The following is a 55,060-nucleotide window of genomic DNA, read 5'->3' on the forward strand; positions in this document are numbered from 1 at the left end:
CTTCCGACCGCGGCCAAGGGGCCCCGCCCGCGCCTTTTCTCCCCCCCCCCCCGCCCCATCCGGCAGTCCCCCGCCCGCCGCCCGCCCCCCCCCCCCCCGCCCCTAGCTAGGACACGCCGTAGCCAGCAGAAAATGCCGATGGTACAAATAGCGACATGTCGGACCGATTCGACCGGTGGACGCGGGGGCGGTGGCGCTCGCTGGTCGGCAGGAGCCCTCGAAGTGTCGCCGGTCAGGTGTTCGTGCTGCAGGTGGCGCTCGTCCTGCTGCTCGTGGTCTGCGCCGTCGTCGCCCTGATCCTCCAGTCGAGCCGCGACACCCAGACCGAGGCCAAGCGCCGTTCGGTCGCCGTCGCGCAGACCTTCGCGCACGCGCCCGGCGTCCTCGCGGCCCTGCGGTCGGAGAGCCCCTCCGAGGTGCTCCAGCCGCTCACCGAGGCCGGGCGCGGCGCCGCGGGCGTCGACTTCATCGTCGTCATGGACACCAACGGCATCCGCTACACCCACCCCCTGCCCGACCGCATCGGCAAGCGGTTCGTCGGCACGATCGAGCCCTCCCTCGCGGGCCAGGTGTACACGGAGAGCGTGCAGGGGCCCCTCGGCAAGGAGGTCCAGGCGACCGTCCCGATCGAGGACACGGACGGCAAGGTCATCGCCCTGGTCTCAGCCGGACTGAAGGTCAAGAGCGTGACCGGCGAGGCGTACCGCCAGCTCCCGATCATCCTGGGCGCCGGCGCCGGGGCGCTCGCCGTGACGGCGGGCGGCACCGCCCTGGTGAGCCGGCGGCTGCGGCGCCAGACCCACGCCCTGGCCGCGGACGAGATGAACCGCATCTACGAGCACCACGACGCGGTCCTGCACTCGGTGCGGGAGGGCGTGCTGATCATCGACGACGGCCGGCTGCTGCTCGCCAACGACGAGGCCAGGCGCCTGCTGGAGCTGTCCCCGGACGCCGAGGGCCGGTATGTGGACGAGCTGTCCGGGCTCGACCCGGAGACGGTCGAGCTGCTCGTCTCCGGCCGCGAGGCCACCGACGAGGTGCACTTCGCGGGCGACCGCCTGCTGGCGATCAACCAGCGGCACACCGACCGGGCCGGCCCCCGCGGCACCGTGGTCACCCTCCGCGACACCACCGAACTGCAGGCGGTCTCCGGCCGGGCGGAGGTCGCCCGGGAACGCCTCAAGCTGCTGTACGACGCGGGCCTCGGCGTCGGCACGACCCTGGACGTGGTCGGCACCGCCGGGGAACTGGCCCGGATCGCCGTCCCCCGCTTCGCCGACTACGTCACCGTCGACCTCGCCGACGGCGTGGTGCAGGGGGAGGAGCCGACGCTCACGGCGACGGACATGCGGCGGGTCGCCGCGCACGGCATCCGCGACGACCACCCCCTCTACGAGGTGGACCGGCTCATCGACTTCCTGCCCACCACCCCGCAGGCCCGCGGCTACGGCACCGGCCGTTCCGTCCTGGTCGCCGACCTCGCGAACGCCGCCGACTGGCAGGCGCAGGACCCGGAGCGCACCCGGGAGATCCTGGACTACGGCATCCACTCGCTCGTCGCCGCGCCGATCCGGGCCCGTGGCGCCGTCCTGGGCCTGGTCAACTTCTACCGCGGCAAGGAGCACGAGGCGTTCGACGCGGAGGAGCTGTCCCTGGCCGAGGAACTGGTCGCACGGGCCGCGGTCAGCATCGACAACGCCCGCCGCTTCACCCGCGAGCACACGATGGCGGTCACCCTCCAGCGCAGTCTGCTGCCGAGGGAGCTGCCCGAGCAGAGCGCGCTGGACGTCGGCTCCCGCTACATACCGGCGCAGTCGGGGGTGAGCGGCGACTGGTTCGACGTGATCCCGCTGCCGGGCAGCCGGGTCGCGATGGTCGTCGGCGACGTCGTCGGGCACGGCCTGCACGCCGCCGCCACCATGGGCCGGCTGCGCACCGCCGTGCACAACTTCTCGACGCTCGACCTGCCCCCCGACGAACTGCTCAGCCACCTCGACGACCTCGTCGGCCGGATCGACCAGGACGAGGCCTGCGCCGACCGCGCCGCCGTCGTCGGCGCCACCTGCCTGTACGCGATCTACGACCCCGTCACGCGCCGCTGCGCCATGGCGCGGGCCGGCCACCCGGCGCCCGCCCTGGTCGCCCCCGACGGCGAGGTCACCTACCCCGACCTGCCGGGCGGGCCGCCGCTCGGGCTCGGCGGGATGCCGTTCCGCACGGCGGAGTTCGACCTGTCCGACGGCACCCAGCTCGTGCTGTACACCGACGGCCTCATCGAGGACCGCACCCGCGATCTCGACGTCGGCCAGGAACTGCTGCGCCAGGCACTCACCGGCCACCCCGAGCGCTCACCGGAGGACAGCTGCCGCGCGGTGGTGGACGCGCTGCTGCCGGCCGGCCCGACGGACGACGTGGCCCTGCTGATCGCCCGGACCAAGGCGCTGCCGGCCGGCCACGTGGCCACCTGGGACGTGCCGCCCGACCCGTCCGCCGTGGCGGGGGTGCGCGAGACCGTCTCCGCCCAGCTGGCGGAGTGGGGTCTGTCCGAGCTGGACTTCGTCACGGAACTGGTCCTGAGCGAGCTCGTCACCAACGCCATCCGCTACGGCTGCGAGCCCATCCAGGTACGGCTGATCCGCGACCGGGTCCTGACCTGCGAGGTCTCCGACTCCAGCAGCACCTCACCGCATCTGCGGTACGCCGCGACGACCGACGAGGGCGGCCGCGGCCTCTTCCTGGTCGCCCAGACGACCGAGCGCTGGGGCACCCGGTACACCTCGCAGGGCAAGGTCATCTGGGCCGAGCAGGCGTTGCCGGGCGCCGTGGACACGGCACCCTGAGCGCGGTCCGCCCCTCACCTCACCCGCACTGGCACGGGTTGCCGGACTGGCACCCGCATCCGCAGCCCGAGCCGCAGCCGCATGCCCCGAACAGGGGAAGGCTCCGGACGTCGGCGGGCTGTTCGCTCGGGCGTTCCCTCGTGGGGTCGGTCGTCGTGTCGGGCGTGCTGGGGGATTCGGCCATGGTCGGTCCCTCCTGGAAGGCTGGTGCCTGTGCCCATTGGATGCCCGCCCCGCTGGGCGCATCAACGGCGCACGGAGGCTCGCACGCGCCCGGACCGGACCCCGCGAGCCCCGCTCGGACCCGCGCACGAGCCCGCCCGCCCCACGCCCCGCCCGCCCTGCACATCGCCCGCCCTACACCCCGTCCGCCCTACACCCCGTCCGCTCCGGGGGCCGGGGTGATCTCGGGCTGTACGTCGGCCTGGAGCTCGTCGGCGTGCTCACCGGTGACCAGGTAGACGACCCGCTTCGCGACCGCCACCGCGTGGTCGGCGTACCGCTCGTAGTAGCGGCCGAGCAGCGTCACGTCGACGGCCGTCTCGATGCCGTGCTTCCAGCGCTCGTCCATCAGGTGCTGGAAGAGCGTGCGGTGCAGCAGATCCATCTCGTCGTCGTCCTGCTCCAGCTGCAGCGCGAGGTCGACGTCCTTGGTGACGATCACCTCGGCGGCCTTCGCCATCAGGCGCTGGGCCAGCTGCCCCATCTCCAGGATGGTGGCGTGCAGGTCCTGCGGGATCGCCCGCTCCGGATAGCGCAGCCGCGTGAGCTTGGCCACGTGCTGGGCCAGGTCGCCGGACCGCTCCAGGTCCGCCGACATGCGCAGGGAGGTCACCACGATCCGCAGGTCCGTCGCCACCGGCTGCTGCCGGGCGAGCAGGGCGATGGCCCGCGCCTCCAGGTCGTGCTGGAGGTCGTCGACCTTCTGGTCCGCCTCGATGACGCTCTCGGCCAGCTTCAGGTCGGAGTCGAGGATGGCCGTCGTGGCGCGCCCGATCGCCGACCCGACCAGCCGGGCCATCTCGACCAGTCCGTCGCCGATCGAGTCCAGTTCCTCGTGGTACGCGTCCCGCATCAGGGTCCCTCTCTCACATCTGCCTCAGGGGTGGGTCCGGCAGCCCGTCGTCCCACCGGGAATTCCGCATGGCCGGGTGTCGGACGCTCCTACGGTCATGCCTTATGACAGTAGGTCCGTAGGACCAGTAGGACCGTCGACAGTCGTACGGTCGGAAGAAAGACGGCCCGACAGAACGACAGAACGACGGTCCGACGACACGACAGTCCGACAGTCCGGCGGCACTACGGTCCGACGATCGGGTAACCATCAGTGCGATCGTCGTCCCGAACCGCCGACGCCTCCCGCGGAGCCGCCGTACCGCCCCCGACGGTCCCACGATGCGAGTGCCACGCGTCCGTTTCCGCCACCCCCGGTGAACCGGCCCCGTCTCCCAGGTGAACTCTGGGCGACGAGTGTCGGAGGTCGCACTCCGGACGCTGTGGGCATGACCTGGGCCATGCCTAACCTGGACGCATGGACGTGAACGCGGCGGTCGCCGCAGCGGCTGCGATCGCCGGGGTGCTCACCGGTGTCATCGCCATGCTGGCGTTCCGCTGGAGCGAACGCGACCTGAAACGCCCCACCCGCACCTCCCTGCACACCGACCCGGTCCTGCCGCCCGGCGTGGACACGGTCCTGTCGGTGCTGCGCTCCTCCGCCGTCGTCCTCGACGAGGGGGACGCCGTGGTCAAGGCCAGCTCGGCGGCGTACGCCCTCGGCCTGGTCCGCGGCGGCCGGCTGTCGGTCGAGCCCATGCTGCAGATGGCCCGCGACACCCGGCGCGACGGCGAGATACGGCAGGTCGAGCTGGACCTGCCGCGGCGCGGCACCGGGCGCGGCGAGGCCCTCGCCGTGTCCGCGCGGGTCGCGCCCCTCGGCTCCCGGCTGGTCCTCCTGCTGGTCGAGGACCTCACCGAGGCCCGGCGCATCGAAGCGGTCCGCCGGGACTTCGTCGCCAACGTGAGCCATGAGCTGAAGACGCCGGTCGGCGCGCTCTCGCTGCTGTCCGAGGCCGTCATGGACGCCGCCGACGACCCGGAGGCCGTCGAGCGCTTCGCCGGGCGCATGCAGATCGAGGCGACCCGGCTCACCAACCTGGTGCAGGAGCTCATCGACCTCTCCCGGGTGCAGAACGACGACCCGCTGGAGGACGCCGAGCCGGTCCGGGTGGAGGAGCTCGTCGCCGAGGCCATGGACCGCTGCCGGCACGCGGCGGGGACCAAGCAGATCACCATGGCCTCCGGAGGGACCGCCGACCTCAGGATCTGGGGCAACCGCGGCCAGCTCGCCGCCGCGCTCGGCAACCTCGTGGAGAACGCCGTCAACTACTCGCCAGCCCGCACCCGAGTCGGCATCGCCGCACGCCGGATCACCGCGCCGGGCGGCGACCACATCGAGATCGCCGTGACCGACCAGGGCATCGGCATCTCGGACAAGGACAAGGAGCGCGTCTTCGAGCGCTTCTACCGCGTCGACCCGGCCCGCTCCCGTGCCACCGGCGGCACCGGGCTGGGTCTGGCGATCGTCAAGCACGTGGCCGCCTCGCACGGCGGGGAGGTCACGGTGTGGAGCTCCGAAGGACAGGGCTCCACCTTCACCCTGCGGCTGCCGGAGGCGGGCGCGTCCCGCGACCGCGCCCAGCAGCAGCCCGGTCCCGACGACGAGGCCGGGCCCGCAGTCCCCACGCATTCCCGCACCACCCCCGAGTCAGCCGCGTACGAAACGCTTTCCGCCCCGGAGGTCCATCCGTGACCCGAGTGCTCGTCGTCGAGGACGAGGAGTCCTTCTCCGACGCCCTGTCGTACATGCTCCGCAAGGAGGGCTTCGAGGTCGCGGTCGCGACCACCGGGCCCGACGGACTCGACGAGTTCGAGCGCAACGGCGCCGACCTCGTCCTCCTCGACCTGATGCTGCCGGGCCTGCCCGGTACGGAGGTCTGCCGCCAGCTGCGCGGCCGCTCCAACGTCCCGGTGATCATGGTCACCGCCAAGGACAGCGAGATCGACAAGGTCGTCGGCCTGGAGATAGGCGCCGACGACTACGTCACCAAGCCGTTCTCCTCGCGCGAGCTGGTCGCCCGTATCCGGGCCGTGCTGCGCCGCCGCGGCGAGCCCGAGGAGGTGACCCCGGCCGCCCTGGAGGCGGGCCCCGTCCGGATGGACGTCGACCGGCACGTGGTCACGGTCTCCGGTGCCAAGATCGACCTCCCGCTGAAGGAGTTCGACCTGCTGGAGATGCTCCTGCGCAACGCCGGCCGGGTCCTCACCCGGATGCAGCTCATCGACCGGGTCTGGGGCGCCGACTACGTCGGGGACACCAAGACCCTGGACGTCCACGTCAAGCGCCTGCGCGCCAAGATCGAGCCGGACCCGGGCGCCCCCCGGTACCTGGTGACCGTGCGCGGCCTCGGCTACAAGTTCGAGCCGTAGACCGGCCCGGACCGTGCCGACACGCCGAAGGGCGGGACCCCGTGTGTGGGGTCCCGCCCTTCGGCGCGTCTACGGCGCTCAGTGCCCGGCGTTGGCCGACTGGGAGGCGCTGTCGGAGGGGAGGACGGCGGTGCCCGTCTCCTCGGTGCCCGTGCCCGCACCGGCGTTCGCGTCGGCGTCCGCGGAGGCGCCGCCGCTCGGCGTGGTGCCGGCGGCCGGGGTGCCGGTGGCCGAGCCGGACGGCTCGGCGCCCGCCTCCGGGGCGGACGGGACCGCGCTCGGGCCCCAGCTCTCGAAGTAGCTGTCGGCGGGGACGACGAGGGCGCGCAGGCTCACGTCACCGGTCTTGCTGAAGGTGAAGGTGATCGCCTGGGCGTTGCCGTCCTGGATGCTCTCGCGGCCCTTGGACAGCACGGCGGAGGCGTTGTCCTTGCCGCCGAGGATGAGCGAGCCGCCGGCCGGGATGGTCAGGCTGCCGCCCTTGGCGGGCTTGAGCTCGGCCTCCTCGCCGGAGTCCTTCACCTTCACCGAGTCCAGCGTCTGGGCGGTGTCGCCCGAGTTGAACAGGGTCGCGGAGACCACGGCGGGGCCGGTGGACTCCAGCTCGGGCTGGGTCACGACGAGAGCGTTCTGGATCTTGATGGCTCCGACGCTGGTCGCAGCGTTGTCCGGCTTGATCTCCAGTGTCTGCGCGTTGTTGCCGGCTGCGCACGCGGCGAGCGAGGTCATCGAGAACGCGAGGGCGGCGGCGGCGAGGGCGCCGCGTCGAAGGCTGCTGCTCACGGCGGCGGCAACTCCTTGACTCGAACGGGGCGGGCGCGGGAAGCCGCCCTAAGTGTCTGTCAGCGGCCTCAGGTTACCGAGCCGTTCCCGCCCGGCCGCACCCGACCCTCCCCTGAGCCGCCAACTGCCCGCGAAGTCCCTCTTCCACCACCCGTCCCTTCACCCACTTGTGCTCGGGCCGCCGCATTGCCCGTGAGCTGGTCCGTCATTCACATAAGGAGCACCGCATCGCGGCTCGCGGCATTTCCGTGAAGGAATGCGCGGACCCCCGGAATTGATCACCCGGACGTACCGCCGACCGGGTAGTGATCAATTCCGGAATCGACCGGGACCCGACTCGGGACGCCGAACGGAGTAGCGGAAGTCGCACACAAGGAACCGGACATTTGTGTACGTTAGGTCGCTCGTGGGCAGGCTCGGAGGCGTGTGACGGGCGCGTTTCGGCCCGCCCGCAGAGCCCCTCCGACCTGCGAATACCTGCTTCCGTTCGGCCTGCGCAGCACGTTCCTGTTGGAGTTGTCAAGCCCTGAGATATGCCCTGACCTGCGAAAACGCCATTCAGAACCCGCCGTTTCCGTGTTACCCTGGATAGCCACGGAAGGGGTACCTGTCACATGACGTTCAAGGTTGGCGACACCGTGGTCTATCCCCATCACGGGGCCGCGCTGATCGAGGCTATCGAAACTCGTCAGATCAAAGGCGTGGACAAGACCTACTTGGTGCTGAAGGTCGCCCAGGGTGACCTGACGGTACGTGTGCCAGCGGACAATGCGGAGTTCGTCGGCGTACGTGATGTGGTCGGTCAGGACGGGCTGGACCGGGTCTTCGAGGTGCTGCGCGCGCCGTACGCCGAGGAGCCCACGAACTGGTCGCGTCGTTACAAGGCAAATCTGGAGAAGCTCGCCTCCGGCGATGTCATCAAGGTCGCGGAAGTCGTGCGTGACCTGTGGCGTCGTGAGCGCGAGCGTGGACTGTCCGCCGGTGAGAAGCGCATGCTCGCCAAGGCCCGGCAGATCCTGGTGAGCGAGCTCGCTCTCGCGGAGAACACGAACGAGGACAAGGCCGAGGCCCTGCTCGACGAGGTCCTCGCGTCCTGACGCGGTCCATCCGCCTCAGCTCAGCACGAGCCAGTGCTGTGTGATCGCAGCTGCGTGATCGATAAAAGTGCCGCGGTGCCCGATGACTTCCAGTCGCCGGGCGCTGCGGCATGTTCGCACTGCGCTGACGTCTGATCTCGGGGGCGCCCCCGATACTGGACGTGCCGGGCCCGGGCAGCTGTCTCGACCGACTGTCACGGAAGGGTCCGGTCAAGGTGTCGCGCCCGGCACTCCCCCAGCTCAGGCTGACGCCCGAGCAGGGGGCACGCCCAGGCCATACCCACCTGGGCCGAGCACACAAACCTGACAGGAACCGATGTCCGACGAATCGCGTCCCTCGCCCCCGCAAGAGCGCGCCGGCACCCGCACGGCCGTCGTGATCCCGGCCGCCGGACGGGGCGTGCGCCTCGGTCCCGGCGCCCCCAAGGCGCTGCGCGCGCTGAACGGCACGCCCATGCTCATCCACGCCGTCCGCGCCATGGCGGCCTCGCGTTCCGTCTCCCTGGTGGTCGTCGTGGCCCCGCCCGAGGGAGCCGCCGAGGTCAAGAGCCTGCTCGACGTGCACGCGCTCCCCGAGCGGACCGACTTCCTGGTCGTGCCGGGCGGCGAGTCCCGGCAGGAGTCCGTCCGGCTCGGCCTGGACGCGCTGCCGCCGGACCACGACATCGTCCTGGTGCACGACGCGGCCCGCCCGCTGGTCCCCGTCGACACCGTGGACGCCGTCATCGAGGCCGTCCGTGACGGCGCGCCGGCCGTCGTGCCCGCCCTGCCGCTCGCCGACACGGTCAAGGAGGTCGAGCCCGCCGAGGTGCCCGGCACCCCCGAACCGGTGGTGGCCACCCCGTCGCGTGCCCGGCTTCGCGCGGTGCAGACCCCGCAGGGCTTCGACCGCGCCACCCTGGTCCGCGCGCACGAGACCGTGACCGAGGACGTCACCGACGACGCGAGCATGGTCGAGCGGCTCGGCCTGACCGTCGTGGTCGTACCCGGCCACGAGGAGGCCTTCAAGGTCACCCGGCCCCTGGACCTGGTGCTCGCCGAGGCGGTCCTGGCCCGCAGGAGGCTCAACGATGGCTTCTGAGACGTTCCCGCTGCCCCAGGTCGGCATCGGCACCGACATCCACGCCTTCGAGGACGGCCGCGAACTGTGGTGCGCCGGCCTGAAGTGGGAGGGCGAGGGACCCGGACTCGCGGGTCACTCCGACGCGGACGTCGTCGCCCACGCCGCCTGCAACGCGCTGTTCTCGGCGGCCGGGCTCGGCGACCTCGGACAGCACTTCGGCACCGGGCGCCCCGAGTGGTCGGGGGCGCCGGGGACCGTCCTGCTGACGGAGGCCGCCCGGATCGTGCGCGAGGCCGGCTTCCGGATCGGCAACATCGCCGTGCAGGTCGTCGGCCCCCGCCCGAAGATCGGCAAGCGGCGCGACGAGGCCCAGAAGGTCCTCTCCGAGGCGGCGGGCGCACCGGTGTCGGTGTCGGGCGCGACCACGGACGGCCTGGGCTTCCCCGGCCGGGGCGAGGGCCTGATGGCCGTGGCGACGGCGCTGGTCGTGCGGGTCGCCGGGGACGGCTGACGGCGGCGGCGGCGCGGGACGGCGGCGAATCGCCGCCAAGGCACCGGGCAGTGGGATCGGCCCACTACCCTAGGTGTCGTGACTATTCGGCTGTACGACACCAGCGCCCGGCAGATCCGTGACTTCACCCCGCTCACGCCGGGCTGTGTCTCGATCTACCTCTGTGGCGCCACCGTGCAGGCCGCGCCGCACATCGGGCACATCCGCTCCGGTCTCAACTTCGACATCATGCGCCGCTGGTTCGCGTACCGCGGCTACGACGTGACGTTCATCAGGAACGTCACGGACATCGACGACAAGATCATCACCAAGTCCGTGGAACAGGGCCGCCCCTGGTGGTCCATCGGCTACGAGAACGAGCGCGCCTTCACCGACGGCTACACCGCCCTCGGCTGCCTCCCGCCGACGTACGAGCCGCGCGCCACCGGCCACATCACCGAGATGGTCGAGATGATGCGCGGCCTCATGGAGCGCGGGCACGCCTACGAGGCCGACGGCAGCGTCTACTTCGACGTCCGCTCCTGGCCCTCCTACCTGGAGCTGTCCCGGCAGGACCTCGACGAGATGCGCCAGCCCACCGAGGAGGGCATCACCGGCAAGCGGGACCCGCGCGACTTCGCGATGTGGAAGGCCGCCAAGCCCGGTGAGCCCGACTGGGAGACGCCGTGGGGCCGGGGCCGCCCCGGCTGGCACCTGGAGTGCTCGGCGATGGCCCACAAGTACCTGGGCTCCGCCTTCGACATCCACGGCGGCGGACTCGACCTGATCTTCCCGCACCACGAGAACGAGATCGCCCAGGCCAAGGCCTACGGCGACGAGTTCGCCGGGTACTGGGTGCACAACGCCTGGGTCACCATGAGCGGCGAGAAGATGTCGAAGTCCCTCGGCAACAGCGTGCTGGTGTCCGAGATGGTCAAGCAGTGGCGCCCGATCGTCCTGCGCTACTACCTGGGCACCCCGCACTACCGCTCGACCATCGAGTACAGCGAGGAGGCCCTGCGCGAGGCCGAGTCGGCGTTCGCCCGGATCGAGGGCTTCGTGCAGCGCGTCGTGGAGAAGGCCGGCGTCGTCGAGCCGTCCGCCGACGTGCCGCCCGCCTTCGCCGAGGCGATGGACGACGACCTCGGCGTCCCGCAGGCGCTGGCGGTCGTGCACACGACGGTCCGGCAGGGCAACAGCGCGCTGGCCGCCGACGACAAGGAGGCCGCCGTGGCGCGCCTCGCCGAGGTGCGGGCCATGCTCGGCGTGCTGGGCCTCGACCCGCTCGACGCGCACTGGGCCGGGGAGACCGACCGCGGCGAGGACCTGCACGGCGTGGTGGACACCCTCGTCCGGATGGTCCTCGACCAGCGCGAGGCGGCCCGCTCCCGCAAGGACTGGGCGACCGCGGACGCCATCCGCGACCAGCTCAACCAGTCCGGGCTCGCCATCGAGGACGGCCCGCAGGGTCCGCGCTGGAGCCTCGGCCCGCGCTGACCGGACCGGCTCCCGGGAAGATCGATTGTGCCGCCCGGCCCTCCGGGCGGCACACTGCACAGTACGTACTTTCGAACGCTCACGACAGACAGGTAGGTCATGGCCGCGAACAACCGCCGCATGTCCGGCAAGAAGGGCGCGCAGGTCGGCAGTGGCGGCCAGCGACGCAAGGCTCTCGAAGGCCGGGGTCCGACGCCGCCCGCCGAGATGCGCAAGGGGCACAAGAAGAACCGCGTCGCCAACGCCAAGGCGAAGCAGGCCGTACGCCGTCCCGTGCCGCGCGGCCGCGGCGGCAGGAGCACCTCGGAGCTGGTCGTCGGCCGCAACCCGGTCGTCGAGGCGCTGCGCGAGGGCGTGCCCGCCAGCACCCTCTATGTGCAGCAGTTCATCGACAACGACGAGCGCGTCCGCGAGGCCCTCCAGCTCGCCGCCGAGCGCGGCGGCATCAACCTCATGGAGGCCCCGCGCCCCGAGCTGGACCGCATGACGAACGGCCTGAACCACCAGGGCCTCGTCCTGCAGGTCCCGCCGTACGAGTACGCGCACCCCGAGGACCTGGCGGGCGCCGCCGCCGACGCCGGCGAGGACCCGCTCGTCGTCGCCCTCGACGGCGTGACCGACCCGCGCAACCTGGGCGCTGTCGTGCGCTCGGTCTCCGCGTTCGGCGGTCACGGCGTGGTCGTGCCCGAGCGGCGCGCGGCGGGCATGACGGCCGGTGCCTGGAAGACGTCCGCGGGTACGGCGGCCCGGACGCCGGTCGCCCGGGCGACGAACCTGACCCGGGCGCTGGAGGCGTACAAGAAGGCGGGCCTCGTGGTCGTCGGTCTCGCGGCCGACGGGGAGGCCGAGCTCGGTGACGTGGAGGCCCTGGGCGGCCCGGTCGTCATCGTCGTCGGCAGCGAGGGCAAGGGCCTGTCGCGCCTGGTCGGCGAGACCTGCGACGTCCGGGTGCGCATCCCGATGCCCGGTGGCGCGGAGTCCCTCAACGCCGGTGTGGCGGCGGGGATCGTGCTGTACGAGGCGGCCCGCCGGCGCCGCTGAACACCTGTCCGTGGGGTCACCCGTGCGGGCTAATTACGGTGACAGTGGTGCGACCTGCGCATCCTTGACGGGGTCCGGACAGATCGGGCCGGTCAAGGCAGTGTCCTAACCTCGCGTCACTCGGTTAGTTGAGTGTGGACACCAGAACACCCCGCACTCCCACGGGGGACCGCTCGTCGGGATACGACGACGCTCCCGCGCTGAGCATGGTGAAGGTGCCGAGCGATCCGGCGCAGATCATCGTCAATCACGCGAGCTTCCGCGTGCTGCTGGGCGCGTCCACCGGGCGCCCCACGTCCCAGCGGATCGCACGGCACCTGAGCGCCACCCGGGACCCCGCCCGCGTGCCCGCCGCCGACGCCGCGGGCGCGGCGTCCGGCGCCCGGCGCCGGGTGTCCGTCTGGAACGGCATGTCGGCGCCCGACGACACCGGCGCCCACCGCCTCCTCCAGGCCGCCCGGGACGGCAGCGTCCGGCACGGCGACGAGCCGGACCCCTACGGGGGCGGCACCCAGGTCATCCCGCGCGTCGACGTCGGCTACGCCGGCGGCTACGGCGACGACGGCTACGACGACGATCTGACCCGGACCGTCGAGACCCCGATCGTGGGCGCGCAGCGCACGCACGACGAGTCCCTGGAGACCCGTCTGCTGCCCCACATGCGCACGGTCGAGAGCGCGTACGACGAGGAATACGCGTACTCCGCCGACGACTTCGGGCCGCACGACGAGGACGGCGAGCCGGAGGACGGCACCGAGGCGGCGCCCAAGCGCTCCGGCGACGACCCCGCCCGGCACGCGTACTACCCCGGACGCCGGATGAACCTCGGCGTCGTCCTGCTCCCGCTGCGTGTCTTCCTCGGCTTCATCTCCATCTACGCCGGCATGGGCAAGCTGTGCGACCCCGTCTACTTCGACGGCGGCAAGCGCGGCTCCATGGTGACCTGGCTCAACACCCTGCACCCATGGGAAGTCGCCGAGCCGCTGCGCCAGTTCGCGCTCGCGCACCCGGTCGGCTCCGGCCTCGTGATCGCCTTCTTCCAGGTCATCGTGGGCGTCCTCACGGTCCTGGGCTGCTGGCAGCGGGTCGCGGCGGTCGTCGGCGCGCTGCTGTCCGCCGCGCTGCTGGTCACCGTCAGCTGGAAGAGCGTCCCCGCCTACGACGCGCCCGACATCATCTACCTCGCCGCCTGGTCCCCGCTGATCATCGCCGGCGCGCCCGTCTACTCCATCGACGGACGTCTCGCGGGCATGGCCTGGCGCCGGCTCGGCCCGCGCTCCGACATCTGGGAGCTGCGGCAGTACGTGCTGCGCCGCGGCGCCCTGATCACGGCGCTCGTCACCGGGCTGACCCTGCTCGTCGGCTCCCTGCTCGGCGGTGCCGTCCGGGACGCCGACCGTGTGGTGGTGCCCGGCCCGGGCGAGGCCCCGCGCAACGAACTGCCCGGCTCGCCCCTGCCGCAGGAGCCCCACAAGCGGCACCGGAAGACGCCGTCGGCCTCCAACTCGCCGACGCAGGGCGCCACCTCGGGCTCCGCGTCCCCGTCCGGCGCGGCGAGCGCTCCGGGCGCCACCCGGGACGCCGGCTCGACCGGGGTCGGGACGCCCAGCCAGACGCAGGGGACGGCCGGGCAGGCGCCGCCCCAGCAGTCGTCGCCGACCGACCAGGAGCCCAGCACCACCGACCCGACGTCCGGCGGCCCGACCTCCGGCGGCGGCTCCACGGGCGGCGGCTCCGAGCCGGACCGGCCCGGCCTGGTGGGCGGACTGCTGGGATAGCCGGCACCGCAGGACGCCGAAGGGGCCCCGGACATCTCGTGTCCGGGGCCCCTTCGCCCGTGTGGGGCCGTCGTACGGCCGCCGGGGGGCGCTCAGCGGCCCAGCGCCGACAGTTCCTTCGCGGCCTCCGTGAGGTCCTTCGCGGTGTCGATGGCCCTCCAATAGGCGCCCTGCGGGATCGGGAAGCCGTACAGGCGCCGTTCGCGGGCGAGATGGGGGAACGTGGTGCGCTCGTGGTCGCCGCGTTCGGGCAGCAGGCCGGCGAAGGCGGGGGAGAAGACGTAGACGCCCGCGTTGATCTCGAAGGTCGACGGCGGGGCCTCGATGAAGTCCGTGATGTGCCCGAAGCCGTCCGTCTTCACGGCGCCCCAGGGGATACGCGGCCGCGCGAGGGCGAGGGTGGCGACGGCGTCACGCTCGGCGTGGAAGTCGGCCATGTCGCGCAGCGAGAAACGCGTCCAGATGTCGCCGTTGGTGGCGTACCAGGGCTGGTCGGGGTGCGGGAGGTGGCCGGCGGCGTACTTCAGACCGCCGCCGCGGCCGAGGGGCTCGGTCTCGACGACGGTCGTGACGCGCACCGGCAGGTCGGCGGACTTCAGCCAGTCCTGCAGCACCTCCGCGAGATGCCCGCAGCTGATCACGACGTCCGTCACGCCTTCCTCGGCGAGCCAGACGAGCTGATGGCCGATGATCGGCGTCCCCGTGCCGGGGATCTCGACCATCGGCTTGGGCCGGTCGTCGGTGTACGGGCGCAGCCGGGTGCCCTGGCCACCGGCCAGGACGACGGCTTGAACGGGGCGGGACGCGGCGTTCGGATCGGTCATGACCGCACTGTACGCGGCGCCCCGCTCCCGGCACGCGCGGGAAACCGTCCCGCCATCGGCCGTAACCGTCCGGAAGCGCGCGGGTGCCTCCGTGGAGGCACCCGGTCGGCGTGATCAGCGGTGAGCGGCCGCCACCCCCGACGCGAACGCGGTGTCGCAGACGGGCCGGGCGAACGACTGCGCGCGGTTCGGTCCGTACGCGCGGACCGCGGCGCGGCCGAGGGCGCGGGCGATGGACGCGCAGTGCCGGCCCAGCGACGGACGCTCGTCGACCGCCTGCTGGAGATGGGTCAGGGCGATCCCGGGGTTCTTCTCCTGCAGTTCGGTCAGCAGCCGGTCGCGCAGCACGTCCTGCGGAGCGCGCGGGGCGGCGTTCTTCGCACCGCCGACGCTCGTGACGTCGGTCGCCGTGAGCACCGAGTCCGAGGAGTTCCCCGACCAGTTGACCCGGGTGACCGCGAGTGTCCCGGAGAGCACCAGGACGACGGGCAGGACGAGGGCGAGAGTGCGGCCGAGCTGGCGGGCGGGGCCCCGGTGGCCGCGTCGTGTCTGTTGGGTGGTGGAGTGCTTCACGCGAGTGAGGGTAGCGTTCAGTGCGGATATGGCGACATTTAGTCACCGGTTCGAGGGACGGGCAGTCCCCTTTCGTGGGTTGCGTGTTGACGCACACCATTCGAAATGACCGGTATGCCGGGGTATTTGTCGACATGGAAAAGGGCCCCGCAGGGATCTGCGGGGCCCTCCTCGTTTCAACGCGGGTGCCTCACCCGGTGATCGCCGTCTCAGTCGGACAGGCGCGCGCCCGTCGACGTCGAGAAGACGTGGGTCTCACCGGAGCGCGGGACGATGTGCAGCGTGCTGCCCTTCTCCGGGACGTCACGGCCGCTGACGCGGACCACGAGGTCCTTGGAGTCGTCGCCGCCGACCTTGGCGGAGCCGTAGACGTAGGCGTCGGCGCCGAGCTCCTCGACCACGTTCACCGTGACGGCGAGGCCCTTCTCCGATTCGGGGCCGGCCACGTCGAAGTGCTCGGGGCGGACACCGACGGTGACCGTCTTGTCGGTGGTCGCGGAGAGCGCGTCGCGGTCGACCGGGACGACGGAGTTGCCGAACTTCACGCCGCCGTCGGCGATCGGGACCTCGACCAGGTTCATGGCCGGGGAGCCGATGAAGCCGGCGACGAAGAGGTTGGCCGGGCGGTCGTACATGTTGCGCGGGGTGTCGACCTGCTGGAGCAGACCGTCCTTGAGGACCGCCACACGGTCGCCCATCGTCATGGCCTCGACCTGGTCGTGGGTGACGTAGACGGTGGTGATGCCCAGGCGGCGCTGGAGCGACGCGATCTGCGTACGGGTCGAGACACGGAGCTTGGCGTCCAGGTTGGACAGCGGCTCGTCCATGAGGAAGACCTGCGGCTCACGCACGATGGCGCGGCCCATCGCCACACGCTGGCGCTGACCGCCGGAGAGCGCCTTGGGCTTGCGGCCCAGGTACTCGGTGAGGTCGAGGATCTTCGCGGCGTCCTCGACCTTCTGGCGGATCTCCGCCTTCGGGACACCGGCGATCTTGAGCGCGAAGCCCATGTTGTCGGCGACCGTCATGTGCGGGTACAGCGCGTAGTTCTGGAACACCATGGCGATGTCCCGGTCCTTGGGCGGCAGGTGCGTGACGTCGCGGTCACCGATACGGATGGCTCCGGCGTTGACGTCCTCGAGCCCCGCGAGCATCCGGAGCGAGGTGGACTTGCCGCAGCCCGACGGGCCGACCAGGACGAGGAACTCTCCGTCCGCGATCTCGATGTCGAGTGCGTCGACGGCGGGCTTGTCGGAACCCGGGTAGATCCGGGTCGCCTTGTCGAACGAGACAGTGGCCATGGTGAATGGGCCCCCTTCTACCGGCAGGAACGTGCCGGACGATCCGTTGTAGGAAGGTGGTTGGTGTAGTCCACATGTGCGGACTGGCACTGGACGCTACCTGGCGTTCGCCTGGTCTGTCATTACATGGAGCATGTGAACTTCGCGGAAATTTTCGACGGAACCGGCCGCTGAGGTGGGTACACTGCACGGGCGCGTGCGTACACCGCGCGCATGCCTCCTTAGCTCAGTTGGTCCAGAGCGGCTGTCTTGTAAACAGCAGGTCGTCGGTTCGAATCCGACAGGGGGCTCCCGGCGACTGCGGGGCGGCGACTCGAAAGAGGCCGCCCCGCACGTGTTTTCCCGTTCCCTTTCACACCCCCATGTCCCCTCAGGAACACGGGACATGCCCCGTCATGGAATAGGCTCGCTACTGCTAGTGTTCACGTAGTCACAGTGGGCAATCAGCCTCAGCTCCATGTAATGAAATCCGAGGGTTCCATGCGCAAGCTCCACCAGGTCATGATCGCCGCTGCCGCCGCCGGCGGGCTCACCGCCATCGGTGCCGGTACGAGCGTCGCCCACGACGCCACGCCGACCGTGACGGACATGTACCGCCCGTACCAGGAGTGCAGCCCGCAGACCGTGGCCGCCACCGACGTCCCGGTCGCCGTGCTCGGCCTCTCCGAGACCTTCGACACCACCTGCGGTCAGTTCAACAACGCCTTCACCCGCTGACGGTCGGCGAAGTCGTGCGCGACGCCTTCCGCGGGCCCCTTCGGAGTCACCCCCGAGGGGGCCCGTTCCCGCGCGGCCCTCGGGAAGGCGTGTCCGGGCCCACCCCCACGAAGGAGACGCAACACATGTTCAACGGCAAGAGGATCGTGGCTGTCTCGGGGCTGCTCGGCGGCCTCGCCCTGGCCGGTATCAGCGCCGGGCAGGCCCACGCCGCGAGCCCGGCCTGCGCCCTGGACGCGCAGGGCAACATCATCTGCACGCAGACGGTCACCGGGCAGACCCCCGAGGGCGAGGACTTCGTCCTGCGGCGCAGCGTGAACTGCCAGCCGTCGCAGCCCCTCACCCTGCCCGCCCCCGGCGTCCTGTCCAACGGCAAGACCCGGATCGGCCCGCAGATCACGTGCGCCGACATGAACGAGCCGGCGCCCGCGGCCCCCGCCGACAGCGGTGAGCAGAACGAGGTGAGCCCGCTCATCGCCCGTCTTCTGGGCTGAGCGGACGACCGCGGTACGAAGAAAGCAGCGGACGGCCGGAATCAGGGAGACCTGATCCGGCCGTCGCTTTTTTGTGCTCCGGAACGCGCCCGGGAACGCGCCCGGAACGTGCTCGGATCGGTTGTTCGGCAATTGGGTGAGCGTGCCTTCAGGGCCGTGACCCGGCCCCGGGGTCATGTCGTTTTCCCTTGAAGGAGAACGCCGCCGACACACCTCCCGCGACAGTGAAAGATCCCAAATTGCTACGGATTGACTGTATATGCTCACATTAAGTAGTCAACCAGGGCTTCGCGCCCGGGAAGAAAGGGTCAATCCATGCGCAGGTTTCAGCGCGTCGCGGTGGTAGCCGCGGCTGTTGCGGGGCTTTCCGCCTTCGGTATCGGTGCCGGTACCGCTTTCGCCGGCGAGGGTGAGTGGGAGGGGCAGTTCGTCACCGCGGTGGCCAACTCCTCGGCCAACGCCGTCGCCATGGCCGGTGTCCCGCAGGCCGAAGAGGCCGCCGCCCCCGAGGCCGCGCCGGTGGCCGCCGAGCCGCAGGCCGCTCCGGAGGCCGCTCCGGTCGCCGCTCCCGAGGCTGCCGCTCCCGAGGCCGCCGCTCCGGAGGCCGCTCCGGAGGCCGCTCCGGAGGCCGCTCCGGAGGCCGCTCCGGTCGCCGCTCCCGAGGCTGCCGCTCCCGAGGCTGCCGCTCCCGAGGCCGCCCCGGAGGCCGCTCCCGAGGCCGCCGCCCCGGAGTACGGCTACGGCGAGTACGCCGCCAAGTAAGCATCTCCCCGCGGGAAACCGGTGCACGAGATTCAGGGCCTCGCATCGGATTCCCCCGGTACGCCGCACGCGGTGTGCCGGTGAAACCCTCAGCGACTCGCAGCCCGGCCGCGCGGCAGACCCTTCGGGGTGCGCGGCCGGGCTGCGGCGGTGCCGTCGCCGTGCGCGTCCGAGTTCGCGCGGGCGACGGGTTTTTCGAAACTCGACCATCTCCAGGACAAGAGGAACGCAGCACATGACCGGTCGACAGAAGATCGCAACCGTCTCGGGGCTCATCGGAGCGCTCGCCGTCCTCTACGGCGGCGCCGCACCCGCGTTCGCGGACGACTCCAAGGGGGTCTGCACCATCACGTCGCAGGGCGACATCGTCTGCGTGAAGAAGACCGAGGTCGCCCACAAGGACAAGCGCAACGGCTACGTGCTCCAGCAGAAGCAGGACTGCTCGACGACCGAGCGGCCGCGTTTCGTCGGGGTCGACCGGCGGGCGGTGGACGAGGGTGCCACGGACTCGGGCCCCGTGGTCGAGTGCAACAACCGGGCGGAGCTGCCCAAGGGCTTCAAGCTCCCCAAGTTCGACTTCTGACACGAGAAAGCCGGACCCGGAGTGATCCGGGTCCGGCTCTTTCGTGCGTCGGGAGCGAACTCCCTTACGTCACTTGCCGAAGGCGCTGTTGTTGCAGCCCATGGAGGAGCCGAGGCTCGTCTCCTGCGCGCCGGGGTTGCCTTCGCCGTTCAGCAGGTTGCCGCCCAGGCCGTTGGCGATGCCGACCTGGCCCAGGATGTCGACGTTGGCGTCGTGCGAACGGCAGTTGCTGCTCTGCAGGACGCTGACGCTGCTGCCCTTCTGGCCCCAGCCGCCCTGGTCGGCCTGGGCGGTGCCGGCGCCCAGGAGTCCGACGGTGCCGAGCGCGGCGACCACGACGGCGGCCTTGTGGAGCTTGTGCATGTTCATCTCCGGTGGAGTGGAGGGGTTTGCGGTCCGTCACGGACCGCGTTCGTACAGTTACGGAGACTAATAAGAAGTATTTCAAAGCAATGGGCGGCGCGCCCGAATTCGGAAAAGTCTCACCGCCTTGGCCGATGGCCGGCGAATTCGGCATGTGCGCTTATGAATTGAGAGCAAAAAGCAGTCCCGGCGCCGGACTCGCGGTCCGGCGCCGGGACTTGGTCCTCCTGCTCGGGCCGGCGGTGCGGCCCGGGTGGCTCAGAAGGCGCTGTTGCTGCAGCCCATGCTCGAGCCGAGGTGGGTGTCCTGCGCGGCGGGGTTGCCCTCACCGTTGAGGCCGTTGCCCAGCAGGCCGTTGAGGATGCCGACCTCGCCGAGGACGTCCAGGTTCAGGTCGTGCGACTTGCAGTTGGAGCTCTGCAGGACGCTGTACTTGTCGCCGCCGCTCTTGCCGTGGCCCTCGTCGCCGTGCGCGGTGGCCGTGCCGGCGCCCAGGAATCCGACGGTGCCGAGGGCGGCGACCACGACGGCGGCCTTGCGAAGCTTGTGCATGTCATCTCCGGTGGAGTGAGGTGGGGTGCGATCCGTGAGAGATCGACTTCGTACAGTTACCGGAGATTAATAGGAACTATCCGATATGTCCGGGGCGGCACGCCGAGTTGATCGATGTCCCCCCGGAAGCACCCGGAAGCACCCGGATGTCTTGGTCAGCGCGTGGCGTGGGCGTGCGCGAGGGAGTTGGCCTGGCTGTTGGCCTGGTCGCAGTCGATGCCCCGGGTCTCCGCGGCGGCGAGCACCGCGACCGGGACGGCCGCGTTGAGCAGGCTCTGCGGGCTGCACTCCTGGTACGGGCGGAAGAGGTTGGCCTGCTGGACCGGGCCGGACGGCGCTGCGGCGGCCGGCTGCGGGTTGACCTGCGGGCTGATCTTCGGGCTCAGCTGCGGGCTGACCTGCGGGCTGACCTCCGCGCCTTGTTGCGGGGCCGCGGCCGGGGCGGGCGCCTGGCGCTGCGCGGCCGGCAGGTTGGAGGACTGCGCACTGGCCTGGGAGTTGGTCCACGAAGCGGCCTGGGCGTCCTGCTGCGGCGCGGCCGGGGCGCCGCCGCCGTAACCGGCGGGCGTCTCGCCGGCGAGGCTGGGGCCCGCGCCGATCGCCGACAGACCACTGGCTGCTGCCACGACGAGCGCGACCTGGTGAAGCTTGCGCATGGAACTCGGCCCTTCATTGACCTGTGCATGGACGTACGGAAATGTGACTGCGATGGACGACGTCGCTCCGACCCTGTGCGGGGAACGACACGGCGGCTTGTGCGGTCACGTCCCGGAATACGCGGTCACCCGTTTGCCACGGAATGCTTTTATCCGACCGGTGGCATTTGAGTGACGGAATTCGGCGTGCCGTGACCTGGCCGTCCCCCTGTCGTTCCCCAACAGGAAGGCGTGAAGTCCACATGACAGCTCAGGCATTACCCCTGTAAGGGCGCAGTACGAATATCAGACTGAGCGCACGCGACATCCCACAGAATTAATACGGATTTCCCTGCACAGGTAATGAAGGGCCGAGGGTTTCCATGCGCAAGCTTCACAAGGCCGCGCTCGTCGTAGCGGCGGCAGGCGGTCTCACCGCCATCGGTGCCGGCGTGAGCGAGGCCGCCGACTATCCCGTCGGGTACAGCGGTGCCGCCCCGGCTCCCGCTCCCGGTTACCCGGCGCCGCAGTACGCGGCCCCGGCACCGGCTCCCGCCCCGCAGTACCAGGCGCCTCCGCAGTACGCGGCTCCCGCGCCCGCTCCGCAGTACCAGGCGCCGCAGCAGTACGCGGCTCCGGCTCCGCAGTACCAGGCGCCGCAGTACGCCCCGGCCCCCGCTCCGCAGTACCAGGCGCCGCAGCAGAGCGCGCCGGTCGCCGCGGCGGCGACGTCCCGTTCGGAGAGCACCGCGGCCGCCGGCCGTCCGCAGCCGGCCCCGCAGTACGCGGCCCCGGCTCCGGCGCCCGCTGCGATGGCCGCCCCGCAGCAGCCCGCCGGATACGCCAGCGCCGCCGCCACCTCGGGCGGCTACGCGCAGGCCGCGACCCCCGGGGCAGCCCCGCAGGCCGCCGCCCCGCAGCAGGCGGTGCCGCAGGTCGTGCCGCAGGTGACGCCGCAGGCCGCACCGCAGGTCATGCCGCACGTCGCCCCGCACGTGTCCGCTCCGCAGGTCTTCAACCCGGAGCCGGCGCCGCGGGTCGCGCCGCAGGTCAACCCGCAGGTGAACCCTGAGGTGAACCCGCTGATCAACCCGCTGATCTCGCCGGCCAGCGCGCCGCAGGTGCCGGGCCTCGGCCTGGGCCAGGTCGCGGCGCCCCCGGTGGGCCAGCTGGGCCTGCCCCGCCTCGGCTGATCACCGCACCGATCCGCCGTACACCCCCGCAATCGCAAGACCAACGGAGAGAACATGCGCAAGCTCCACAAGGTGGCCCTCGTGGGCGCCGTCCTCGGCAGCGTCGGCTCGTTCGGCGCCGGCACCGCCCTGGCCCACGGTGAGGGCAGGGCCCACGACGTGGACATCACGCAGGGCATCGAGTGCCGGTCGCACGACATGAACATCGACGTCCTCGGCAACCTCGGCGCCCTGAACGGCGCGCTGGCCAACGCCCTCAACGGCGAGGGCTCCCCGGGCGCCCAGCCCAGCCACCTCGGCTCGGACATGGGCTGCAACAGCGCCGCCCTCAAGTAGCCGCAGGAAGTGCCAGGTTCACGCCCGCTCCGTCACGGGGCGGGCGTTGGACTGCCACCTCCGGCAACGCTGTGTGAACGTGTGTGACTCTACGTGTATGGTTGATCGCGTCGGCTCACGAGGCCCGACGGAACGGACGGCGAGGAGTGGTCCCTTGGGCAAGTCGACCTTGCTGAAGATCCCCCGCACGCGACTGTCCTACGCCGACGAGATGCTGCTGGTCAACGGCTGCCCCGGAGTCATCGGCCTGGCCGCCGTCTTCTCCGGCGAGCCGCCCGCACTGGACCGGGTGCGCGCCCGTGTCGCCGAGCGGTGGTCCGGCCTGGAGCGGATGCACCAGGTGCTGGACCGCCCCGCGGGCGGCGCGCGCTGGACCGTACCGGGGCCCTTCGACCCCAGCGCCCATGTCGCCGTCACCCGCGCCGGGTTGGACGAGCTGTGGGCCACCAGCGTGGACGGGCCGCTGCCCGGCGGCCTTCCGCCCTGGCGGCTGTACGTCGTCCCCGGCGCCGCGTACGGCGGTGACTTCGCGCTCGCCCTGGTCGCCCAGCACACCCTGCTCGACGGGCGGTCCCTCGCGACGCTGATGCGGGCCCTCGTGGACGAGCCGGCCGCGGCGCGCGCCGCTGCCCGGCCGGCGCCGTTCCGGCCCGGGCTGCGCGCGGCGGGCCGGGAGCTCAGGACGATGACGGCCGTCGGGCAGTCCGTGCCGCTGCGGCCGCCCGGTGAGGCCCGCGCGTCCGTCGCCGTGCGTGAACTCGCCGCGGAGACCGTGCGGTCGGCCCGCCGCCAGCCCGCCGACGGCCGGGGCGCCACGCTCAACGAACTGCTGGTGGCCGCCGTCGCCGGGGCGCTGCGCGCCCGCTACGGCCCCGTCCGGGACTGGCGCGCACGGGACGAACCCGTGTACACGGCGGTGCCCTGCGATCTGCGCACCCGGACCAACACCACGGAACTCGGCAACACCGTCACGGTCGTCCGGGTGCCGTTGCCCGTCGACGTGGACGGCCCCGTGGCCCGCCTGCGGGCCTGCCAGGCCGCGCTGGCCACGGTCCCCGACCGGGCGGCCGTCCACGCCGGCGTGCTCTTCCCCGCTGCAGAAGCGGTTCGCCGCACGGGGCCCTGGGTGACCCGGCTGCTGACCGGCCGGGGCCGGCACACCTGTTTCGCCGCGACCGCCACCACGGCCCTGAAGTGGCCCGGCGCGGCGGACACGTTCGACGGGCGCCGCCTCGTGCGCACGGTGGGGCTCCCGCCCCTGCAGCGACCGGGCACCGCCAGCTTCGCCCTGGCCCAGGTGGGGGACGCGTACACGCTCACCGTCGTGGCCCATCTGCGGCCGGACGACGCCGGACGGCTCGCGGACGCGGTCGTCACGGAGTTCGGGACCTGGGCCCGGACGACGGCGCCGTCAGTGCTCTGACGGCACCACGGCACCACAAGAGGGAGGCAGTTGGATGGAAGCGGAACACGGCGACGTATGGGAAGCGCTGCGCCCGCTGTGCGCGCGGGTGATGTCGGTGCCGGCGGAGGCGGTGGTGCCGCACGCCCGGCTGGTCGCCGACCTCGGCGCCGACAGCCTGGACATCACCGAACTCGAGGTGGCGTCCGAGGAGATGTTCGGGGTGTCCCTGCGGGGCACCGACAAGACCGGGGTGTCCACCGTGGGTGATGTCGCCGACCTGATCGTGCGGCTGCGCGCCGGGGCTCTGGGCCTCCACAGCCCCGTGGGCCGATGACCGGCCGCCCCGCCGTCGCCGTCACCGGCCTCGGGGTCCGCTGCGCGGCCGGCTCGACCCCGGACGAGCTGTGGGACAGCCTGCTGCACGGCCGTTCGGCGGTCTCGCTGCACTCCTTCGACGCCGAGGGCACCGTCGTGCACCCCGCGTCGGCGATGAGCGGCTTCGACGCGGTCGGGTACCTCGCGCCCAAGGAGGTGCGGCGGACGGACCGTTCGGTGCAACTGGCGGTGTGCGCGGCCCTGGACGCCGTGGCGGACGCCGGCGGGCTGCACGTGCCGTCCGATCGGCGCGCGGTGGTCACCGGCACCGGCTACGGCGGGGTGACCAGCCAGGAGAACGGCATCGGGCAGCCCGACGTGCTCTACGCGCCCCGGCTGATGAACAACGCGGGCGCGTACTGGATCACCGCCAAGCTCGACGTCACCGGGCCGAGCCTCACCGTGTCCACCGCCTGCTCGTCCGGTACCCACGCCGTGGGCGAGGCGCTGCAGATGATCCGGTCCGGCTGCGCGGACGTCGTGGTCGCCGGAGGGCACGACAGCCCCCTGACACCGACGACCGCGCTGGCGTTCGGGCGGGCAGGCGCCATGGTCACCTCCTGCGCCGAACCGGCCACCGCGTCACGGCCGTTCGACGCCGCGCGGCAGGGCTTCGTGCTCGCCGAGGGCGCCGCCTTCCTGGTGCTGGAGCGGCTCGACCTCGCCCGGGCACGCGGCGCGCGCGTGTACGCCACGCTCACCGGGTACGGACGCACCTCCGACGCCTACCACCTCACCGCGCCCCATCCCGACGGCGCCGGCGCGCGGGCCTGCATGGAGCAGGCGCTGGCCGACGCCGGGACCACCGCCGACGCCGTCACCCATGTCAACGCGCACGGCACCGGGACCGAGTTGAACGACCTGGCGGAGGCGCGGGCCATCAGCGGCCTGTTCGGCCCGCGCCGGGTGCCCGTGACCGCGCCGAAGGCGGTGACCGGGCACGGACTGGGGCTGGCCGGGGCGCTGGAGGCCGTGGTCACCGCGCTGTCCGTGCGGGAGGGGATCGCACCGCCCACGGCTCATCTGACCCGGCTGGACCCGCGCTGCGAACTGGACGTCGTCGTCGGCGAACCGCGCAAGATCCCGGACGGCCCGGTGATCAGCAACAGCTTCGCCTTCGGGGGCCACAACGCCTGTGTCGTCCTCGACTCGCCCCACCTGTGAGCACCGGCGGCGGCAATGACAGGGGGGAACGCGGAAGGGAGGCGGCGGGGCATGAGGCTGACGGCCATCGAGGAAGGGCACCTGCGCAACGGGATGCCCGGGACCATCGGGATCGCGGGGCTGTTCCCCGCGGACGGGCCGCCGTTCGACCTGGCGTGGCTGCGGGCCCGGGTCCGGGAGCGATGGGGCGGCCTGGAACGGATGAGCCTCGCCCTGCGGCCGCCCGCCGGCCCGGCCGCGTTCTCCGGGCACCGCTGGGCGGTCCGGCCGTTCGACCCCGCCGCGCACATCGCCTCCGACGACCGGGACCTGCACACGCTGCTGACCGACGCGGTGAGCCGGCCGCTGCCCGAGGACCGGCCGCTGTGGCGGCTGCTGGTGACGGAGCGGGCCACCGCGGACGGTGAGCGCGCCGTCGTCCTGCTCGCGCACCACGCCCTGCTCGACGGGCGGTCGCTGGAGACGCTGTTCCGGCTGCTGATGGACGACGCCGCGCCGCCCCGCCCGTCCGCGCCGGGCACCCCGCCCCGCCGGCGGCCCGTCCGCCCCGCCACCGTCGGCCGGGAACTGCGCGTCATCGGCGCCCGGGGCCGCGCTCTGCCCGCCCCGGCGGAGCGGTACGCGCCCTCGGTGGCCGTGGTGCGGCTCGACGCGCCCGTGATGCGCGCCGCGCGCCGCCAGCCCGAGGCCGGCCGGGGCGCCACCCTCAACGAACTGCTGCTCAGCAGCTTCGCCGGCGCCCTGCGCGCCCGGTACGGCCCGCTGCGTGCCTGGCCCGCCGGACCGGCCCCGCTCTTCGGCACCGTCCCCGTCGACCTGCGGGGCCGGCACGACGCGCAGCGGCTCGGCAACGGCGTCACCGCGCTGCGCATCCCGCTGCCCGTGGACCTGGACTCGCCGGTGGCGCGGCTGCGCGCCTGCCAGGAGGAGGTCGCGGCGTTCGACCACCGCTGCGACGCGCACCGGGCGATCCTGCCGCCGCTGCTCGCCACCGCGCGGGCCATGCCGTGGCTGGCCGAGGTGATGGCCCGGCGCCTGGCCCGCCCCGAGCTGACCACCAGCCTGTGCACGGCCTTCAAGTGGCGGGACAACCCGAGCCGGCTGCACGGGAGCACCCTGGCCCGGGTCGTGCCCCTGCCGCAGCTCGCGACACCGGGCACCGCGAACCTGTGCCTGGTGCACTGCGCGGACACCTACACCCTCACCGTCGTCAGCCATCTGCGGGACGGGGACGCCGAGCTGCTCGGCGGCGTCGTTGCGCGGGAGCTGGCGTCGGTCGCGGCGTGCGAGGCACCGGCCGCACGTCCGGCGCGGGAGGTGCGGGCGCGGTGAGTCAGGACGGCGTGCGGGACGAGTCGGCGCCGCCCAGCGCGGCCAGCGCGTCGTCCGTCAGCCGGTACACCGTCCAGCCGTCCTGCGGGCGGGCGCCCAGGGACTCGTAGAAGGCGATCGACGGGGCGTTCCAGTCGAGGACCGACCACTCCAGGCGCTGGTAGCCGCGCTCCACGCACAGCCGGGCCAGCTCGCTGAGCAGGGCCTTGCCGTGGCCGGCGCCCCGGGCGGCGGGGCGGACGTACAGGTCCTCCAGGTAGACGCCGTGCACCCCGCGCCAGGTGGAGAAGTTCAGGAACCACAGCGCGCAGCCGACGGTCTCGCCGGTGTCGTCGTCGGCGGCGATGTGCGCGTACACGGCGGGGCGCTCGCCGAACAGGGCCTCGTGCAGCTGCTCCGGGGTCGCCCTGGCCTCGTGCGGCACCTTCTCGTAGGCGGCGAGCTCACGGATCAGGGTGTGCAGGGCGGGGACGTCGGCGGGGGTGGCGGTGCGAATCATGGTCGGAGGCTAACCGCCGGCCGCGCGCAGCCGCGCGGCGATCTCGAACAGGTGCTCGTCGAGGGGGCGGCCGTCCTCGACGTCCCACAGGCAGTTCTGCAGCAGACGGCCGTACGTCCAGGCCAGCGCGCGGGCCCGGTCCAGGCCGAGGACGTCGGTCATGGCGTCGAAGCGCCACACGACGTCGTCGGCGTCGAAGCGGTTGTCCAGGGCGGGCCACAGCTCGAATCCGGGGTCGCCGGCGAGCGGCTTGGGGTCGATCGCCAGCCAGGGGGCGCGTGCGGAGGCGAGGACGTTCCCCTCGTGCAGGTCCCAGTGGAGCAGGCGGTCGCCGGGCTCGTCGGCGACCTCCCGTACGGCGGCGGCGCAGTCGGCGAGCAGGCGGCGGGCTCGCGGGTCCGTGACCCGGTGCAGGGCGCGGGGGGTGCGCTCCAGCATGCCGTGCGCGATGTCGCCGAGGCGGCGCAGGCCCGGCGGAGCGGTGAACGACGTCAGATGGGCGAGGAGACCGGCGATGGCCAGCACGGAGCCGTGGGCGTCCAGGGCCGCGAGGGAGCGGGTGGGGTCGAGGCGTTCGAGGAGCATCGTGCCGGTGGCCGGGTCGTGGTCGAGGAGACGGACCGCGCCGTCGCCGTCCCAGTGGCGCAGCGCGACCGGCTCGCCCGCCGTCTCGTGGTCGAGGAGCTGCAGCTTCAGCGCGGCGGGGGTGCCGTCGCGCCGGGTCACCGGGACGACCAGCGCGGCGACCCCGTGCATCGGCCGTCCGTCGGCGGTCAGCTCCCAGCGGTCCAGGAAATCGGCCGTGAGCCGGGGGAGCGCGGCGACGAAGGCGCGGCCCGCCTCCCCGTTGTACTCCTGCTGCGACGCGGCGAGCTCGGCCGGGACCTCGATCATTCCGGGACCTTATCGGGCTCCCGGAATCGGCTCCCGCGAATTACCGTCCTGGCATGAGCAGATCGGACAGTGGTGCGGTGAACGGCGGCATCTCCTTCTGGTACGCCGACGACGGCCTGCCCGCGGTGCGTGAGCCGCTGGCCGGGGACGCCTCGGCGGACGTGGTGATCGTGGGCGGCGGATACACGGGGCTGTGGACCGCGTACTACCTGAAGAAGGCGGTCCCCTTCCTGCGGATCACCGTCCTGGAGCAGCGCTTCTGCGGGTACGGCGCGTCCGGGCGCAACGGCGGCTGGCTGTACAACGGCGTCGCGGGCCGCGACCGGTACGCGAGGCTGCACGGGCAGGAGGCGGCCGTACGGCTCCAGCGGGCCATGAACGACACCGTCGACGAGGTCGTCCGGGTCGCCGGGGAGGAGGGCTTCGACGCGGGCGTCCACAAGGGCGGCGTCCTGGAGGTCGCCCGCACGCCCGCGCAGTGGGCGCGGCTGAAGGCGTTCCACGAGCACGAGCTGGCGTACGGCGAGAAGGACCGGGAGCTGTACGGCGCCCGGGAGACGGCCGAGCGGATCCGGGTGGCCGACGCCGTCGGCTCGACGTGGACGCCGCACGGCGCGCGCGTGCACCCCGTGAAGCTGGTCAAGGCGCTCGCGGCGGCTGTCGAGGCCCTGGGCGTGACCATCCACGAGCTGACCCCGGTCACCGAGATACGGCCGAAGCACGCCGTCACCCCGTACGGCACCGTGCGCGCGCCCTATGTGCTGCGCTGCACCGAGGGGTTCACGGCGAGCCTGAAGGGCCAGCGGCGCACCTGGCTGCCCATGAACTCCTCGATGATCGCCACCGAGCCGCTGACCGACGAGCAGTGGGCGTCGGTCGGCTGGGAGGGGCGCGAGACGCTCGGGGACATGGCGCACGCCTACATGTACGCGCAGCGCACGGCCGACGGGCGGATCGCGCTGGGCGGGCGGGGTGTGCCGTACCGCTTCGGGTCGCGCACGGACAACGACGGGCGCACCCGGCCGGAGACCGTCGAGGCGCTGCGGGACGTCCTGGTCGGGTTCTTCCCGTCGCTGGCCGGGGTGCGGGTCGCCCACGCCTGGTCGGGGGTGCTGGGCGTGCCGCGCGACTGGTGCGCGACGGTGACGCTGGACCGGTCGACCGGGCTCGGCTGGGCGGGCGGGTACGTCGGCTCCGGCGTGGCCACGGCGAACCTGGCGGCCCGCACCCTGCGCGACCTCGTCCAGCAGGACTCGGGCCAGGGCGGCAGGACCGACCTCACCGAACTGCCCTGGGCCGGGCACAAGGTGCGCAAGTGGGAGCCGGAGCCGCTGCGCTGGCTGGGCGTCCACGGCCTGTACGCCGCCTACCGCGCGGCCGACCGCAGGGAGCGGGGCACGAGCAGCGCCGAGTCGTCCCGGCTGGCCCGGGTGGCGGACCGGGTGGCGGGGCGGCACTGACGCACAGCCCCGCTCAGGTCGCCGGTTCCTCCTGCCGGGCCGGGCGGGGGGTGTCGTGGCCCGGGGGTTTGGCCGTCACCATCACGGCGGCCACGATGCCGGCCAGGAGCATGATGGCGGCGGCCCACCAGATGGCGACCGTGTAGCCGTGCACGATGCCCTGCTGGGTGACCAGGCGGCGGTCGGCGGGGTTCAGGAGGTGGGCCGTGATGTAGGCGGTCGAGCTGGTGGTGGCGATGGTGTTCAGCAGGGCCGTGCCGATCGAACCGCCGACCTGCTGGGAGGTGTTGACGGTCGCCGACGTCACCCCGGAGTCCTGTGGTGCCACGCCCGCCGTCGCCGTGGCGAACACCGGCATGAAGACCAGGCCCATGCCGAGCCCCATGAGGATCAGGGCGGGCAGGACGTGCGGCGCGTACGAGGAGTCGACGGTGAGCTGGGTCAGCAGCACCATGCCGATCGCGGCCAGCAGGGCGCCCGGGGCCATCAGCAGGCGGGGCGGCACATGGTCCAGGAGGCGGGCGGCGATCTGCGTGGAGCCGACGATGATGGCGGCCGTCAGGGGCAGGAAGGCCAGCCCGGTCATCACGGGGCTGTAGCCGAGGATGACCTGCAGGTAGTAGGTCATGAAGAGGAACAGGCCGAACAGGCCGATGACCGCGAGGGCCATGGTCAGGAAGCAGCCGGCCCGGTTGCGGTCCCTGACGATGTGCAGCGGCAGCAGCGGGACCGGGGCGCGGGTCTGCCAGGCGACGAACGCCACGAGCAGGACGACGCCCGCCGCGAACAGGGCCAGCACGAGCGGGTCGGTCCAGCCGCGCGGCTCGGCCTCGGCGAAGCCGTAGACGATCGCGACCAGTCCGCCGCAGCCCAGAATCACGCCGGGCACGTCGAGCCGGGCGCCCTTGTGGACGGGGCTGTCGTGGAGCAGGGCGAAGGCGCCGAAGACGGCGATCACGGCGATCGGCACGTTGACGTACAGGCACCAGCGCCAGTCCAGGTACTCGGTGAGCACGCCGCCGACGATGAACCCGATGGCGCTGCCGCTGCCGGCCAGGGCGCCGTAGATGCCGAACGCCTTCCCTCGCTCCTTGGGATCGGTGAAGGTCGTGGTCAGCAACGACAGGGCGGACGGGGCGAGTACGGCGGCGAAGACGCCCTGGAGGGCGCGGGCGCCGAACAGCATCCCGGAGGAGGCGGCGGCGCCGCCCAGCGCGGACGCGGCGGCGAAGCCGATCAGGCCGATGATGAACGTGCGTTTTCGGCCCGCCAGGTCTGCTATGCGCCCGCCGAGGAGCAGGAGCCCTCCGAACGCCAGCGTGTACGCCGTGATGACCCACTGCCGGTCGCCGTCGGAGATGCCGAGGTCCTCCTGGGCGGAGGGGAGCGCGATGTTCACGATGGTCGCGTCGAGGACCACCATGAGCTGCGCGAGCGCGATGACCACCAGGCCCCACCAGCGACGGGGGTCTGCTTCCCGGGCTGTTTCACCCGTTCGGGTGACTGTCATCTGGCCAGAAGACCATGGTTCCGCAGACGTCGCATCTGGGGCGGTGGGCCTTCGCGGGCGGGGAGCGGTCATGGTTCCAGCACCACCTTTCCGGTGGTCGCGCGGGTCTCCAGGGCGCGATGGGCGGCCGCGGCCCCGGCGAGCGGGAAGCGCTGGACGGCTGGGACGAGACGGCCCGCGGCGGCCTCGGTGAGGGCGCGCAGTTCCAGGGTCCGCATCGGGTCGGGGCCGCCGGCCCGCCGCAGCATCACGGGGCCCAGGACCTGCTCGGAGACGCCCTCGACGAGGTGGGGGCCGCCGCCGCGCAGGCCCTCGCCGGACCAGCCGAACACCAGGTGCCGGCCGCCGGGACCGAGCAGGTCCACGCTCGCGCGGGCCACGTCGCCGCCGACGCCGTCGAGGACGAGGGTGGCGGGCCGTCCGCCGAGGAAGGCGCGCACCTTCTCCGGCCAGCCGGGGTCCGTGTAGTCGACGGCGAGGTCGGCGCCGTTCTCGCGGACCCGCGCGGTCTTCTCCGGTCCGCCGGCCAGACCGACGACGACGGCCCCGGCGTTCTTCGCGTACTGCACGAGGAGGGTGCCGATGCCGCCGGCCGCGGCCGGGATCACGGCCACCGTGTCCGGCCCGAACGCGGCGAACTGGACGATCCCCAGCGCCGTACGGCCCGTGCCGATCATGGCGACGGCCTGCGCGAAGTCCAGGTTCTCCGGGATCTCGTGGACCCGCTCGACGTCCGTGACGGCGAGCTCGGCGTAGCCGCCCGGCGCGAAGCCGAGGTGGGCGACGACCCGCTTGCCGAGCCAGAGCGCGGCGACGCCCTCGCCGAGGGACTCCACCACGCCGGCGACCTCGCGGCCGGGGATGGTGGGCAGCGGTGTCGGCTCGGGCGCCGGGCCCTGGAAGCCCTCGCGCAGGGCCGTGTCGAGGAGGTGGACGCCGGCGGCCCGGACGGCGATCCGGACCTGGCCGGGGGCCGGGCGCGGGTCGGCCGTCTCCTCGTAGGCGAGATTCTCGGCCGGGCCGAAGGCGTGCAGGCGGATGGCGTGCATCGTGGGTCCCCCATCGGTGTGGGCAGGTCGGTCGGTCTCCCGCCGGGCGGGCGGGGCGCTGCGACGATGCTCCGACCTCAAGCTCGCTTGAGGTCAAGGGCGTGCCGGCCGAGGGCCAGGGACACCGCCGTGAGCGCGCTGGTGAAGGACACCTCGGACAGCACGCCCGGCGCGGCGACCTGATCGCCCGCCAGGTAGACGCCGTCGCCTCGGTCCACGGCCGGCCGGTCCCGCCAGCTGGTGCCGGGCAGGTCCACGGCACCGGTCCGGCCGCTCGCGACGGCATCGCGCCGCCAGGTGACCCGCTCGCGCCAGCCGGGGAAACCGAGGTCGAGGAGCTGCTCGGCGCGGGCGGCGCCGTCCGCGCGCGACTCGCCCGGGGCGAGCGGGATCTGGCCCTGGATCAGCTGCTCGCCGACCGGCGCGAGCGACGGGTCCTGGGCGGTGAACCGCTCCAGCCAGCCCGGCGCGTCCAGGTCGGAGACGACGAAGGCGTCACCGCGCCGGCCGCGCAGCGCGAGGTCGATCAGGGCCGTCCGGCCGCCGGGCCAGGTCAGCGAGTCGTCCCGCAGCAGACGCCGGGCGGCGGCCAGCGAGGTGGCGACGACGACCGGGGTGTCCGTCGGCAACGTGTCGACCCGGGCCAGGGTCTCGACGCGGACCCCGAGGTTCCACGCCCGCGCCGCCATCCGGTCGATCACCGTCGCCCAGCCGCCCCGCGGGTAGTGCGCCTCCGGGGGCAGCCGGGTGGCCCGGCGCAGCCGCTCCTGCACGAACGCGGCGGACAGGGCACCGGGGTCGTGGTGGAACAGCGCGACCGCCGCGTAGTGCGCGGCCACCCGCGCGGCCTCCTCGCCCGCGACACCGGTCGCCCAGGTGAGGAAGTCCAGGTCGACGGGTGCCTGCGGCAGGCCCGGCCGCAGCGGTTTCAGCAGCGCGAGGGGCGGGGTGCGGCGCAGTGCGCCCCGGTACCGCAGCCGGAACCGGGCCGCCTCCAGCGGTGGGATCGGCGCGAGCGGGCCGATCAGGTCCCGCTGCGCGAGCCACGCCCAGTGCGGGCCGCCCTTGTACAGGGCGTGCGGCCCCTCGTTCGTCCGGTACGGCCCCTCCGCGGTGCGGGCCCGGCCGCCGAGGGTGTGGTGCGCCTCGTACACGGTGACCTGGGCGCCCGCTTCGGCGGCGGTGATGGCCGCGGTGAGCCCGGCGAAGCCGCCGCCGATGACGGTGATGCGGTGCATGGCTGGGGGTCTCCCTCGCTCTCGGTGCGCCCGTGGGCCTGCCTCTTCCGGTACGACGGCGCGGGCGTCCCCGGATGTGACATCGGCGGACACCCCGGGGATCGGCGCAGGTGACGGGCGTTGTCAGTGGCGGGGTGCAGCATGGTGCGCATGGCGAGAAGAGCGAGGGGCGCGGGAGCGGCGGGCGGTCCGGGGCGCGGGGGTGTGCCGGGCGCGCGGCGGCCGGAGCTGCGGCTGCCGCCGCTGGAGCCGTACGGGGGCGGCGGACTGGAGCCGGACGGCGACTACGACGGGCTGGAGTTCCCGGAGGCGGACCTCTCCGAGCAGGACGGCGGGGGCGCCCGGTTCATGGACTGCGCGCTGCGCGGCTGTGTGCTGGACGGGACGCGGCTGCGGTACGCCCGGATCCTCGACTCGGTGCTCTCCGCGCCGCGCGGGGTCGGCACGGACCTCGCCGAGGCGACCCTGCGGGACGTCGAGGTGCTGGACGCCCGTCTGGGCGGGACCCAGGCGCACGGGTCCGTGCTGGAGCGGGTGGTGGTCAGGGGCGGCAAGATCGACTATCTGAATCTGCGCAAGGCGAAGCTCAGGGACGTGGTCTTCGAGGGCTGTGTCCTGGTCGAGCCGGACTTCGGGGGCGCCCGCCTGGAGCGGGTGGAGTTCGTGGACTGCGTGCTGCGCGGGGCCGACCTCACGGGGGCGACGCTGACCGACGTGGATCTGCGCGGGGCGAGTGAGCTGGACATCGCGGGCGGCCTGGACCGGCTGTCCGGGGCCGTGATCAGCACGGGTCAGCTGCTCGACCTGGCACCGGCGCTGGCCGCGCAGCTGGGCCTGCGCGTGGAGGGGTGACGGGCGCGCGGCCCGCGTCTCACGGCAGCCGGGGGAAGCGGGCCTGGAGCGTCCAGACCGCCGGGTTCTCGCCCAGGTCCTCGTGCAGGTCGATCAGGTCGGCGAGCAGGTCGTGCAGGAAGTCCCGGGCCTCGCGGCGCAGGGCGGCGTGCGAGAAGGTCAGCGGCGGTTCCTCCGCCGGCATCCAGTCCGCCTCGATGTCCACCCAGCCGAACCGCCGCTCGAAGAGCATCCGGTCCGTGGACTCGGTGAAGTCCAGCTCCGCGTGCTGGGGACGGGAGGCGCGGGAGCCGGCCGGGTCCCGGTCCAGCGCTCGACGATGTCGCACAGCGCCCACGCGAAGTCGAGCACCGGCACCCATCCCCAGGCTGTGGACAGCTCCCGGTCCGCCTCGGTGTCGGCGAGGTAGACGTCACCGCAGAACAGGTCGTGGCGCAGGGCGCGCACGTCCGCGCGGCGGTAGTCCGTCTGCGGCGGGTCGGGGAAGCGGTTGGAGAGGGCGTAGCCGATGTCGAGCACGCTGGGCATGGTGTCACGGCTCCCGCTCATAGGATCACCGACGTGTCCCGTACCGCAGCCGCCGTCCCCGCCGTGCTGAGCGCCCTGCTCGCCGTCACCCTTACGGCGTGCGGCGGGGTCGACGGCACCCCTGGCGGACCCGGCGTGCGCGACCCGTACTTCCCCAAGGCCGGGAACGGCGGCTACGACGTGCGGCACTACGCCCTCGACCTCTCCTACGAGCCCGCCGCGCGGCACCTCTCCGGCACCGCCGAGATCACCGCGCGCGCCGGCCAGGACCTGTCCGCCTTCGACCTGGACCTGAGCGGCCTGGACGTCGAACGGGTCGAGGTGCAGGGCCGGCCCGCCCGCTTCAGCCGCAACGGGCAGGAACTGATCGTGCGGCCGCACGACGAACTCGACGCCGGCGAGACCTTCCGGACGGTCGTCCACTACTCCGGCACGCCCCGGACCATCACCGACCCTGACGGCTCGGAGGAGGGCTGGCTGCGCACCGCCGGGGGCGGGGCGCTCGCGCTGGGGGAGCCGACCGGGTCCATGGCATGGTTCCCCGGCAACCACCACCCGTCCGACAAGGCGGCCTACGACATCACGGTGAGCGTGCCGGAGGGGACCGAGGTGGTCTCCAACGGGGAGCTCGCCGGACGGCGCACCACCGGCGGCCGTACGGCCTTCCACTGGCGTACGGCCGAGCCCATGGCCACGTATCTGGCCACCCTCGCCATCGGCGACTACACCCTCCACCGGTCCACCGTGCGCACGGCGGCGGGCCACGACCTGTCCGTCCTGTCCGCCGTCGTCCCCTCCGAGGCCGGGCCCGCCGGGAAGGCGCTGGCGCGGCTGCCGGAGATCGTGCGGTGGGGCGAGGACACCTTCGGGCCGTACCCCTTCTCCTCCACCGGCGTGATCGTCGCCGGCGAGGGGGACGCCGGGTACGCGCTGGAGACGCAGTACCGGCCCGTCTTCCCCGGCGCCCCCGGCACCGGGCTGCTGGTGCACGAGCTGGCCCACCAGTGGTTCGGCGACTCGGTGACGCCCGGGAGCTGGCGGGACATGTGGCTCAACGAGGGCTTCGCGACGTACGCGGAGTGGCTGTGGGAGGAGGAGCACGGCGGCGACAGCGCGCAGGAGAGCTTCGACGCGCTCTACGACCACGGCGAGGACGAGTACGAGGACCTGTGGTCCTTCCCGCCCGCCGAGCCGTCCGGCGCCGCCCACATCTCCGACGAGCCCGTGTACTCGCGCGGCGCGATGGTGCTGCACAAGATCCGGCAGACCGTCGGCGACAAGGCGTTCCGGGACCTCGTCCGGGGCTGGACGGCGAAGCACCGCCACGGCAACGCGGACACCGAGGACTTCACGTCCTACGTCGAACGGACGGCCCCCGACGAGGACTTCACCCCCGTCTGGCGGGACTGGCTGTACGGGGAGGGCAAGCCCGAGCACCCCTGACGGCATCCGGGCCGCGCCCTCTCAGCCCGTCACCTCCAGGTCCCCCCGTATCGCCGCCCGTGCCGCCCACACCGCCTCCGCGTGTCTCAGGCGCCGTTCCTGCATCGCGGGGGAGTCCAGCGGGGGGTCGCCGGTGGCGAAGGCGTCCTGGAGGTCCCGCAGGGTGGCGTACACGGCTTCCAAGGCGTCCGCCATCGCCTGCGGCGCGCACAGCAGCGCGCTCTCGCGGGCCTCGTCGCAGCCCGACGACCGGAACGCCTGGCGTACGGCCGCCGCGCGCTCCCGGCCGCCTCCGGTCAGGGCGGCCTCGCGCATGTCCTCGTAGGCCAGGCGGTACTTGGTGAGGACGGTGACGTAGATCTGCCGGCGTTCCTGCCGGGTGCGGTCGGCCTGGTCGCGGCGCCAGCGGACGCGGTCGGCGAGGAGGGTCGAGCCGACGCCGACGAAGGCGCCCAGGGCCGTGGCGGCGAGAGTCGTCCAGTCCATGCCGGGTCAGGCGTCCCCGCCGGCGCCGTACGCGGCCAGCAGCCGGGCCAGGTCCGGGGGCCACAACGGCTCGGTGGGCGAGAGGAGTTCGGCGGCGGTCCACCAGCGCCAGCCGAGGATGTCGCCGGCCGGGCCGAGGTGCGGGCCCGTCGGCTCGCGGCGTTCGCTCAGCGCCAGGTAGATGTGCTCCCGGCGGCGGACGGCGATGCCCTGGTGGGTGAAGTCGTGGTCCCAGGTGGCCAGCAGCGGTCCCGGCTCCAGGTCCGTCCAGCCGGTCTCCGCGCGCAGTTCGCGTACGGCGGCCTCGCGGGGGCTCTCGTCGCCGGCGGGGGAGCCGCCGGGGAGCGCCCAGTGCGGGCCGGCCTCGTCGTCGGCGTAGCGGAACAGGAACACCGCGCCCCCGGGATCGAGCACGGCCACGCGGGCGCCGTCGAGCACGGCCCGCGGAGGGCCGGGCAGGGACTTGCGCAGGACCGTGCAGGGCCGCCCGTGCTCGCGGTCCTCGCCGTGGCCGATCGCCTCGTAGCCGAGGGATGTCCAGAAGGCGAGGGCCGGGGCGTTGCCGTCGAGGACGGCGAGGCGGACGCCGGAGCGGCCCTCGGCGCGCAGCCGCTCCTCCACGAGCGTGGCGAGCCGGGTGCCGTGGCCCTGGCGCCGGGCCGAGGCGTCCACCATCAGCAGCCCGATCCACGGGTCGGGGTCCTCGGGGTCGGGGTGGTGGGCCAGGGTGATCACGACGCCGACCAGCCGTCCGGCGCTGCGGGCGAGCAGGACCTCGGCGCCCGGCACCGCCAGCTCGTCGGCCAGGGCCGCCGCGACCTGCTCCGGCCGGATGTCGTCCGGGTCGGGGAAGTCGCCGCTGAGCGCCTGGAACGCGCGGTCGGAGGCGTACAGGGCGGTCAGCTCGGTCAGGAGCGGGGCCGGGATGTCGTGGTCGGCGGTCAGCGGGAGGGGGTCGAGGATCACGGGGGCAACCTATCGGAGGGGCCGGGGCGGACCCCGTGAACGCCGGAACCCCCCGGCGGGGCCGGGGGGTTCGGGTCGGTACGGGGACCGTCAGACGTTGACGCCGAAGTCCTGCGCGATGCCGACGAGGCCCGAGGCGTAACCCTGGCCGACGGCACGGAACTTCCACTCCGCGCCGTTGCGGTACAGCTCGCCGAAGACCATGGCGGTCTCGGTCGCGGCGTCCTCCGACAGGTCGTAGCGGGCGATCTCGGCGCCGCCGGCCTGGTTGACGATGCGGATGTAGGCGTTGCGGACCTGGCCGAAGTTCTGCGAGCGGTTCTCCGCGTCGTAGATGGAGACCGGGAACACGATCTTGTCGATGTCGGCCGGGAGGCCGGCCAGGTTGACGTTGATCGCCTCGTCGTCGCCCTCGCCCTCGCCGGTGCGGTTGTCACCGGTGTGGACGATGGTGCTGTCCGGCGTCTGCTTGTTGTTGAAGAAGACGAAGTGGGCGTCCGAGTAGACCTTGCCCTGGGTGTTGACCGCGATCGCCGAGGCGTCGAGGTCGAAGTCCGTGCCGGTGGTGGTGCGGACGTCCCAGCCGAGACCCACGGTGACGGCGGTCAGGCCCGGAGCCTCCTTGGTGAGCGAGACGTTGCCACCCTTGGACAGGCTTACAGCCATTGTTGGGAGTCCCTTCCCTCGTTGCGGTACGGCTAGAAGCTACAGCTACCCCTATGAACGCGGGGAGTGGTGCCGCAGTTCCAGGTGTCTTTACTTTCTTTGCCGAAGAACGCCCGCAGGGTGCAACCGCCGCCGATATTCGCGTGACGTGGACGGGACACACGCGGGACCATGGACGGCATGTCCGGTCCCCATGTCATCCGCGGCTCCGTCTCCCTCCCGGAGGCCGAGCTCATGTGGCGTTTCTCGCGGTCGGGTGGCCCCGGGGGCCAGCACGTCAACACCAGTGACTCGCAGGTCGAGCTGCGCTTCGACCTCGCGGCGACCGAGGCGCTGCCCGAGGTGTGGAAGCGGCGGGCGCTGGAGCGGCTGGCCGGCCGGCTGGTCGACGGCGTCCTGACCGTACGGTCCTCCGAGCACCGCTCCCAGTGGCGCAACCGCGAGACGGCCGCCGTGCGGATGGCCTCGCTGCTCGCCGAGGCGACGGCCCCGCCGCCCAAGCCGCGCCGCCCGACCCGCGTCCCGCGCGGGATCAACGAGCGGCGCCTGCAGCAGAAGAAGCAGCGCGCCCAGACCAAGCGCGGCCGCTCCGGCCGGGACTGGACCTAGAGGGCCGCCGTCGCGGACCTAGAGGCCCGCCGTCGTCAGGTCCAGCACGCCCACCGTCTGGCCGCCGGACGTCTCCCCGGTCGTACGGAAGCCCAGGCCGAGGTAGAAGCCCTCCGGGCCGTCCGGGCCCGGGTGCCAGGTGACGTACAGCTCGCGGCCGCCGCGGCGGCGGATCTCGGCGGCCACGCTCGCGACGGCGAACCGGCCGTAGCCCCGGCCCTGCTCGCGCGCGTCGATGTTCAGCCGCCACAGCCCCGAGCGGCGCACGCTGCCGCCGTCGCCGCGCCAGTCGATGTCGAGGAAGGCCATCAGGAAGCCGACCGGGCGCTCCCCGTCCATGATCAGCCGCGGCCAGGCCACGCCCGCGGGGTGGACGTACGCCTCGGCGAGTGACTCCACGACGGGGGTGACCGCGTGTTCCTGGTCGGGGCGGACCCGTATGCCCGTGGCGGACTCGAGATTTCCAGGTGTGATCTTTTCGAGTCGCGGCGAGGAAGTGAGCGATGTCATCCCGGGAGGGTATGCCGCGCGATCATCCGGCGGCGCGGGAATTCCTTTCGCCACGGCCGCTCACCACGCGAGGAGATCACCTCAACTGCCGGTAACGGCCCCGGAAATACGTCAGCGGCCCGCCGTCCGGGCTCGGCAGTGAGGCCGTCAGGACCCGGCCGATGACCAGCGTGTGGTCGCCGGCCGTCACGCGCTGTTCGGTACGGCACTCCAGTGTGGCGAGCGCGCCGCCCACCAGCGGGGCGCCCGTCTCGATGCCGCGGGTGTACGGGATGTCGGCGAAGAGCAGCCGGTCACTGACCCGGCCCTTCATGGCGAAGCGGCCCGCGATGTGCCGCTGGCTCTCGGCGAGGACCGAGACCGCCCACAGCGGCTGCTCGTCGAGCAGGTCGTCCATGCGGGAGCCCTCCCGCAGGCTGACCAGCACCAACGGCGGGTCCAGGGACACGGACAGGAACGCGGTGGCCGTCATCCCGACGTCCTCACCGGCCGGTGCGTGCGGGTCGTCGGGGTCCAGGGGCGGCTCCAGCGCGGTCACCAGCACCACACCCGCGGCCAGCCGTGACATGGCGGCGCGGAACTCGTCGTTGCTCACTCCCTCAGCATGCCCGTGAGGGTCGCGGGAGGCGGGGAGGGGGGCGGTGACGGGCTGCGTGGGAGTGGTGAAGTTCGGCACGGGGAAACGCTAATGTCGGCCCTGGCGCGGGCACATCGGGCCTGCGGACGAGAACGGACCTAGGACTCCGGGCCCACCGTGTTCCGGGGTGATTCGCGGCACCTCCCCACACGCCCCCGGTTTGCGTTCTGTAAACACACAGGAAAAACGCAGAAACGCCGGTCAATTGTTCACGTTTCTCTGTGACTTGAGTCACAAGGGGCATTAATTGTTGACCCTGTGTACCGAGTGGGCAGCGCGCTGTGATTCAGTGGCGGGGAACCCAGCAAGGACGATATGCCGAAGAGCACCCTTGAAGCGCTGCGAGGTCTCGGGGGGAGGGCGAGCATGGAGACCGAGTCGGAACCGTACGTCCGTCTTGCGACCCTGCGGCAACTGCACCAGGTCATGGCTGACATGAACACGGCTCGCAGCCTGGCCGACACCCTCCAGACCGTCGCCGACGGCGTGGTCAACGGCCTCGGCTACGAACTCGCCTGCGTCAACCTGGTGCGCCCCGACGGCGATCTCGTCGTCGCCGCCTTCGCCGGGAACCCGGCCGCCGAGGCCCTGATCACCGGCCGTGTCGGCTCCCGCGACTCCTGGGACCGCCGCCTGAACATGGGCGAGCGCTGGGGGGACCTGGTCTTCATCCCGCACACCGAGGGCTGGGTGCTCGACGACGACGACGTCCCGCAGTGGTACACGGAGGGCCCCGCGCCCCGCTTCGAGGACGAGTGGCACCCCGCCGACCGTCTCTTCGCCCCGATGTACACGCCCGGCGTGCACGGCGGCGCGTGCGGCGAGCTGATCGGCGTGCTCTCGGTGGACCGCCCGCGCAACGGGCGGCTGCCCGGCGCGTGGGGGCGCGAGGCGCTCCAGATGTACGCGTTCCAGGCCGCCATCGCCATCAGCAACGCACGTCTACGCGCGAATATGCAGCGGGCCCTGGTCCGCCTCGAGCGCGACCAGCAGGCGCTGCGGGCCAGCGAGGAGAGCTTCCGGCAGGCCTTCGAGTACGCGCCCTCCGGCATGGCCATCGCCGAGATGGGCGGCGACCAGCACGGCCGCATCCTGCGCACCAACGACGCCCTGTGCCGGCTGCTCGGCCGCCCGGCCTCCGCGATGCGCCGCTACTCCTTCTCCGACCTGGTCCACCCCGAGGACATCGGCACCCTGCTGCGCACGTCCGCCGAGGGCGGCCGGGCCGAGCTGCGGCTCGCCCGCCGGGACGGCACCTACGTCTGGGTCTCCCTGCGCAACAGCGTCGTCGCGGACGCCGCCGACGGCCCGCGCTTCCTCCTCACCCACGTCGAGGACATCGAGGAGCGCAAGCGCCGCGAGCTCCAGCTCGCCCACCGCGCCTCCCACGACTCGCTCACCGGCCTTCCGAACTCCGCCGAGCTGCGCTCGCGCCTGTCCGCCCGGCTGTGCAAGCGCCCGGCGCACGCCGGAGCCCTGGAGTCCACGGACGCCGCCTACGGGCACCCGGCCGTCTTCGACGCCAACGGGCACGGCTTCGACTTCCCCGGTTCGGCGGCGCTGGACGCCTACGACCACCACGTGCACACCGTCGCGCCGGAGGAGTCCGAGCGCGACGACGGCACCAAGGGCCTCGCGGTGCTCTTCTGCGACCTCGACGGCTTCAAGTCGATCAACGACCGGTTCGGGCACAACGCGGGTGACTCGGTCCTCATCGAGGTGGCCCGGCGGCTGACCCGTGGCGTACGCGACGGCGACACGGTCGCCCGGCTCGGCGGCGACGAGTTCGTGATCCTCGCCGACGGGCTCGGCCGGGCCGACGCCCAGGACCTCGCAGTCCGGCTGCGCAACGAGATCATCCAGCCCATCCGGGCCGAGGGGCGGGCCGTGCGCGTCGGCGCCAGCTTCGGCATCGGATGGGCACACTGCGGAATGACCGCGGACGAAGTGTTGAAGTCCGCCGACGAGCGGATGTACGTAGAGAAACGATCTCGTCCCAAACAGCACAGACGGGCGGGATGAAGTCCAGGTCGGCGGGCTGGTGCGGTGTGAGTCACCCGTTTGGGCGCACAGGAGCGGGTAGGCTCGCCCTTCTGACCCCATGCATCGCAGCCCGCACCTGGTGAGGAGTACCAAGGGATGACGTCCGGCAACAACGGCGCCACTACGCCCGAGGACGACGACCCGTTCGGCTACCTCTACGCCGACGGGCAGGCCAATGGCGCCCAGCCGCCGTCCGGTGGCTACGGCTACCCGAACGCGGTGAACCGGGTGCGTACGGTCGGCCAGCGCCAGTACGGCCAGCAGGGCCCGCAGCCGGGGGCCGGGTACGGCCAGACACCGCAGCAGCAGGGCTCCTACGGCCAGCCGAACGCGCACTACGCGGCCCCGGAGACCCTGCCCGGCGGAGCGCCGACGACCCAGACGTCGTACAGCACCGGCACCGGATCCGGCGGCCGCGGCCGCGGGCCCAACACCAAGGGCCTGCTGATCGGCGCCATCGCCGTCGTCGCGGCGGTCGTCATCGGCATCGGCGTGGCCATGCTGGGCGGCGACGACGACAAGGACGCCAAGGGCGACGACACGCCGGCGACCCCGACCCAGTCCCAGACGAAGGACTCCGGGCCGTCGAAGACCGCCGACCCCGGCGACGAGGTCGAGCTGCCGAAGAGCGACGCCAAGACGCTGGCCCTCGGCGGCACCGCGGCCACCGCGTCCGACGTCAAGGGCGCCCAGGCGGACGGCGGCGTGTACGTCACCGGCTTCAACCAGGCCGGCTCGTCGGTCACCTGGACGGTGAACGGCATCCCGAAGGGCGGCAAGTACACCGTCTACGTCGGCTACAGCGTCCCGGGCAAGGACGGCAACGCCACGCTGACCGTCAACGGCACGCCCTCCACCGCTCCGGTCAACCTCAAGAACTACGCGCACGCGGCCGAGGGCGACTACGAGAAGGGCTGGACGAAGACCTACAACTACATCCAGCTCAACAAGGGCACGAACACGATCAAGGTGTCGTGCGAGGAGGGCAACCAGTGCGACGCCCTGCTCGACCAGGTGTGGCTCGTCAAGGGCTGGGTCAAGTCCTGAGCCCCGTGGCCCGCGAAGCCGTCAGGCGGCGGTGACCTCGCCGGTCACCGCCACCCGGTCCCGCAGCTCCTCGTAGGTGCCGCGGTCGAACTCGCCGGCCACCGGGGCCACCACGCTCGCCGCGCCCAGCGCCGTCGCCCGGGCCAGCCGGTCCGGCCAGGCCAGCCCCTCGACGAGGCCCGACAGCAGGCCCGCGACCACCGCGTCACCGGCGCCCGTCGGATTGCCGCGCAGCCGGGCGGGCGGCGCGGCACGCCAGCGGCCCTCCGGGGTGACGGCGAGCAGCCCGCCCTCCCCGAGGGAGGCCACGACCGCGCGGGCGCCCCGCCGCCGCGCGTCCTGCGTCGCCCGTGACGGCTCGTGCGAGCCGGTCAGCTCGGCCAGTTCCCCAGCGTTCGGCTTCAGGACGTCCGGGCGGGCCGCGACGCCCCGGCGCAGCGCCTCCCCGCTGGTGTCCAGGAGTACGGGCACCCCGGCCGCCCGCGCGGAGCGGACCAGTCCGGCGTAGGCGCCGACCGGCACCCCCGGCGGCAGGCTGCCGCACAGGGCCACCGCGGACGCGGCGGCGAGGAGGGTGCCGTACGCCTCCTGGAAGGCGGACCACTCGGCGGGCGAGACGGTAGGGCCGGGCTCGTTCAGCTGGGTCGTGTCGCCGGTGCGGTCGTCGACCACGGCGACGGTGCGGCGGGTCGGACCCGTCACCGGCACCAGGGCGTCGACCACGCCGGGGGTGGCGGTGAGCAGCTCGCGCACCTCCCGGCCCGTCGTGCCGCCCGCGAAGCCCGTGACCGTCACCTCGTGCCCGAGGGCCGCCAGGACGCGGGCCACGTTCAGGCCCTTGCCGCCGGCGCGTTCGGTCACCCCGGAGACCCGGTGGGAGGCGTGGGGCCGCAGCGCCCCGACCCGGTAGGTGATGTCGAGAGCGGTGTTCAGCGTGACCGTCAGGATCACCTGGGCCGACCTCCCCCGAAGAAGTTCTCGATGTGTGTGCCGTCGCCCGCCGGACGTCCCGTGCGGGCGTCACGATCATGCCAAAAGGGCGGCGGCCGTCACAGTCTCCCAGGACAACCGCCGCCCTCAACAGCTGGACACATCACCCCAGTTGTGGCTCAACCACCCATTCGCCCCGGCGCATCACGCCCTTGAGGCCGAAGTCGGCGTCCAGGACCACCAGGTCGGCGTCCTTGCCGGGCTCCAGGGAGCCGACGCGGTCGTAACGGCCGAGGAGCTTCGCCGGGTTGGCCGAGAGGGCCGCCACCACGTCCCCGACCGGCAGCCGGTCGATCGTCACCGCCCGCTTGAAGGCGCGGTCCAGGGTGAGGGTCGAGCCCGCGATCGAACCGCCCTCCACCAGGCGCGCCACACCGTCGGCGACCTCCACCTCCAGCGGGCCGAGCATGTAGCGGCCGTCGCCGAAGCCGGCGGCGTCCATCGCGTCCGTGATGAACGCGACCCGGTCCGCGCCCGCGTGACGGAACGCCAGCTCCAGGGAGGCCGGGTGCAGATGCGTGCCGTCGTTGATCAGCTCGACCGTCACCCGCTCGTCCTCCAGCAGGGCCACGATCGGGCCGGGCTCGCGGTGGCCGAGCGGCGGCATCGCGTTGAAGAGGTGGGTGGCGACCGTCGCTCCGGCGTCGATCGCCTCCACGGTCTGCTCGTAGTCGGCGTCCGTGTGCCCGATCGCGGCGATCACGCCGTGCTCGGCCAGCATCCGTACGGAGTCGATGCCGCCCGGCAGTTCGGTGGCGAGGGTGACCATCGCCGCGTGGCCGCGGGCCGCGTCGACCAGCTTGCGGACGTCCGCCGGGTCCGGGTGGCGCAGCAGCTCCTCGGAGTGCGCGCCCTTGCGGCACGGCGAGATGAACGGCCCCTCGAAGTGGATGCCCGCCAGGTCGCCCTGTTCGGCGAGCTCGGAGAGGAGCCCGGCCCGGTGGGTCAGGAAGTCCATGTCGCCGGTGACGGTGGAGGCGACCAGGGTGGTGGTGCCGTGCACCCGGTGGGTGTGGATGCCCTTGAGGACGTCCTCGGGCGTGCCCGAGGTGAAGGAGGCCCCGCCGCCGCCGTGGTTGTGGATGTCCACGAAGCCGGGCACGAGCCAGTGGCCGGTGAGGTCGATCGACCGGGCGTTCTCCGGGGCCGTGCCGGCGATGCGGGAGCCGTCGACGATCACCTGGCCCTCTTGGAGGATTCCCGTCGGCATGACCACGTGGGCGCCGGACAGGATGAAAGGCACCTTGTCCGTTGCGGGCTGCGGGTGCGGCGTGGCCGGTCGCGCTCCGCGGCGGAGCCGCTCTTCGGCGCTGTCCCGCGCCCCTAGGGCGTTCGCCATCAGGGAGTTACCTCCGTACGGTCGGTGTTGTCGAGGAGATCCCACGCCAGGAGCCCGGCACCCAGGCATCCCGCCGTGTCGCCCAGGGCCGCGGGGACGATGGACGGCAGCTTCTGGAAGGTGACCCGCTGCCGGACCGCGGCCCGCAGGGGTGTGAACAAGGTTTCCCCCGCTTCGGCCAGGCCGCCACCGATGATCAGGGTGCGCGGGTCCAGCAGGGTGAGAGCGGTGACCAGGCCGTCGGCGAGCGCGTCCACGGCGGACCGCCAGACGCGGACGGCGTCCGGGTCGCCGGACAGGACGGCCTTGGCGCAGTCCGCCGCGTCCGCGTCCGGGTCGCCGCAGGCGGCGGCCCACGCCTCGCTGACCGCGGCCGCCGAGGCGTACCGCTCCAGGCAGCCGTGCTGCCCGCAGGGGCAGGGGGCGCCGCCGGGCCGGACGACGACATGGCCGATCTCGCCGGCGAAGCCGTGCGCGCCCGCCTCGACGCGGCCGTCGATGCCGATGGCGCCGGCGATCCCGGTGCCGAGGGGCACGAACAGGAAACGGTCGGCCCCGCGCCCCGCGCCGACACGGCCCTCGGCGAGGCCGCCGGTGCGGACGTCGTGGCCGAGGGCGACGGGGATGCCGTCGAGCCGTTCGGCGAGCAGGTCGCGCAGCGGGAGGTCCCGCCAGCCCAGGTTGGCGGCGTACACGGCGATGCCGCGCGCGGCGTCGACGATCCCGGGGACCGCGACGCCGGCGGCGGCCGCGGGCTCGCCGAAGCGCTCCTCGCCGTAGGCGCGCAGCTCGGCGGCGAAGTCGAGGATGCCCTCGACGACGGCCTCCGGGCCGCGGGCGCGGCCGGTCGCCCTGCGTGCCTGATGGAGCAGTTCACCGCCCGCCCCGGCCAGGGCGGCCTTCATCCCGGTGCCGCCCACATCGAGGGCGATGACATGTCTCACGGGGGACAGTGTGTCTTGCGCACCCACGAGAGGTCTAGTCCACTTACGTGGTGTAGACCTATGGGGGCAATATGTATGACGATTCGAAAATTTCGAACAGAGGTATGGGGCGGATTCGCGTGCAGCGGCGTGGTCGGAGGCGTACGGGAGCGGCGGCGGTGGTGTCCGCACTGGGCATGACGGCGGTGCTGGGCGGCTGCGGGGTGACCGGCGGCTCGGACGACGTCACGCTGAAGCTGGTGGCGGCCGACTACGGCGACGGCAAGGCGACCAGCTCGCGGAAGTACTGGGACAAGCTCACCGACGCGTACGAGGCCGAGCACCCCGGGGTGACCGTCGACGTCGAGGTGTACTCCTGGAACGAGGTCGACGCCAAGGTCAAGGAGATGGTCGCCGCGGGCGAGGCGCCCGACCTCGCGCAGATCGGCGCCTACGCCGACTACGCCGCGAAGGACCTCCTCTACGAGGCCGACGACCTGCTGTCCATCCCGGTGCAGGCCGACCTCGTCCCGCAGCTCGCCGAGGCGGGCCAGGTCGACGGCGTGCAGTACGGCATCCCGTTCGCGTCCTCCACGCGGCTGCTCTTCTACAACAAGTCGCTCTTCGAGCAGGCCGGCCTGACCGCGCCGCGGACCTGGAAGGAGCTGGCGGCCGACGCCGCCGCGCTCAAGGCGCGGGGCGTGAAGTACCCGTACGCGCTGCCGCTCGGGTCCGAGGAGGCGCAGGCCGAGACCATGCAGTGGCTGCTCAGCGGCGGGGGCGGCTACACCGACCCGCAGCTCGGCACCTACAGCATCGACTCCCCGGAGAACGTCGCCACCTTCACCTGGCTGAAGGACGACCTGGTCGGCAAGGGCCTCACCGGGCCCGTCCCGCCCGGGGAACTCAACCGCGCCGACGCCTTCGCCGCGTTCGCGAAGGGGGACGTCGGCATGCTCAACGGCCACCCCTCGCTGATGCAGACCGCCCAGAAGAAGGGCGTGAAGTTCGGCATGGTGCCCATGCCCGGCGCCGACGGGCCCACCAAGCTGTCCATGGGCGTCGCCGACTGGATGATGGCGTTCAAGCAGAACGACCACGCCGAGGAGATCGGCACGTTCCTCGACTTCGTCTACGACAAGCAGAACGTCCTGGACTTCTCCCGGCGCTACGACCTGCTGCCCGTCACCACCTCCGCGTCCGAGGTGATGGCCGGCGCCGAGCAGGACGCCGACCTCAAGCCCTTCCTGGAGCAGCTGCCGTCCTCCGAGCTCTACCCGGTCGGCCGGACCTCCTGGGCCGCGGTCAGCGCGGACGTCAAGAAGACCATCGGCTCGACGGTCGCCTCCGGCGGCAGCCCGTCGGCGGTCCTGGCCCGGCTCCAGGCGACGGCGACCAAGCTGGACGGGGCCGAGTAGGAGCCGCTGTCGGTGGCGGGGGTTACGGTGCCAGGCATGGACCAGCACCAGGACCGGCCCGACGCCGCCCTCGCCGACCGCGAACGGGCCGTGCTCGCCCTGGAGCGCCGGGGCTTCTCCGGCCCCGGCGCCAAGGAGCGGGCGATACGCGAGGAGCTGGGCCTGGCCCCGGTGCGCTACTACCAGCTGCTCAACGCCCTGCTGGACGACCCGCGGGCCCTGGCCCACGACCCGGTGACGGTGAACCGGCTGCGCCGGGTGCGCGAGGCGCGCCGGGCGGAGCGCTGACGGCAGGGATAGGTCCGGCGCCGCTGGATAGGGTCCCGATATGGCCCGTCACAACGACCTGACCGACCCGTCCCCGTCCTCGCCCGGCGCGGCCCTGCCCGAGCCGGCCACCGGACCCGGCCGGGACGGACTCGCCGCGCTGCTCGCCCGGCCCGCCCGCGCGCTGATCGCGCTGGACTTCGACGGGACCCTCGCGCCGATCGTGCCCGACCCCGAGAAGGCGCGGGCCCACCCGGAGGCGGTGCCGGCGCTCGCCGCGCTCGCGCCCGAGGTCGCCGCGGTGGCCGTGATCACCGGTCGGCCCGCCGAGGTGGCCGTGCACCACGGCGGCTTCGCCGGGATCGCGGGTCTGGAGCACCTGGTGGTGCTCGGGCACTACGGCGCCGAGCGCTGGGACGCGGTCAGCGGCGAGGTGTCCGCGCCCGACCCGCACCCCGGGGTCGCGGCCGTCCGCGCCGCCCTGCCCGGCCTGCTGGCCGGCCACGAGGACGGCACCTGGATCGAGGACAAGGGGCACGCGGTCGCCGTGCACACGCGTCGCGCGGCCGACCCGCAGGGCACCTTCGACGCCCTGCGCGGCCCGCTCACCGACCTCGCCGGACGCAACGGCCTGATCGTCGAGCCGGGCCGGATGGTCCTCGAACTGCGCCCGCCGGGCATGGACAAGGGCAAGGCCCTGCGGGACCTCGCCCGCGACCTGGGCGCCGAGGCGGTCCTGTACGCCGGCGACGACCTCGGCGACCTGCCCGCCTACGCCGCCGTCGACACCCTCCGCGCGGCCGGCACCCCCGGCCTCCTGGTCTGCAGCGGCAGCGAGGAGGTCACCGAGCTCTCCGAGCGGGCGGACCTCGTGGTGAACGGCCCCGAGGGCGTCGTCCGACTGCTGCGCGCACTGGCCGACCGGATCGGCGCGACCCGCCCGGGCGGGGACTGACCACCCACCGAGCCGGGCCCTCCCGCTCCGCACACGAGCCCCGGCGCACCGCCTCTGACAGCCGCTCCGCACCACCGGGCCGGGCCGTGCGCACCCACTGGCCGCCGGCCGGGGCGGCGGGCTCGGGCGGGAGTCCGGGCGCACGCCCGCCGCCCGGCATCGACGGCCCCGTGCCGCCCCGGCCCGGCTCCCGGCGTCAGGCCGTGTCGTCCCTCAGCGCGTTCAGCTGGTCCAGGAACCACTGGGACGGGGGGAGGGCCGTCGCCGCGGCGGCGAGGCGCTTGGAGCGTTCCGCTCGTTCCGCCGGGGGGACGGACAGGGCCTCGTGCAGGGCGCGGGCCGTGCCGATCACGTCGTACGGGTTGACCGGGACGGCGTCCTCGCCGAGTTCCTCGAAGGCGCCGGCCTCGCGGGACAGGACCAGGACGCAGCCGTCGTCGGAGACGAGCGGCACCTCCTTCGCGACCAGGTTCATGCCGTCCCGGATGGGGTTGACCAGGGCCACGTCCGCCAGCCGGTACGCGGCCAGGGAGCGCGCGAAGTCGTCCTTGACGTGCAGCACGACCGGCGTCCAGCCGGGCGTCCCGTACGCGTCGTTGATCTCCCGGGCGACCCGCTGCACCTCGGCCGTGTAGTCGCGGTAGACGGTGAGGTCCTGCCGCGAGGGGTAGGCGAAGGCGACGTGCACCACCCGCTCACGCCACTCGGGGTGGTCGTCGAGCAGCTGCCGGTACGCCAGCAGGCCGCGCACGATGTTCTTCGACAGCTCGGTGCGGTCGACCCGGACCACGGTGCGCCGGGGCGAGCCGTCGGGGGCGGTGCCGATCTCCTCGCGCAGCGCCGCCATCCGTTCGGCCACATCGTCCTCGTGCGACCGGGCCCGCAGGAAGTCCGCGTCCGCGCCCAGGCCGTGCACTCCGATCCGGGTGCCGCCGAGCCCGCCGGCGAACCGCTCGCAGCACGCCTCGAAGGCGTCCGCCCAGCGCCGGGTGAGGAAGCCGAGGCGGTCCGCGCCGAGCATCCCGCCCAGCACCTGCCGGGCGATGTCGTCGGGCAGCATCGCGAAGTACTCCGGCGGCGCCCACGGCGTGTGCGAGAAGTGCCCGATCCGCAGGTCGGGGCGCAGCTCGCGCAGCATCCCGGGCACCAGCGTCAGGTGGTAGTCCTGCACCAGCACGGCCGCACCGGGGGCCGCCCGCTCGGCGAGGGCCTCGGCGAAGGCGCGGTTGTAGGTCTCGTACGAGGCCCACTGCCGCCGGAACTCCGCGTCGAAGACCGGCTCCAGCGGGGTCTGGTAGAGCATGTGGTGCACGAACCACAGCACCGAGTTCGCGATGCCGTTGTAGGCGTCCGCGTGCACGTCCGCCGGGACGTCCAGCATCAGCACGCCGTCCTCGCCGGCGCCGCGGCGCACCGCCTCCCGGTCGCCGTCGGACAGCGCCGAGCACACCCACAGGGCGCCCGCGTCCGGCCCGATCGCCGACAGCCCGGAGACCATGCCTCCGCCGCCCCTCTTGCGGTGCAGAGAACCGTCGTCGCGCACCTCGTACGAGACCGGGCCGCGGTTCGAGGCGACCAGTACCTTGGCAGCAGTCTGCGGGGAAGCCATACGCCTCAACCTAGCCCGGCCCGTAAACGCTCAAACGTGCGGTTCGGCTCAGTGGGGGCTCACGTACGCGCTGTATACGGCCTGGGTGCGGCGTTCACGCGACCCTGCGCGCCGCGTACTCCGCGATCTCCGCCATGGGCGGCCGCTCCTCCGTGTCCACCGAGTACGTCCGTGGCTCGAAACCGTCCTGGCCGCGCTCGAACTGGGTCAGCGACGGGCGCACCAGATGCCCGCGTGCCAGCCGCAGCTGGGCGGTGCGGTAGATCGCCGCGGACATGCGCCCCAGCGCCTGCCCGTCCTGGTGCCGGTGCTTGCGCACGCCCACGTCCACCTGCGCGAGGGCGTCCAGACCCACCAGGTGCAGGGCGTCCACCAGCATGCCCAGCTCGACGCCGTAGCCGACGGGGAAGGGCAGCTGTTCCAGCAGACTGCGGCGGGCCGCGTACTCGCCGCCGAGCGGCTGCACGAATCCGGCCAGCTGCGGCCAGTGCATGTTCAGCAGCGGGCGGGCCATCAGCTCGGTGACCCGGCCGCCCTGCCCGGACGCGCCGCCGAGCGGGCGGTCGTACATCGCCTTGACCAGGTCGACGCCGGGGTCGGTGAGGAGCGGGCCGACGATGCCGAGGACGAAGTCCGAGGAGAACTCGCGCAGGTCGGCGTCGACGAAGCAGACGATGTCCCCGCCCGTCACCAGCAGCGAGCGCCACAGCACCTCGCCCTTGCCGGGCACGGCGGGAATGCGGGGCAGGACGTCGTCGCGGTGGACGACCCGCGCCCCGGCCGCCGCGGCGACCTCGGCGGTGCGGTCGGTGGACCCGGAGTCGACGACGACGATCTCGTCGACCAGCGGAACCTGGTGCACCAGGTCGTGGGCGATGATCGCGACGATGTCGCCGACCGTCTCCTCCTCGTTGAGGGCGGGCAGGACGACCGAGACCGACTGGCCCGAGCGCTGCTTCGCGGCCAGCACATGGTGCAGCGGTCGGTCGGCCAGGGACCAGGAGCGGCTGATCAGCCAGCGCTCGACTTCTTCCAGCACGGTCGGCGGCTCCTCACTGTCGAACGACGTCGGTGATCCATCTCGCGGTTCGGACGGCTCTCTCAACTGTCCTGGCCTTCGGTTACAGTCTTGAACAACGCGAGTGACCATCGCATGTCAGGGTCGCCCGGCGTTCACAACCGCAGGACAACCGCATACCGCTCATCCAGAGGGGCAGAGGGACACGGCCCGATGAAGCCCCGGCAACCCTCCAGTCGGTTCTCGTAGATCAGCGTCGATCGTCACGCCGATCGTCTTCGCGAGGCTCCCGGCTAGGGAAGGTGCCAAATCCGTCTCACGGCGAGATGCGTCGTGAGGAAGATGAGGAGAAAGGGCCTCGCCTCACATGGCTGTGCAGACTGTTGCAAGCAGCACCGACTCCACCGTAGACCTCGGCCCCGCCGCCGCGCTGTCCTGTCGCGAGTGCGGCCACCGGGTTCCGCTCGGCCCGGTCTTCGCCTGCGAGGAGTGTTTCGGCCCGCTGGAGATCGCCTACGACTTCTCGGCCTACGACACCGAGGAACTCCGCAAGCGCATCGAAGCGGGCCCCGCGAACATCTGGCGCTACGCGCCCCTGCTGCCCGTCCCGGCCGACGTGGCGGACAAGCCGAACATCAACCCCGGCTGGACCAAGCTCGTCAAGGCCGACAACCTCGCCCGCGAACTGGGCGTCACCGGCGGCCTGTACGTCAAGGACGACTCCGGCAACCCGACGCACAGCTTCAAGGACCGCGTGGTCGCGCAGGCCCTGGAGGCCGCGCGCGCCTTCGGCTTCACCACCCTGTCCTGCTCCTCCACCGGCAACCTCGCCGGCGCGGTGGGCGCCGCCGCGGCCCGCGCCGGCTTCCGCTCGTGCGTGTTCATCCCGCACGACCTGGAGCAGGGCAAGGTCGTCATGGCCGCGGTCTACGGCGGCGAGCTCGTCGGCATCGAGGGCAACTACGACGACGTGAACCGTTTCTGCTCCGAGCTGATCGGCGACCCCGCCGGTGAGGGCTGGGGCTTCGTGAACGTCAACCTGCGGCCGTACTACGCCGAGGGCTCCAAGACCCTCGCGTACGAGATCTGCGAGCAGCTCGGCTGGCGGCTGCCGGACCAGCTGGTGGTGCCGATCGCCTCCGGCTCCCAGCTCACCAAGATCGACAAGGGTCTCCAGGAGCTGATCAAGCTGGGCCTGGTCGAGGACAGGCCGTACAAGATCTTCGGTGCCCAGGCCGAGGGCTGCTCGCCGGTGTCGACCGCCTTCAAGGCCGGTCACGACGTGGTCCGCCCGCAGAAGCCGGACACCATCGCCAAGTCGCTCGCGATCGGCAATCCGGCCGACGGCCCCTACGTCCTGGACATCGCGCGCCGCACCGGCGGCGCCGTGGAGGACGTGACGGACGCGGAGATCGTCGCGGCGATCAAGCTGCTCGCGCGGACCGAGGGCGTCTTCGCCGAGACCGCGGGCGGCGTGACGGTGGGCGTCACGAAGAAGCTCATCGAGAGCGGGGTGCTCGACCCCGCCAAGACCACGGTCGTCCTGAACACCGGCGACGGCCTCAAGACGCTGGACGCGGTGGCGGGTACGGGCCTCACCGCGACGATTCGTCCCAACCTTGACTCCTTCCGAGAGGCTGGCCTCGCATGAGCGTGACCGTTCGCATCCCGACCATCCTGCGCACCTACACCGGCGGTCAGGCCGAGGTCGCCGCCGAGGGCGCCACCCTGGCCGAGGTCATCTCCGACCTGGAGAAGAACCACACGGGGATCGCGGCCCGGGTGCTGGACGACCAGGGCAAGCTGCGGCGCTTCGTCAACGTCTACGTCAACGACGACGACGTGCGTTTCGAGCAGGGTCTGGAGACCGCGACCCCGGACGGCGCCGGCGTCTCCATCATTCCGGCCGTCGCCGGCGGCTGACCGGATGACCGAACATTACCTTCGGTAATGCCGGTTACCGAGCGTTCATCGAATTGCCTCCTCCGTGAGAGAAGCGGAGGAGGCAATTCTGTGTGATTGAGCGGGGTACAGTTGGGGAACGCACCGCCGGTCCATGGACCGGCCGTCTTTGCTTTCCGCCGCCGGCCCGACAAGAAGTAGCCAAAGTCCGCGGGTTCTATGCGGCTTTTGTTCCGTTTGCCCGGCCCGACTTGACCTGAAGTCAGCGGAATTGTCGTCACATTCCCGACCGGTCGTGCCCGGATTTCTCGTCCGATTGACCTGTTGCAGACGGCAGTTGGGCAGATACATTCAGCCGCGGTCGACGCGTTCCGGCGCACGCCCCCGACCGATTTGGGGGGTGAGGTCTGACCCGGATCCGCGAAGTGTGGATCTGTGCAAGGGCCAGTAATAGGGGAGTTAGGCATGGCTCAGGGCACCGTCAAGTGGTTCAACGCGGAGAAGGGGTACGGCTTCATCGCGGTCGACGGTGGTGCGGATGTTTTCGTCCACTACAGCGCGATCCAGATGGACGGGTACCGCACCCTGGAAGAGGGCCAGCGGGTCGATTTCGAGATCTCGCAGGGTCAGAAGGGGCCGCAGGCGGACATGGTCCGGCTGGCGACCAGCTGAAGCACGCGTCGACTAACAGCAGCGACGTTCTTCTTCGAAGGGCCCGCGCCTCCCGGGGTGCGGGCCCTTCGGCGTGCGTGCGCGCCCCTGCCCGCCGACGGGCGCGCAGCCCGGGCGCCTTGCACTCTCGTACCCCGAGTGCTAATCATTGGCGTTAGCACTCTGAAGGTGAGAGTGACAAAGGAGGACCGGGTCGGTGAGGCCCGCAGGCCAGGTGGGGCAAGGAACCACGCGGCCGGCGAGCCGTCCGTCGCGGGCGCGGGCGCGGTCCGAAGGAATCACCCCCAGTCCTGGAGGGACCACTTCACATGGCCAAGATCATCGCGTTCGACGAGGAGGCGCGGCGCGGCCTCGAGCGCGGCATGAACCAGCTCGCGGACGCCGTCAAGGTGACGCTCGGCCCCAAGGGCCGCAACGTCGTCCTCGAGAAGAAGTGGGGCGCCCCCACGATCACCAACGATGGTGTCTCCATCGCCAAGGAGATCGAGCTCGAGGACCCGTACGAGAAGATCGGCGCCGAGCTGGTCAAGGAAGTCGCCAAGAAGACGGACGACGTCGCCGGTGACGGTACGACCACCGCGACCGTCCTCGCCCAGGCCCTGGTCAAGGAAGGCCTGCGCAACGTGGCCGCCGGCGCCAACCCGATGGCCCTCAAGCGCGGCATCGAGCGTGCCGTCGAGGCCGTCAGCGCCGCCCTGCTGGAGCAGGCGAAGGATGTCGAGACCAAGGAGCAGATCGCTTCCACGGCCTCCATCTCCGCCGCCGACACCCAGATCGGCGAGCTCATCGCCGAGGCCATGGACAAGGTCGGCAAGGAAGGCGTCATCACCGTCGAGGAGTCCCAGA

At 72.5% G+C, this 55,060-nt stretch carries 55 protein-coding genes, 1 tRNA gene, 1 pseudogene and 1 riboswitch (1 of these 58 cut by a window edge); of the genes and pseudogenes, 33 read left to right on the forward strand and 24 right to left on the reverse strand.

From position 1 onward, the window contains the following. Positions 1-155 precede the first annotated feature (155 nt). The gene (locus ADL34_RS22015; RefSeq protein ID WP_079034237.1) at positions 156-2,840 is read left to right on the forward strand and encodes a SpoIIE family protein phosphatase; all 2,685 of its coding nucleotides are present in this window, start codon (positions 156-158) and stop codon (positions 2,838-2,840) included. A gap of 373 nt (positions 2,841-3,213) precedes the next feature. On the opposite strand, the gene phoU is transcribed toward ADL34_RS22015, so the two are convergent. After that, positions 3,214-3,915 (reverse strand): phosphate signaling complex protein PhoU, encoded by a 702-nt coding sequence (gene phoU, locus ADL34_RS22020; RefSeq protein ID WP_062669083.1) that lies wholly within the window; start codon positions 3,913-3,915, stop codon positions 3,214-3,216. Positions 3,916-4,371: 456 nt separating this feature from the next. Between phoU and ADL34_RS22025 the strand changes: the two genes are divergently transcribed. Both ADL34_RS22025 and ADL34_RS22030 read left to right on the forward strand, forming a co-directional pair. Continuing rightward, positions 4,372-5,649 carry a sensor histidine kinase gene (locus ADL34_RS22025; RefSeq protein ID WP_062669082.1) on the forward strand — a complete coding sequence of 426 codons (1,278 nt, stop codon included), beginning with the start codon at positions 4,372-4,374 and terminating at the stop codon, positions 5,647-5,649. Beyond that, positions 5,646-6,326: a response regulator transcription factor gene (locus ADL34_RS22030; protein WP_062669081.1), complete on the forward strand. Its 681-nt coding sequence runs from the start codon at positions 5,646-5,648 to the stop codon at positions 6,324-6,326. The genes ADL34_RS22025 and ADL34_RS22030 overlap by 4 nt, the downstream gene beginning before the upstream one ends. A gap of 78 nt (positions 6,327-6,404) precedes the next feature. Here ADL34_RS22030 and ADL34_RS22035 read toward each other — a convergent pair whose 3' ends face one another. Next, positions 6,405-7,109, reverse strand: a complete 705-nt coding sequence (locus ADL34_RS22035) for a hypothetical protein (RefSeq protein WP_062669080.1) — start codon at positions 7,107-7,109, stop codon at positions 6,405-6,407. A 614-nt stretch (positions 7,110-7,723) separates the two neighbouring features. Between ADL34_RS22035 and ADL34_RS22040 the strand changes: the two genes are divergently transcribed. The 6 genes from ADL34_RS22040 (at position 7,724) to ADL34_RS22065 (ending at position 14,075) form a co-directional block, all read left to right on the forward strand. Next, complete coding sequence (locus tag ADL34_RS22040; protein ID WP_003953493.1) at positions 7,724-8,206, forward strand: CarD family transcriptional regulator; 483 nt, start codon at positions 7,724-7,726, stop codon at positions 8,204-8,206. Positions 8,207-8,522: 316 nt separating this feature from the next. Next, on the forward strand, positions 8,523-9,287 hold the full coding sequence (ispD, locus tag ADL34_RS22045; protein ID WP_062669079.1) for a 2-C-methyl-D-erythritol 4-phosphate cytidylyltransferase: 765 nt from the start codon (positions 8,523-8,525) through the stop codon (positions 9,285-9,287). Next, positions 9,277-9,780 (forward strand): 2-C-methyl-D-erythritol 2,4-cyclodiphosphate synthase, encoded by a 504-nt coding sequence (gene ispF / locus ADL34_RS22050; protein ID WP_062669078.1) that lies wholly within the window; start codon positions 9,277-9,279, stop codon positions 9,778-9,780. Before ispD ends, ispF begins: the two co-directional genes overlap by 11 nt. 78 nt (positions 9,781-9,858) lie before the next feature. Continuing rightward, positions 9,859-11,256, forward strand: coding sequence for a cysteine--tRNA ligase (gene cysS / locus ADL34_RS22055; RefSeq protein WP_062669077.1), 1,398 nt, complete (start codon positions 9,859-9,861; stop codon positions 11,254-11,256). A 99-nt stretch (positions 11,257-11,355) separates the two neighbouring features. Further along, a complete protein-coding gene (rlmB, locus tag ADL34_RS22060; protein ID WP_062669076.1) occupies positions 11,356-12,297 on the forward strand; it encodes a 23S rRNA (guanosine(2251)-2'-O)-methyltransferase RlmB in 942 nt (313 codons plus the stop codon). A 134-nt stretch (positions 12,298-12,431) separates the two neighbouring features. Continuing rightward, on the forward strand, positions 12,432-14,075 hold the full coding sequence (locus ADL34_RS22065; protein WP_079034235.1) for a DoxX family protein: 1,644 nt from the start codon (positions 12,432-12,434) through the stop codon (positions 14,073-14,075). Between the two features lie 92 nt (positions 14,076-14,167). On the opposite strand, the gene ADL34_RS22070 is transcribed toward ADL34_RS22065, so the two are convergent. The 3 genes from ADL34_RS22070 to ADL34_RS22080 all read right to left on the reverse strand — a co-directional run bounded on the left by ADL34_RS22070 (position 14,168) and on the right by ADL34_RS22080 (position 16,773). Further along, the gene (locus ADL34_RS22070) at positions 14,168-14,899 is read right to left on the reverse strand and encodes a nucleotidyltransferase family protein (RefSeq protein ID WP_062669074.1); all 732 of its coding nucleotides are present in this window, start codon (positions 14,897-14,899) and stop codon (positions 14,168-14,170) included. A 114-nt stretch (positions 14,900-15,013) separates the two neighbouring features. Beyond that, positions 15,014-15,472 (reverse strand): hypothetical protein, encoded by a 459-nt coding sequence (locus tag ADL34_RS22075; RefSeq protein WP_062669073.1) that lies wholly within the window; start codon positions 15,470-15,472, stop codon positions 15,014-15,016. A gap of 209 nt (positions 15,473-15,681) precedes the next feature. Continuing rightward, positions 15,682-16,773, reverse strand: a complete 1,092-nt coding sequence (locus tag ADL34_RS22080; RefSeq protein ID WP_062669072.1) for an ABC transporter ATP-binding protein — start codon at positions 16,771-16,773, stop codon at positions 15,682-15,684. Positions 16,774-16,988: 215 nt separating this feature from the next. On the opposite strand from ADL34_RS22080, the gene ADL34_RS22085 reads away from it, so the two are divergent. From ADL34_RS22085 to ADL34_RS22105, 5 genes are all read left to right on the forward strand, one after another. Further along, a tRNA-Thr gene (locus tag ADL34_RS22085) sits at positions 16,989-17,063 on the forward strand. A 190-nt stretch (positions 17,064-17,253) separates the two neighbouring features. After that, positions 17,254-17,490, forward strand: a complete 237-nt coding sequence (locus ADL34_RS22090; protein WP_062669071.1) for a hypothetical protein — start codon at positions 17,254-17,256, stop codon at positions 17,488-17,490. A 125-nt stretch (positions 17,491-17,615) separates the two neighbouring features. Continuing rightward, entirely contained in the window at positions 17,616-17,984 is a 369-nt protein-coding gene (locus ADL34_RS22095; RefSeq protein ID WP_062669070.1) for a hypothetical protein, read from the forward strand. Between the two features lie 315 nt (positions 17,985-18,299). Further along, complete coding sequence (locus ADL34_RS36420) at positions 18,300-18,746, forward strand: hypothetical protein (protein WP_199835613.1); 447 nt, start codon at positions 18,300-18,302, stop codon at positions 18,744-18,746. Between the two features lie 235 nt (positions 18,747-18,981). Beyond that, on the forward strand, positions 18,982-19,329 hold the full coding sequence (locus ADL34_RS22105) for a hypothetical protein (protein ID WP_234375075.1): 348 nt from the start codon (positions 18,982-18,984) through the stop codon (positions 19,327-19,329). Positions 19,330-19,398: 69 nt separating this feature from the next. On the opposite strand, the gene ADL34_RS22110 is transcribed toward ADL34_RS22105, so the two are convergent. The 3 genes from ADL34_RS22110 to ADL34_RS22120 all read right to left on the reverse strand — a co-directional run bounded on the left by ADL34_RS22110 (position 19,399) and on the right by ADL34_RS22120 (position 20,900). Then, positions 19,399-19,692, reverse strand: a complete 294-nt coding sequence (locus ADL34_RS22110; protein WP_062669104.1) for a hypothetical protein — start codon at positions 19,690-19,692, stop codon at positions 19,399-19,401. Positions 19,693-19,950: 258 nt separating this feature from the next. Next, positions 19,951-20,244 (reverse strand): hypothetical protein, encoded by a 294-nt coding sequence (locus ADL34_RS22115; protein WP_062669069.1) that lies wholly within the window; start codon positions 20,242-20,244, stop codon positions 19,951-19,953. A 155-nt stretch (positions 20,245-20,399) separates the two neighbouring features. Next, the gene (locus ADL34_RS22120) at positions 20,400-20,900 is read right to left on the reverse strand and encodes a hypothetical protein (protein ID WP_062669068.1); all 501 of its coding nucleotides are present in this window, start codon (positions 20,898-20,900) and stop codon (positions 20,400-20,402) included. 362 nt (positions 20,901-21,262) lie between these two features. On the opposite strand from ADL34_RS22120, the gene ADL34_RS22125 reads away from it, so the two are divergent. The 6 genes from ADL34_RS22125 (at position 21,263) to ADL34_RS22150 (ending at position 26,684) form a co-directional block, all read left to right on the forward strand. Then, positions 21,263-22,072, forward strand: a complete 810-nt coding sequence (locus ADL34_RS22125; RefSeq protein ID WP_062669067.1) for a hypothetical protein — start codon at positions 21,263-21,265, stop codon at positions 22,070-22,072. Between the two features lie 54 nt (positions 22,073-22,126). Continuing rightward, positions 22,127-22,408 carry a hypothetical protein gene (locus ADL34_RS22130; protein WP_062669066.1) on the forward strand — a complete coding sequence of 94 codons (282 nt, stop codon included), beginning with the start codon at positions 22,127-22,129 and terminating at the stop codon, positions 22,406-22,408. A 154-nt stretch (positions 22,409-22,562) separates the two neighbouring features. Further along, positions 22,563-23,831 carry a wax ester/triacylglycerol synthase domain-containing protein gene (locus ADL34_RS22135; protein WP_062669065.1) on the forward strand — a complete coding sequence of 423 codons (1,269 nt, stop codon included), beginning with the start codon at positions 22,563-22,565 and terminating at the stop codon, positions 23,829-23,831. Positions 23,832-23,865: 34 nt separating this feature from the next. After that, a complete protein-coding gene (locus ADL34_RS22140) occupies positions 23,866-24,147 on the forward strand; it encodes an acyl carrier protein (RefSeq protein WP_062669064.1) in 282 nt (93 codons plus the stop codon). Continuing rightward, positions 24,144-25,352 carry a beta-ketoacyl-[acyl-carrier-protein] synthase family protein gene (locus tag ADL34_RS22145; protein ID WP_062669063.1) on the forward strand — a complete coding sequence of 403 codons (1,209 nt, stop codon included), beginning with the start codon at positions 24,144-24,146 and terminating at the stop codon, positions 25,350-25,352. The genes ADL34_RS22140 and ADL34_RS22145 overlap by 4 nt, the downstream gene beginning before the upstream one ends. Before the next feature lie 51 nt (positions 25,353-25,403). Continuing rightward, positions 25,404-26,684, forward strand: a complete 1,281-nt coding sequence (locus ADL34_RS22150; RefSeq protein WP_062669062.1) for a wax ester/triacylglycerol synthase domain-containing protein — start codon at positions 25,404-25,406, stop codon at positions 26,682-26,684. Position 26,685: 1 nt separating this feature from the next. Here ADL34_RS22150 and ADL34_RS22155 read toward each other — a convergent pair whose 3' ends face one another. Together ADL34_RS22155 and ADL34_RS22160 are read right to left on the reverse strand one after the other, a co-directional pair. Continuing rightward, positions 26,686-27,183, reverse strand: a complete 498-nt coding sequence (locus ADL34_RS22155) for a GNAT family N-acetyltransferase (protein WP_062669061.1) — start codon at positions 27,181-27,183, stop codon at positions 26,686-26,688. A 9-nt stretch (positions 27,184-27,192) separates the two neighbouring features. After that, the gene (locus ADL34_RS22160; RefSeq protein WP_062669060.1) at positions 27,193-28,077 is read right to left on the reverse strand and encodes an aminoglycoside phosphotransferase family protein; all 885 of its coding nucleotides are present in this window, start codon (positions 28,075-28,077) and stop codon (positions 27,193-27,195) included. Positions 28,078-28,130: 53 nt separating this feature from the next. On the opposite strand from ADL34_RS22160, the gene ADL34_RS22165 reads away from it, so the two are divergent. After that, entirely contained in the window at positions 28,131-29,537 is a 1,407-nt protein-coding gene (locus ADL34_RS22165) for an NAD(P)/FAD-dependent oxidoreductase (protein WP_199835615.1), read from the forward strand. A gap of 13 nt (positions 29,538-29,550) precedes the next feature. Here ADL34_RS22165 and ADL34_RS22170 read toward each other — a convergent pair whose 3' ends face one another. The 3 genes from ADL34_RS22170 to ADL34_RS22180 form a co-directional block, all read right to left on the reverse strand. Next, positions 29,551-31,047: an MFS transporter gene (locus ADL34_RS22170; protein ID WP_079034234.1), complete on the reverse strand. Its 1,497-nt coding sequence runs from the start codon at positions 31,045-31,047 to the stop codon at positions 29,551-29,553. Positions 31,048-31,115: 68 nt separating this feature from the next. Further along, positions 31,116-32,096, reverse strand: a complete 981-nt coding sequence (locus tag ADL34_RS22175; protein ID WP_062669057.1) for a zinc-binding dehydrogenase — start codon at positions 32,094-32,096, stop codon at positions 31,116-31,118. 77 nt (positions 32,097-32,173) lie between these two features. Further along, positions 32,174-33,334, reverse strand: a complete 1,161-nt coding sequence (locus ADL34_RS22180) for an FAD-dependent oxidoreductase (RefSeq protein WP_062669056.1) — start codon at positions 33,332-33,334, stop codon at positions 32,174-32,176. 150 nt (positions 33,335-33,484) lie between these two features. Between ADL34_RS22180 and ADL34_RS22185 the strand changes: the two genes are divergently transcribed. Continuing rightward, entirely contained in the window at positions 33,485-34,186 is a 702-nt protein-coding gene (locus ADL34_RS22185) for a pentapeptide repeat-containing protein (RefSeq protein WP_079034240.1), read from the forward strand. 19 nt (positions 34,187-34,205) lie between these two features. On the opposite strand, the pseudogene ADL34_RS22190 reads toward ADL34_RS22185, so the two are convergent. Then, positions 34,206-34,705: pseudogene (locus ADL34_RS22190) on the reverse strand (hypothetical protein). 42 nt (positions 34,706-34,747) lie between these two features. Here ADL34_RS22190 and ADL34_RS22195 point away from each other — a divergent pair. Continuing rightward, positions 34,748-36,157, forward strand: a complete 1,410-nt coding sequence (locus ADL34_RS22195) for a M1 family metallopeptidase (RefSeq protein ID WP_062669054.1) — start codon at positions 34,748-34,750, stop codon at positions 36,155-36,157. A 21-nt stretch (positions 36,158-36,178) separates the two neighbouring features. On the opposite strand, the gene ADL34_RS22200 is transcribed toward ADL34_RS22195, so the two are convergent. From ADL34_RS22200 to ADL34_RS22210, 3 genes are all read right to left on the reverse strand, one after another. Further along, the gene (locus ADL34_RS22200; RefSeq protein ID WP_062669053.1) at positions 36,179-36,643 is read right to left on the reverse strand and encodes a hypothetical protein; all 465 of its coding nucleotides are present in this window, start codon (positions 36,641-36,643) and stop codon (positions 36,179-36,181) included. 6 nt (positions 36,644-36,649) lie between these two features. Continuing rightward, positions 36,650-37,609, reverse strand: coding sequence for a bifunctional GNAT family N-acetyltransferase/NUDIX hydrolase (locus ADL34_RS22205; RefSeq protein ID WP_062669052.1), 960 nt, complete (start codon positions 37,607-37,609; stop codon positions 36,650-36,652). A 90-nt stretch (positions 37,610-37,699) separates the two neighbouring features. Then, a complete protein-coding gene (locus ADL34_RS22210) occupies positions 37,700-38,275 on the reverse strand; it encodes a TerD family protein (protein ID WP_062669051.1) in 576 nt (191 codons plus the stop codon). A gap of 171 nt (positions 38,276-38,446) precedes the next feature. Between ADL34_RS22210 and arfB the strand changes: the two genes are divergently transcribed. Beyond that, complete coding sequence (arfB, locus tag ADL34_RS22215; protein ID WP_062669050.1) at positions 38,447-38,884, forward strand: alternative ribosome rescue aminoacyl-tRNA hydrolase ArfB; 438 nt, start codon at positions 38,447-38,449, stop codon at positions 38,882-38,884. A gap of 18 nt (positions 38,885-38,902) precedes the next feature. On the opposite strand, the gene ADL34_RS22220 is transcribed toward arfB, so the two are convergent. Together ADL34_RS22220 and ADL34_RS22225 are read right to left on the reverse strand one after the other, a co-directional pair. Then, positions 38,903-39,394, reverse strand: coding sequence for a GNAT family N-acetyltransferase (locus ADL34_RS22220; RefSeq protein WP_062669049.1), 492 nt, complete (start codon positions 39,392-39,394; stop codon positions 38,903-38,905). A 76-nt stretch (positions 39,395-39,470) separates the two neighbouring features. After that, positions 39,471-39,962, reverse strand: coding sequence for a flavin reductase family protein (locus tag ADL34_RS22225; protein WP_370686507.1), 492 nt, complete (start codon positions 39,960-39,962; stop codon positions 39,471-39,473). A gap of 435 nt (positions 39,963-40,397) precedes the next feature. Here ADL34_RS22225 and cdgB point away from each other — a divergent pair, with 435 nt between their 5' ends. Both cdgB and ADL34_RS22235 read left to right on the forward strand, forming a co-directional pair. Continuing rightward, positions 40,398-42,053: a diguanylate cyclase CdgB gene (cdgB, locus tag ADL34_RS22230; protein ID WP_062669047.1), complete on the forward strand. Its 1,656-nt coding sequence runs from the start codon at positions 40,398-40,400 to the stop codon at positions 42,051-42,053. A 117-nt stretch (positions 42,054-42,170) separates the two neighbouring features. Beyond that, entirely contained in the window at positions 42,171-43,121 is a 951-nt protein-coding gene (locus ADL34_RS22235) for a CBM35 domain-containing protein (protein WP_062669046.1), read from the forward strand. 21 nt (positions 43,122-43,142) lie between these two features. Here the strand turns inward: ADL34_RS22235 and ADL34_RS22240 are convergent, their stop codons facing one another. The 3 genes from ADL34_RS22240 to ADL34_RS22250 form a co-directional block, all read right to left on the reverse strand. Further along, positions 43,143-44,072, reverse strand: coding sequence for a 1-phosphofructokinase family hexose kinase (locus ADL34_RS22240; protein WP_062669045.1), 930 nt, complete (start codon positions 44,070-44,072; stop codon positions 43,143-43,145). A gap of 142 nt (positions 44,073-44,214) precedes the next feature. Next, entirely contained in the window at positions 44,215-45,321 is a 1,107-nt protein-coding gene (nagA, locus tag ADL34_RS22245) for an N-acetylglucosamine-6-phosphate deacetylase (RefSeq protein ID WP_062669102.1), read from the reverse strand. Positions 45,322-45,449: 128 nt separating this feature from the next. Next, positions 45,450-46,394 (reverse strand): ROK family protein, encoded by a 945-nt coding sequence (locus tag ADL34_RS22250; protein WP_062669044.1) that lies wholly within the window; start codon positions 46,392-46,394, stop codon positions 45,450-45,452. A gap of 104 nt (positions 46,395-46,498) precedes the next feature. Here ADL34_RS22250 and ADL34_RS22255 point away from each other — a divergent pair, with 104 nt between their 5' ends. Genes ADL34_RS22255 through otsB form a run of 3 tightly spaced genes read left to right on the forward strand, consistent with a single transcriptional unit; the run spans position 46,499 to position 49,013 of the window. Continuing rightward, complete coding sequence (locus ADL34_RS22255) at positions 46,499-47,791, forward strand: extracellular solute-binding protein (RefSeq protein WP_062669043.1); 1,293 nt, start codon at positions 46,499-46,501, stop codon at positions 47,789-47,791. A gap of 36 nt (positions 47,792-47,827) precedes the next feature. Next, complete coding sequence (locus ADL34_RS22260) at positions 47,828-48,079, forward strand: DUF3263 domain-containing protein (RefSeq protein WP_062669042.1); 252 nt, start codon at positions 47,828-47,830, stop codon at positions 48,077-48,079. A 40-nt stretch (positions 48,080-48,119) separates the two neighbouring features. Beyond that, positions 48,120-49,013, forward strand: a complete 894-nt coding sequence (otsB, locus tag ADL34_RS22265) for a trehalose-phosphatase (RefSeq protein ID WP_062669041.1) — start codon at positions 48,120-48,122, stop codon at positions 49,011-49,013. A gap of 196 nt (positions 49,014-49,209) precedes the next feature. Here otsB and ADL34_RS22270 read toward each other — a convergent pair whose 3' ends face one another. Together ADL34_RS22270 and ADL34_RS22275 are read right to left on the reverse strand one after the other, a co-directional pair. Next, a complete protein-coding gene (locus tag ADL34_RS22270; RefSeq protein ID WP_062669040.1) occupies positions 49,210-50,622 on the reverse strand; it encodes an alpha,alpha-trehalose-phosphate synthase (UDP-forming) in 1,413 nt (470 codons plus the stop codon). A gap of 94 nt (positions 50,623-50,716) precedes the next feature. After that, complete coding sequence (locus ADL34_RS22275) at positions 50,717-51,661, reverse strand: glucosyl-3-phosphoglycerate synthase (RefSeq protein ID WP_062669039.1); 945 nt, start codon at positions 51,659-51,661, stop codon at positions 50,717-50,719. Positions 51,662-51,820: 159 nt separating this feature from the next. Further along, positions 51,821-51,989, forward strand: a riboswitch (SAM riboswitch). 18 nt (positions 51,990-52,007) lie between these two features. On the opposite strand from ADL34_RS22275, the gene thrC reads away from it, so the two are divergent. From thrC to groL, 4 genes are all read left to right on the forward strand, one after another. After that, positions 52,008-53,291, forward strand: a complete 1,284-nt coding sequence (thrC, locus tag ADL34_RS22280) for a threonine synthase (RefSeq protein WP_062669038.1) — start codon at positions 52,008-52,010, stop codon at positions 53,289-53,291. Continuing rightward, positions 53,288-53,563, forward strand: a complete 276-nt coding sequence (locus ADL34_RS22285) for a MoaD/ThiS family protein (protein ID WP_055625113.1) — start codon at positions 53,288-53,290, stop codon at positions 53,561-53,563. Before thrC ends, ADL34_RS22285 begins: the two co-directional genes overlap by 4 nt. A 444-nt stretch (positions 53,564-54,007) precedes the next feature. Then, positions 54,008-54,214, forward strand: a complete 207-nt coding sequence (locus ADL34_RS22290) for a cold-shock protein (protein ID WP_019057200.1) — start codon at positions 54,008-54,010, stop codon at positions 54,212-54,214. Positions 54,215-54,522: 308 nt separating this feature from the next. Continuing rightward, positions 54,523-55,060, forward strand: the start of a protein-coding gene (groL, locus tag ADL34_RS22295) for a chaperonin GroEL (RefSeq protein WP_062669037.1). It continues 1,085 nt past the right edge of the window; the window shows 538 of its 1,623 coding nt (coding positions 1-538); the start codon lies at positions 54,523-54,525; its stop codon lies beyond the right edge, outside the window.

This window comes from Streptomyces sp. NRRL WC-3605 (assembly GCF_001509795.1).
Classification (GTDB): domain Bacteria; phylum Actinomycetota; class Actinomycetes; order Streptomycetales; family Streptomycetaceae; genus Streptomyces; species Streptomyces viridochromogenes.

Coding starts and splice junctions, on each gene's coding strand:
- ADL34_RS22015 (WP_079034237.1), top strand. CDS start 156: ATGTCGGACCGATTCGACCGGTGGACGCGGGGGCGGTGGCGCTCGCTG.
- phoU (WP_062669083.1), bottom strand. CDS start 3,915: ATGCGGGACGCGTACCACGAGGAACTGGACTCGATCGGCGACGGACTG.
- ADL34_RS22025 (WP_062669082.1), top strand. CDS start 4,372: ATGGACGTGAACGCGGCGGTCGCCGCAGCGGCTGCGATCGCCGGGGTG.
- ADL34_RS22040 (WP_003953493.1), top strand. CDS start 7,724: ATGACGTTCAAGGTTGGCGACACCGTGGTCTATCCCCATCACGGGGCC.
- ispD (WP_062669079.1), top strand. CDS start 8,523: ATGTCCGACGAATCGCGTCCCTCGCCCCCGCAAGAGCGCGCCGGCACC.
- ispF (WP_062669078.1), top strand. CDS start 9,277: ATGGCTTCTGAGACGTTCCCGCTGCCCCAGGTCGGCATCGGCACCGAC.
- rlmB (WP_062669076.1), top strand. CDS start 11,356: ATGGCCGCGAACAACCGCCGCATGTCCGGCAAGAAGGGCGCGCAGGTC.
- ADL34_RS22070 (WP_062669074.1), bottom strand. CDS start 14,899: ATGACCGATCCGAACGCCGCGTCCCGCCCCGTTCAAGCCGTCGTCCTG.
- ADL34_RS22080 (WP_062669072.1), bottom strand. CDS start 16,773: ATGGCCACTGTCTCGTTCGACAAGGCGACCCGGATCTACCCGGGTTCC.
- ADL34_RS22090 (WP_062669071.1), top strand. CDS start 17,254: ATGCGCAAGCTCCACCAGGTCATGATCGCCGCTGCCGCCGCCGGCGGG.
- ADL34_RS22095 (WP_062669070.1), top strand. CDS start 17,616: ATGTTCAACGGCAAGAGGATCGTGGCTGTCTCGGGGCTGCTCGGCGGC.
- ADL34_RS36420 (WP_199835613.1), top strand. CDS start 18,300: ATGCGCAGGTTTCAGCGCGTCGCGGTGGTAGCCGCGGCTGTTGCGGGG.
- ADL34_RS22105 (WP_234375075.1), top strand. CDS start 18,982: ATGACCGGTCGACAGAAGATCGCAACCGTCTCGGGGCTCATCGGAGCG.
- ADL34_RS22110 (WP_062669104.1), bottom strand. CDS start 19,692: ATGCACAAGCTCCACAAGGCCGCCGTCGTGGTCGCCGCGCTCGGCACC.
- ADL34_RS22115 (WP_062669069.1), bottom strand. CDS start 20,244: ATGCACAAGCTTCGCAAGGCCGCCGTCGTGGTCGCCGCCCTCGGCACC.
- ADL34_RS22120 (WP_062669068.1), bottom strand. CDS start 20,900: ATGCGCAAGCTTCACCAGGTCGCGCTCGTCGTGGCAGCAGCCAGTGGT.
- ADL34_RS22125 (WP_062669067.1), top strand. CDS start 21,263: ATGCGCAAGCTTCACAAGGCCGCGCTCGTCGTAGCGGCGGCAGGCGGT.
- ADL34_RS22130 (WP_062669066.1), top strand. CDS start 22,127: ATGCGCAAGCTCCACAAGGTGGCCCTCGTGGGCGCCGTCCTCGGCAGC.
- ADL34_RS22140 (WP_062669064.1), top strand. CDS start 23,866: ATGGAAGCGGAACACGGCGACGTATGGGAAGCGCTGCGCCCGCTGTGC.
- ADL34_RS22145 (WP_062669063.1), top strand. CDS start 24,144: ATGACCGGCCGCCCCGCCGTCGCCGTCACCGGCCTCGGGGTCCGCTGC.
- ADL34_RS22150 (WP_062669062.1), top strand. CDS start 25,404: ATGAGGCTGACGGCCATCGAGGAAGGGCACCTGCGCAACGGGATGCCC.
- ADL34_RS22155 (WP_062669061.1), bottom strand. CDS start 27,183: ATGATTCGCACCGCCACCCCCGCCGACGTCCCCGCCCTGCACACCCTG.
- ADL34_RS22160 (WP_062669060.1), bottom strand. CDS start 28,077: ATGATCGAGGTCCCGGCCGAGCTCGCCGCGTCGCAGCAGGAGTACAAC.
- ADL34_RS22165 (WP_199835615.1), top strand. CDS start 28,131: ATGAGCAGATCGGACAGTGGTGCGGTGAACGGCGGCATCTCCTTCTGG.
- ADL34_RS22170 (WP_079034234.1), bottom strand. CDS start 31,047: ATGACAGTCACCCGAACGGGTGAAACAGCCCGGGAAGCAGACCCCCGT.
- ADL34_RS22175 (WP_062669057.1), bottom strand. CDS start 32,096: ATGCACGCCATCCGCCTGCACGCCTTCGGCCCGGCCGAGAATCTCGCC.
- ADL34_RS22180 (WP_062669056.1), bottom strand. CDS start 33,334: ATGCACCGCATCACCGTCATCGGCGGCGGCTTCGCCGGGCTCACCGCG.
- ADL34_RS22185 (WP_079034240.1), top strand. CDS start 33,485: ATGGCGAGAAGAGCGAGGGGCGCGGGAGCGGCGGGCGGTCCGGGGCGC.
- ADL34_RS22200 (WP_062669053.1), bottom strand. CDS start 36,643: ATGGACTGGACGACTCTCGCCGCCACGGCCCTGGGCGCCTTCGTCGGC.
- ADL34_RS22210 (WP_062669051.1), bottom strand. CDS start 38,275: ATGGCTGTAAGCCTGTCCAAGGGTGGCAACGTCTCGCTCACCAAGGAG.
- arfB (WP_062669050.1), top strand. CDS start 38,447: ATGGACGGCATGTCCGGTCCCCATGTCATCCGCGGCTCCGTCTCCCTC.
- ADL34_RS22220 (WP_062669049.1), bottom strand. CDS start 39,394: ATGACATCGCTCACTTCCTCGCCGCGACTCGAAAAGATCACACCTGGA.
- ADL34_RS22225 (WP_370686507.1), bottom strand. CDS start 39,962: ATGTCACGGCTGGCCGCGGGTGTGGTGCTGGTGACCGCGCTGGAGCCG.
- cdgB (WP_062669047.1), top strand. CDS start 40,398: ATGGAGACCGAGTCGGAACCGTACGTCCGTCTTGCGACCCTGCGGCAA.
- ADL34_RS22235 (WP_062669046.1), top strand. CDS start 42,171: ATGACGTCCGGCAACAACGGCGCCACTACGCCCGAGGACGACGACCCG.
- nagA (WP_062669102.1), bottom strand. CDS start 45,321: ATGCCGACGGGAATCCTCCAAGAGGGCCAGGTGATCGTCGACGGCTCC.
- ADL34_RS22255 (WP_062669043.1), top strand. CDS start 46,499: ATGGGGCGGATTCGCGTGCAGCGGCGTGGTCGGAGGCGTACGGGAGCG.
- ADL34_RS22260 (WP_062669042.1), top strand. CDS start 47,828: ATGGACCAGCACCAGGACCGGCCCGACGCCGCCCTCGCCGACCGCGAA.
- otsB (WP_062669041.1), top strand. CDS start 48,120: ATGGCCCGTCACAACGACCTGACCGACCCGTCCCCGTCCTCGCCCGGC.
- ADL34_RS22270 (WP_062669040.1), bottom strand. CDS start 50,622: ATGGCTTCCCCGCAGACTGCTGCCAAGGTACTGGTCGCCTCGAACCGC.
- thrC (WP_062669038.1), top strand. CDS start 52,008: ATGGCTGTGCAGACTGTTGCAAGCAGCACCGACTCCACCGTAGACCTC.
- ADL34_RS22285 (WP_055625113.1), top strand. CDS start 53,288: ATGAGCGTGACCGTTCGCATCCCGACCATCCTGCGCACCTACACCGGC.
- ADL34_RS22290 (WP_019057200.1), top strand. CDS start 54,008: ATGGCTCAGGGCACCGTCAAGTGGTTCAACGCGGAGAAGGGGTACGGC.